This is a genomic window from Allofournierella massiliensis (assembly GCF_964241245.1).
Taxonomy (GTDB): Bacteria; Bacillota; Clostridia; order Oscillospirales; family Ruminococcaceae; genus Allofournierella; species Allofournierella massiliensis.
Window position 1 is genome coordinate 57672 of record NZ_CAXSWZ010000007.1, and the last position, 56144, is coordinate 113815.

Below are 56144 nucleotides of genomic sequence, written 5' to 3' on the forward strand. Positions count from 1 at the left end.
TTGTAAAGGCCCTGCCGGCCTTCCAGCTGGGTCATCAGGGCGGTGTGCCACATGGGGTTCGCAAACAGCTTTTCCAGCCCGACCTTACGCTCTTCCAGGGTGTAGGGCTTGGAGGAATCGGTGAGCAGATCGAAAAAGCTCACCGCGTCCCAGGGAAGCTGAGCGGCGGCCAGCTGGGGATACAGCTCGCTCTGGCCGCACTGCTCCAGAAAACGCCGCACCCCGTGCAGCACCCGCTGGCTGGTTTCCATGTTGTCCAGCGTGGCGGCCCGGGTCAGGGTCTGGGCGTGGTTCCAGTATTCGTAATAAATGCCGTCCAGATGCTCCATCTTTCCCAGATTGGAAAAATAGGCGAAGTTGAACTGGATGTCCTCGCCGGTGCGAAGGCTTTCGTCCAGCGAAAGGCCCAGCCCCTTGATCAGCTGGGTGCGGTAGACCTTGTTGCACAGCGAGAAGAACTGGTTGGCCCGGTAATACTCGATGAAATGGGGCCAGAACTCCTCCAGCGAGGCGGCGGAAAAGGCGGGGTACACCGCCTCGGTGAAGCCGGTGTCGCTGCAGAACGAGAAGTTGAAGCTGACCAGATCCAGCTCCCGGTTCTCCATGGCCTGCACGGTCTTTTCAAAGGCCTTGGGCAGCAGCACGTCGTCCGCGTCCACAAAGGTGATGTAGCGCCCTTCGGACGCCTGAATGCCCGCGTTCCGGGCCGCCGCCGCGCCCTTGTTGGTCTGGGTCAGCACCCGCACCCGTTCGTCCTTGCGGGCGAACTCGGCGCACAGGTCGGCGGTGCGGTCGGTGGAACCGTCGTTCACCAAAATCAGCTCGAACCAGGCAAAGCTCTGGTCCAGCACGCTCTGCACGCTTTTTTCAAGATATTCCTCCCCGTTGTAAACGGGCATGATACAGCTTAATACAGCCGCCATAGATATGTTTGCCTCCTTGGGAAAATGAAATCACAGCGCATGGCTGGTGCTGCATCGCAGCCAGCACCAGAGCGCCATGGGAAAGGCCAGCCGCAGCCCCACGCAGATGCGGTAGGGCAGAGCCATCAGCCGGTTTTCGTCCGCCGCCAGCCAGCAGGCCAGCGCCCGGCGTGCATCCGGCAGAGCCAGCATCCGGGCAAAGGCCCGGCGGTATCCCCGCAGGGAAAGAGGCCCCTTGCGGCTCATGAGAACCGACATCTGGGCCACCGCCACATTGCCCTGCCGGGCAGCGGCCAGCGCGGCGGCCTGGGCTTCGTTCAGCCCGTAATGGGCGGCGAACTTCAGCAGCGCCGCCCGGGTGGCCTGCTCCGCGTCCAGCAGGTCCGCCCGCAGCGACCGGGAGAGCGAGCCCTCGCCGGTGTGGTCGCAGGCGTAGTAGTTGGTGGGCACAAAACGAACCGGCCCGCAGCGCTGCAAAGCCAGCAGGTTGAACAGAAGGTCCTCGTTGATCTTCAGCGCCGGGTCAAAGCGAACCGGGCCGATCACATGGGCCTTGTAGATTTTGTTGTAGGGGGCCGCGAACTGGCCGGTAGTCACCAGATACCGCTCAAACTCATCCGCCAGCGCGGCAAGGCTTTCGAACGCTGCGTCCGGCAGGGGCGGCTCCGGGATGTAACCCACGTTTTCCACCCCGAAGAACAGCACGTCCGCGCCCTGTTCCAGAATGGGCAGGGCCGCCTCGTAAAGGCCGGGAAGCACCCAGTCGTCCGCGTCCACAAATTGCAGATAGCGCCCGGAAGCGGCGTCCAGCCCGGCGTTGCGGGCGGCGCTGGCCCCGGCGTTTTTCTGGTGGATCACCCGCACCCGGCTGTCCTGCTCGGCCAGCCGGTCGCACAGTGCGCCGCTGCCGTCCGCGCTGCCGTCGTCCACTAAAATCAGCTCCAGATCGGCGGGGGCCTGGGTGAGGATGCTGTTTGCGCACTTTTCCAAAGTGGCCTCGGCTTTGTAGACCGGCACGATCACGCTGAAGGAAGGCTGGTTCATGGCTTGTTCCCTCCCGTGAATTTATGAATCACCAGCGAAAGGCAGCGCCCCGCGAAATAGAAGGGGAACAGCACCTTTGCGGAAAGGGGCATTCGGCCCATCAGCCGCACAAAGGGCCACAGCTCGCCGTATTTGATCCGGTCGATGAAGGGGTAAAAGCTGCCGGCGCACAGGCATTTGGCAAAGGGATACTTGCCCTTCCAGTAGCGGCGGCTGGCGTTTACCACGTCCAGAAAATCGGCGTATTTTTTCAGTGCGCTCTGGGTGCCGTTGTAGTTCTGGTGGTTCTGGTCGGTGCCCGCCACCCGGTAGGCGGAGAGCGCCTCGTTCATCACGAACACCTTGCCCTTGTCCAGATACAGCATGCACAACGCAAAGTCCGCGATGCTGCGGTTGGCGGTCACATAGTCATAAAGTTCCCTGTCCGCCGGGTCGAAGATGTTCTTCACAAGGCAGGCGGTGCAGGAGTAGGTCACGCCGGCCAGAAACAGCTCCATGGTGGCGTCCCTGCCCAGAATGCGGGGATCGTCCGGCAGGGTGCCGTAGGTGTTGCCCGCGTCATCGGTGAGCAGCAGGGTGTGACTCACCGCCAGATAGTCCGGGTGAGCGCGCAGAAAATCCACCTGCTTTTGCAACTTGTGGTCATCCCGCCACCAGTCGTCTCCCTCCAGGGTGCAGACGTACTGGCCCTTCGCGGCGCACAGGCCCTCGTACCAGTTGCGGCTGATGCCCGCGTTCTGTTCGCGCAGGTTCAGCCGGATGATGTCCGGGAAGCGGGCCGCGTAGTCCTGCAGGATGGCGCGGGTGCCGTCCGTGCCGCAGTCCTCGGAAATATAAACTTCAAAGGGAAAATCGGTTTTCTGGGCCAGCACGCTGTCGATGGCCTTGCCGATATAGCGCTCCTGATTGTAGGTGGTGATGAGCACCGTTACCAAGGGCTGGTTCACGGTTTTGCCTCCTTCGCGCCGCAAAGCTGATTGTACAAAGCCATCTGCGCGGCGGCAATGGCCTTCGGGTCGTGGTCTGCCATGGCCCGGGCCCGGGCGGCTTTGCCCATGGCCTCGGCCCCGGCGGGGTCGTCCAGCAGGGAAAGCACTGCCTGCGCCATCTGATCGGGCCGGGCGGGGTCGAACAGCAGGCCCTCCTTCTTGTCATCCAGCATGCTGGGCACGCCGCCCACGTTCGCGGCGGCGCAGGGCATGCCCAGAAGCATGGCCTCGCCCAGCGAATTGGGGCTGTTTTCCAGGCTGCTGGGCAGCAGAAAGACGCTGCTCTGCAAAAAGCAGGTTTTCATGGCTTCGGCGTTCAGCACGCCGGTGTAGCGGATGCGGTCCGCCACGCCCAGACGGCGGGCAAGCTGGTCCAGATAACCGGGATACTCCGCCAGCCAGTTCATCACCGGCTGCAGCAGCGCACCCTTGCGGGGCGGGGGCCAGCCCGCCACATCCACCTGCACGTCCGGGTACCGGGCGGCGATGGCGGGCAGCGCCTCGATCACCCGGTGCAGACCCTTCAGCGGGGTGTTGCCCTGGCTCACGAAAATGCGGGGCCGGCGCAGCGGATCCCGCTGCCAGCCGCCGGAGTAAAAGGGCGCACGCAGAATCTCGTTCAATTTGTAATAGCGGGCCTGTGGATTCACCGAAGCGGTGAAGGCCTTGTCCCATTCGGTGCGGCCCAGCACGTTCCGGGCAAGGGCAAAGACCTTTTTCTCCGCCTCGCCCTGATCCAGAAGCCGCTGGCGCAGCTGATACACGGTGGCTCCGCCGAACCGGGCGGTGACCGTCTCCTTCAGGGGCTGGCGGCGCAGAAACCGCTCGGGCAGGCCGTCCGCCATGTGCTCGCCGCAGGGGCCCGCAAGGCCCTGAATGTAGATCAGAACCTTTTCGGGGTCAAAGGTTTCCAGCGCCCACACCGGGTGGTCGTTTTCGGTGCCGAACACCTGCACCAGCTCCGGCTGCTCGGCGTCCAGCACCTTTTTCAGGGCAGAAGCCCCCTCCGCGGTGGGAAAAGCCCAGTATACGGTATCGTCGATTTCACGGCGTTCGGTTTTTGTTACGGCGAAATTATGGGCGCACAGGATGATCTCCACCGGCTGCTGCGCCATTGCCTGATACAGCGCCGTCACCCAGCTGCCGCTGGCCTGCACCGGCAGATCCAGCGCACGGGCCAGGGGAGCGGGAAGAAAATTCAAAAGCCAGAGTACCTTCATGGTTCAGCCTCCAAGGGTCTGTTCCAGGCAGCGGGCCGCCGCCTGGGGCGTATTGGATTCAAACAGCCGCGCGGCCTCTTCAAAGGGCAGGCGGCAGCGCCCCTTTTCGGCTAAAAACGCCGAAAGACGGGCCAGCACGTCCGGCCCGGTGCCCTCCGATTCCAGCAGGGTCAGGGCAAGGGGCCAGCGGTCAAAGTAGGGGCGGCAGGGGTCGTTTTCCAGCTTGGCCAGATGCAGCACCGGCCGGCCCGCCGCAAAGTATTCAAAGATCTTGCTGGGCACCTGGTTGTCCACCCCGTTGCCCAGGCTCAGCAGTACGTTCGCCTTTGCCAGTTCTTCTGCGGCCTGTTTTGCGGGCAGTGGGCCGGTGACGATCAGCCGGTCGCCCAGAATCTTCCGGTAGGGCTCCAGCAGATCGGCGGGATAGTTCTCCCAGCCGCCGCCCACGAATACCAGCTCCAGATTCGGATCGTTCAGTGCGCAAAACAGCTCCAGCGCATAGTGAGGGGTGCGCAGCTCGGGATACAGACTGCCCACGAATACACACCGCAGCCGGCTGCTTTTGCCGGTAACGGCAGGCGGGGCGGGCGGGGGCACCAGGCTGGGAAAATCCAGCACATGGGCCTTGCCTGCAAAACGCTCCAGCGGTGCGCCGGGGGCATAGTACTGTTTCATGGCCGGGGCAATGAACACCGCGTCCAGCGCTTCCAGCAGCTGTTTTTCCCGGTCGAAGGCGCCGGGAGCGTTGTAGCTGCGGTTGGCCGCGTAGGGGTCCATCTGCCAGCTGGCCTTTTTGCCGCCGAAGCGGGCGGAGGCAAGGGCGAAGCTGCCCGCGTAGGGAGCAGCCACCGCCACCGCCGCGTCAAAATGGCAGCGGGCGTCCAGCGCTTCGATGGCCTTTTTCGCCGCCGAGATGCGCCGGGGCTTTTTGAAGGCGATCTGCCGCACCGCGGCCAGCGCTGCCGCCGGATGGGCGCAGAGCTTTAACAGCCGCAGGGGCACCGGGGTGCCGCCCGGGTTGCCGAATTCCAGCACCCGGTTCATCACCCGCTCGTCCGAAAAGGGCAGCAGCGTCCGGCCGCAGCCGGGCAGTTCGGCGGGCAGGGTTTCGCCGTCGTACAGTTCCAGAAAATGCACCGTGTGGCCCTGCTGCGCCAGCAGCGCCGCCGCCCGCCGGGCAATAGCCGGGGTGGGGGCAAGGGGAAATTCCACACTGTCCAGAATGCAAAGCAGTTTCATGAAAAAACCTCGAAAAAGGGCCGGTCAGCGCCGGTCGGTGAGCATCAGTCGGCACAGCCCGGCGTAGAAAATGCCGCCCCAGCAGGAGAGCATGGCCGCCAGCTTCATGGCGGGGGAAAGGTGCCGGTTTTTCAGCGCCCTGCCAAGCCCGGCGCGAATCTCTTTTTTCAGAGACTTGTGCTCGGAATCAAAATCCCGGGCGTTGGCCTGACGCAGAATCATGCTGTTCAGATACAGCAGCTTTTCATAGTAAAATGCCTCGGCAGAGGCCTCCAGCGGGCCGCCGCGGGCGGTATCCAGAATGGTGCGGGCCACGAAAAGCTGGTCGGTGAGCATCCGCTCCTGCAGGGGCCGGTGCGTGGTGGATTCCGCATGCTGGCGGTAATAGTAGCCCACAAAATCCACAAAGGCCATGCCGCCGGCGTGCTGCAGGATGTTCCAGTTCAGATACAGGTCCTCGTTGTATACCACCGGCGAATAAAAGGGCACATCATCGAACAGATTCCGGGCATACAGCTTGTTGCAAAGGCTGTATTCCACCCGCTTGTCGTGCATCAGGGCGTCCAGATGGGCGGGGCTTTCCAGTACCAGAAAATCCTCCGGGCAGCTTTCCGGCTGAGGTACCGGGCCGTAAAAGGGGATGAAGCGGCAGCCCGCCACCGGCAGGGTGGTGGAAAGGCACTCTTCCAGCAGAAACCGCACCATTTCGGGATGCAGCAGGTCATCGCCGTCCACAAAGCTGATGTATTCGCCACGGCTGTGGGAAACACCGGTGCCCCGGCCGCCGATGATGCCCAGGTTTTCCTGATGAATGGTGCGAAAGCGGCTGTCCCGCAAGGCAAAGTCATCGCACACCTGGCCGGAGCCGTCCTGGCTGCCGTTGTCGATCATCAGCACCTCCAGATTGCGGTAGCTCTGGGCGGCGATGCTTTCCAGGCAGGGCAGCAGATAGTCGCCGGTGTTGTACACCAGCACCACCACTGAAACGAGGGGGGTCTGATTCATGAGCGGGGTCCTCCTGCGGTTGGGTCATAGCTTTGGGCAAGGCCCAGATAAAAATTGGTCAGCCAGGCGGCAGTCTGGCGGATATCGTATCCCGCCGCGGCGATCTGCTGCCGGGGAGAAGAACGCACCGGCAGGTTTTCCATTGCCTGTTCCAGGGCGGTTCTTGCCCAGACCTCATCGCTGCTTTCCAGTGCAAGCTGCTTTACCAGCGGGGTTATACAGACTTCACTGGTGATGGTGGTGGCCGCGGTTATGGGCAGGCCGGCCGCCTGCGCCTCGACCAGAGTCACCGGCAGCCCCTCGTGCAGGGAGGGGAACAGAAAGCCGTCCATGCCCTGCAAAAGGCGGGGAATATCCTCCCGGCTGCCCAGAAAATGTACGCAGTCGGCAAGGCCCAGCCGGGCGGCCTTCTGGCGCATTTCGTCCAGCAGAGGGCCGGTGCCCGCCAGCAGCAGGGCGCTGCCGGGAGCCTGCTTGTGGATGAGGGCAAAGATATCCAGAATGCGGTCGTGGTTCTTCTGGGGGGTGAACCGGCCCACATGGCCGAACACCAGGCATTCGTCCGAAAGGCCGAACTCCTCCCGCACGCTGGCCCGGGCCATCTCGTTCACTGCGAAACGCTTCGGGTCGATGCCGTTGAGCAGAATGTGCGCCCGGTTTGCCTCAGGGCCGAACATCCAGTCTGCCGCCGCCCGGGAGCAGGCGAACAGATGGGTGGCGTTGGGCAGCACCATGTTTCCGTAGTAGTCCTTCACCACCTGGAAGGCCAGCCCCCCCTCGTTCCGGGTGTTGTGGCTGTGGGCAATGCGCACCGGAATGCCGGCCTTTTTTGCCTGCCGCATCACAAGGCCGCTGAATTTGTCCATGTGGGAATGCACAATGGAATAGCGGGGGCTTTGAGCCAGCACCCTGTCCAGCGCATGGGTGTAGACGAAGGGGCCCTTCTGGGTGATGAAGGGGATGCGGTGGATCACACCGCCCAGCGCTTCGATCTCGCTTTCGTACACACCGGGAAAGGAGCTTACAAAATCGAACTGCACCGCGTCCCGGTCGATGCAGCGATACAGATTCATGATCAGGCTTTCGTAGCCGCCGTGGGCCAGACCGGCCACGCAGTGCAGAACGCGCACAGCCGCCATACAAGGCACCTCACTTTTGACCGGCGAAAGTCTTCCTGCTTTCGCACACAATAATACAGCTTATAGTATAACAAAAAGCCCGGGCTTTGCAAAGCCCGGGCAAAAAGGAAAAACCGGCCCCGTGCGCGGCACGGAACCGGTTTGAAGGATCAGGGATTGACGTAATTGCGAACCAGCGCCTGCAGCAGATCGTCGCGGTCCACACGGCGGATCAGCGAGCGGGCGTTTTTATAGGTGGTGATATAGGTGGGGTCCTCGGACAGGATATAGCCCACCAGCTGGTTGATGGGGTTGTAACCCTTTTCCTTCAGTGCGTCGTAGACCTCCTGCACAACGGCACGGATCTCCCGGTCGCGGTCATCATAAATGGAGAATACAGCGGTAGGATCAGACATAAAATGGCCCCCCTTTTTGCAGAAGAATCAATTTAGATACAGTATACCCCATTTGCTGGCGGAATGCAAGAGCTGCCGGGGCCAAGGTTTACAAGGAAAGGGGACTGTGCTATACTTACACTGACTTTTTATGACTATTTAAAAGAGGTATTGTTACATTATGACGAAACAACGCAGCTGGATATGCCGAAACTGGTTTTGGCTGGCCTGGGCCGCGGCAGCGGCCGGGCTGGTCTGGCGGGCGCGGTTCTGCATCGCGGGCGAGGAGGAGAGCTATTTCCTCACGCAGGCATACTCGTATTTGCAGGGCTGGATTCCCACGGCGGAGATCTGGGGCGCAACCCAGTTCAGTTCCATGATTTTCATGCCGCTGGCGGCGTTGTTCCACGGGCTTACCGGCGGATGGGATGGAGTCTATCTGTTTTTGCGGCTGTGCTACATCGGGCTTGAGTGTGCAGTGAGCGCGGCAGCGTTTTTTCTGCTGTGCCGGTTTACCACCCGCAACTGGGCGGCCTTCGGCGCGCTGCTGGCGCTGCTGTTCACGCCGCTGAATCTGAATACCTTTTCCTATAACTCTCTGGGCATGCACTTCACGCTGCTGTTCGTGCTGCTGGCGCTGTTTGGCGCACGGCAGGGCGGCTGGTGGCCTGCCGTTCTGGCCGGGGCCTGCTTTGCAATGGCGCTGGAGGCCTACCCGCCCATGATCGTGCTGGTGCCGGTCTGCCTGCTGTTGCTGGTTCAGTATCCGGCGGGGCGGCGGCTGCGCTCCTTCGGCTGGTTCTGCCTGGGCGGGGCGGCGGTGTTCGCCGTGTTTGCGGCGGAGCTTCTGATCCGTGCGCCCCTCAGCGTTTATCTGGAGAATTTCGGCAATCTGCTGATCGCGGACAGTGCCCATCAGGGCAGCGGTGGCATTGTGGCCGAGATCATCAGCTGGCTGGCCAGCTGCCGCTGGTGGTACGGGACTGCCATCATTCTGGCCTGCGGTGCGCTGTGGGTGCTCTGCGGTGCGGCGCGGCTGGCGGTGTGCCGGGGCAAAACGCTGCCCCGGGCGGCGTGGGTGGCGCTGGCGGTGCTGGTGTTTGCGGTGGCCGTGTTGGGCCTTGTGATGCTGCCCCGGGGCGAAAAGTTTTACAGCAACATGAAGTGGTTCATCCCCGGCCTTCTGTGGCCGGCGGTGCTCTGCCTGTGCTGGCCCAGGGACATCCTGCCCGGCCTGACCCTCTGCGTAACCGGCATGCTGTATGCGATGGGCGTGTTTTACGGCTCGGATCTGGGCGTGGTGAACGGCAGCTACGGCTTTTTCTTCTGTGTGCTGGGCGAGCTGGTCTGGCTGGGCCAGTGGCTGGCTGCCTGCCGGCCCCGGCGGCCGGAGCTGGCTTTGCGGCGGCTGCTGGCGGTGGCGCTGGCGCTGCTTTTGCCGGTGCAGCTGGGCTACATGCGCTTTTTCTATGATTCCTTCGGCAACCCGGCCCGCTGCACCGTGCGGGTGAGCGAGGGCATTATGACCGGCCTGTGGCTGGAGCCGGAAAAGGCCGAGGCCTATGAGGGCGTGCTGCGGGATGTGGCGGCCAATGTGCCCGCCGGCGCAAAGCTGCTGGTGCTGGATATTCTGCCCTATGCTTATATGCTGAATGACTATGTGGTGTGTGCCCCTACTCCCTGGATCAACGATGTGGGCGACGAGCAGAATCGAATTTTCTACGAAAAGAACCCGAATCTGGTGCCGGAGTATGTGTTCATCGCCCAGGAAAAGACCGGCTTTTCCAACCGGGCCGACACCTCGGCGGAAAGCCTGCCGGAGGGATATATCAAGGAGATGCTGCTCCAGTCGGGTGTGGAACGCACCGAGACCGAAAGCGGCACGTTTTACAAGCTGCCCTGAAAAGATGTGGAAATCCAGCTGCGCAGGCTTGCTGCCGGCGGCACGCTGAAGTGAATTGAGCCGCGGCGGCGTTATATTAGGAAGAAGATTGTAGAAGGAGAACTGCACATGGCGCAGAATGACACAACCCCACAGCAGAAACGCCGGCTGGTACTGCTGAGCCTGGGGCTTGCGCTGGCCTTCGGGGTACTGAGTCTGTTTGCCAGCCCCTCCAGCTGGCCGCACGATGACTGGGATATTTCGCTGGTTCTCAGCGGCTGCTTTGACCCGAGCGGGCAGATCAATTTTGTGAATATCCTGCTGGGCTTTCTCATCAAGGGGCTGGGGCTTGTCAGCACCACGGTAAACTGGTATTTCTGGCTGCGATGGGTCTTTACCGTGCTGGCTTTTGCCGCATTCACCTATACCGCTTTTCTGTTCCTGCCCGCCGGGCTGGCGCTCACGGTGGACGGCCTGTTCAAGTTCCTGTTCTGGCATGTGTGTATGGTGGAGACAAACTTCACCCGCAATGCCGGGCTCTGGGCCGCGGCGGCGCTTGCTCTGCTGGCGCTGTATACATGGAAGCGGGCAGGGCGATGGGCCTTCCGGGGCGGGCTGCTGTTCTGGTGCATGGGATATCTGTGGCGGCCCAAAGCGGCGCTGCTGGTTGCCCCCTTTGCACTGGTGCTGATCCTCTATTCGCTCCTGTGCCGCATGAAAACTTTGGCGGACTGGAAGGCAGCTCTGTCCGGCGTGGTGAAAAATCGCCGGGGGATTATGGCGCTGGTCGGCTGCGTGCTGATCACTGCGGTGGCGCAGGGGGCCCAGCTGGCCTTCTGGAGCCAGCCGGAATGGGCGGCGTTCAAATCCTTCAGCGACGACCGCTCTTTCTTTGTGGATTATTCCACCGGTGGCTGGGAGAAAAACCAGCGGGCGCTGGAAAGCGCCGGATTCACGGAAAACGACTATTGGTGCATGGAACACCAGAGTTTTGCAGACCCGGAGTTCTTCGATGCAGACCGGATGAACCGGCTGGCGGATTTGCGTGCGGAAAAACCAGCCCCCGCAGAGTTTGTTTCGGGGCAGGCAATTCCGTTTCTGGTGAAACTGCCGTTTCAGGTGAAGAGCTTTCTGGGCTTTTGCCTGGTGGGAGGAATTCTGTTCCTGCTGGGGGACTGGCGGCGCCGCGTTGCAATTCTGTGCACGGGCGCCGGCAGCCTTGTGATCTGTCTGGGTCTGCTCTGGATGGGGAATCTGCCCGAGCGGGTGATGGAAGCGGTGTTTGCCGCCGCGTTGTTTACTGCGGTGCTGTTGGGAATTCGGCAGCACAGAGGTATCCCCGGCTGGCTGCGCAGGGGTGGTATTGTTGCGGGTGCGGCGGTATTCCTGCTTTGCAGCGCAGTGAGCGTGGCCCGCGTGGCGAACCGGCTGGCCATGCCGCGGGTGAATACCATCGAGAGCGGAACCACCGGTGTGCAGTCGGTGGATATTGCCGCCACCGATGAGGAGCATGTGTATGTCTGGAACATTTACAGCGCCTACAATCGTGTGCAGCAGGCCTACGGTCTGACGGCACTGCCCGAACGGGATTTCTTTTCCCACAATACGATTCTGGGCGGTTACCACGAGCATAGCCCTTATATGAAAAAAAGTCGGGCGGCTATGGGAATTCAAAATCCCATGCGGGCGCTTGTGGAAAATGAAAACGTGCTTCTGGCCGATGATTACGAGCCGGAGCGGATTCTCCGGTATGTGCAGCAGCACTATGAACCGGAAGCGGCGCTGAGTTCCGCAAAGGATCTGGGCGATTTCTGGGCGCTCAAGATCACGCCGCCCATGCAAAGTGAAGAAAGAAAGCCGATCGAATGGGAGATGCAACCCCTGCAGAACGCGCCCACCAGCCGCAGCGGCTGGTATACAACAAGAGGGAAGGCCAAAGGTCTTCCCTCTGATGGGGCGCTATGGCTCAGGGCGAGCCGTGCGGACGGTAAAAACCGCTGCTACCGGCTGGTGCGGGGCGAAAACGGCGAATTCACCGCCGGCCTGTATCTGGACTGGGCCGAGCCGCAGGAGCTGACCTTCACCCTGCTCTGGCAGCAGGACGGGAAAATTATGGAAAGCGAACGACTGGTGTGAACAGCGAACACCGAAAAAACAGCGAATACCGGAGCGCTCCGGCACCCCGGATGAATAACATAAGGGAGTTTTAAAGTATGATTTCGTTTAATGTGCCCCCGCTGGTAGGAACGGAACTGGACTATGTGAAAAAAGCCATTGAAAACCACAAGATCTGTGGCGACGGCCCCTTCACCAAGGAGTGCAACGCATGGCTGGCAAACCGCTTCGGCGCCCAGAAGGTGCTGCTCACCACCAGCGGTACCACCGCGCTGGAAATGGCCGCCCTGATGTGCGATCTGGAGCCCGGCGATGAGGTGATTCTGCCCAGCTTCACCTTCTCGTCCACCGCCACTGCCTTTGTGCTTGCCGGCGCAAAGCTGGTGTTTGTGGATGTTCGCCCGGATACCATGAACATCGACGAAACGAAAATCGAGGCTGCCATCACCGATAAAACCAAGGTCATCTGCGCCATGCACTACGCGGGTGTGGCCTGCGAGATGGACACCATCATGGACATTGCCCGCCGCCACGGCCTGAAGGTGGTGGAAGATGCGGCTCAGGGTGTGATGAGCACCTATAAGGGAAACGCTCTGGGCACCATCGGTGACTTCGGCTGCTTCTCCTTCCATGAGACCAAGAACTATTCCATGGGCGAGGGCGGCGCGCTGCTGATCCGGGATCCGGAATACAACGAGCGGGCCGAGATTCTGCGGGAGAAGGGCACCAACCGGGCCAAGTTCTTCCGCGGTCAGGTGGACAAATATACCTGGGTGGATTACGGCTCCAGCTACCTGCCCAGCGAGATGAATGCCGCCTACCTGTATGCCCAGCTGCTGGAGGCAGACCGGATCAACAACGACCGGCTGGCCAGCTGGAACGCCTATTACGAGGCGTTTGCTCCCCTGGAGCAGGCCGGAAAGGTGGAGCTGCCTGCCCTGCCCGAGGGCTGCGTGCACAACGCCCACATGTTCTGGCTCAAGCTGCATGATCTGGAGGAACGCACTGCATTTATCCAGCATCTGAAGGACAATGGTGTTCTGGCTGTGTTCCACTATATTCCGCTGCACTCTGCGCCGGCGGGCCTGAAGTTCGGTGTATTTTCCGGTGAGGATGTGTACACCACCAGAGAGAGCGAGCGCCTGGTGCGTCTGCCCCTGTATTACGGGCTGACTGAAGAGGATCGGAACACGGTGATCCGGTCAGTCCTGTCTTTCTGGAAATAAGGCGGAGGGAATCATGCAAACCATAGAGAGTCGGCGCCGGGTGCGCAGTCAGTACGGTGTTGTAGCTCTGCTGTATGCTTTGCTGGGGGCGGTGGTAGCCCGTATGCTGCTGATCCAGGCGGCGGATCCACTGGCGGGAGATTTTGCGCAGCATCTTACCTCGGCCCGCAACCCCCAGGGCAGGGAATATTCTCTGTTTACCATTCTTTATCGGATCATGGACGGACTGTGGCATTCCGATCTGCCCATTGTACTTTTTCTGGTGGCAATGGTGCTGACGGGTGTGTGGCTGTGCGGGTTATTCTTCCGCCGCCACAGTCCGATCAAAAATGTGCTGTTGTCTTCGGTTCTGGGCATTGCCTGCTATTGTGTGGATCCGATCTTTCTGCCCTGGTTGAACCCCTATCGTGTGCTTGGGGTGCAGGCAGGTGGTGTGTGGCACAACCCCACGTTGCTGGGAATCAAGACCATGCTGATGGCACTGGTGCTGGTATACCTTTCCATCTGTGAACAGATGGAGGATCTGGGCGCGCCACTGCCAACAAAAAAGTTGCTGCTTTTCTGCGCTCTTCTCACAGTGGCCACATGGATCAAGCCCAATCTGGCCATGAGTGTGGAGCCGGCTATCGCCTTTTTTCTGTTGTTCGATTTGTGCCGACATCGGGGAAAGGGATTCTGGAAGCTGGCGGCGCTTGCGGTCACGGTTATCCCAAGTCTGGTGGTGATCGGGTGGCAGTTTATGGTGTCGTTTACCAATGCGCCGGCAGGGGAAGAGAGCGGTATCACCTTCGCTCTTGGTATGGAGATTATCGTCTGGGCCAGAAGGCCTGTCTGCGCTATTCTGCAATCGCTGGCGTTTCCGCTGCTGGTTCTGGCATTCAGTGTACCCCAGGTGTTCAAGGACCGGAAGTATGGCTTTGCCTGGGCCATTGCCGGGGTGGCCTATCTGGAACATCTTTGCCTGGCCGAAACCGGTGAGCGCGCAGGTGACGGAAATTTCAGCTGGGGTGTTCAGATGGTCATGGTCTATCTGTTCGCGGTCAGTGTGATCCGACTGGTGGAGGACTGGCCCTGGCTGAAGCAAAGGCTTTGGGGCAGGGGAATTGCCGCAGCGGGTGCGGTTCTGTTCTTATGGCACACCTTCTGCGGGGTGCAGTATATTGTTTTGTTTATCCTGAACAAAGGATATTTTATGTAAACGGTACGCGGCAACAAGCCCGGCGGCCGGCATATGGTTGGGAGGAGATGTTCTGCCGGCGGGCAGGACGATATGAAAATGGAACAAACATGCAAGATCTCTGTGATCGTTCCCTGTTATTATTCGGAAAAAACCATCGCCAAGGCGGTGCATCTGGCCAGAGAAGAGCTTCTGCGGCTGGGCTATGATTATGAATTTGTTCTGGTGAACGACGGTTCCACCGACGGCACCTTCGCCCAGATTCAGGCTCTGTGCGCAGAAGATCCCAAGGTAAAGGGTGTGGATTTCAGCCGAAATTTCGGTCAGCACAGTGCCCTGATGGCGGCGCTGCATTATGTGACCGGCGATTATGTGCTGAGTATGGACGATGATTTGCAGACCCATCCGTCCCAGTTCGGCAAGCTGCTGGACACGATCCGGAACGGCGGTTACGATGTGGTATATGGTTGGTATCCTCAAAAGCACCACAACTGGTTTCGCAATCTGGGTTCCCGTTTTGAGGGATGGACCATGCAGGTACTTACCGGTCGCCCCAAGGGACTGCATACAAGCAGCTTCTGGGTGGCCAAGGCTTTTGTATGCCGCCATGCCATCGAGTACATGGGGCCTTACCCGCACATGTCCGGCCTGCTGATGCGTATTACCAAAAATGTGGGCAACGTGGAATTGCAGCATTTTGATCGGGAGGTTGGTCAGTCCGGCTATAATTTGAAAAGTCTGATCCGATTGTGGAGTACCTCCACCAACTTTTCGGTGTTGCCGCTGCGGTTTTCGCTGGTGTGCGGGGCACTGTTCGGCGCTGCGGGCCTGATCAGCGCGCTGGTTGTGATTGTGCGCAAGCTGATGGATCCCACCGTGATGACCGGCTGGAGCTCGCTGATGGTGGTGATCCTGCTGGCAGCAGGCATCAATCTGATCTGTCTGGGCCTTGTGGGCGAGTATGTGGGTCGCATGTTCATGATCGCCAACAAGCAGCCGCAGTATGTGGTGCGCACCCAGTGCAACGTGGGTGCTGCCGCCAAGCATAAGGAGGAAGAAAAATGACACAGCATCGACTGGTCGTGTTGGGCTCCATGGATGAATTTGTGGAACTTGTAAAGCTGGCTCGCCGCCAGGGCATCTACACCATTGTGTGCGACGGCTACGAAAACGGCCCTGCCAAAGCCTTTGCGGATAAGGCCTATACCATCGACGTGCGGGACATTGACGGGGTGGCCGACATGTGCCGGGCAGAGCAGGCGGATGGCATCATCGCATCCTTCTCAGATCTGCTGGCTGAATGCCTGGTAAATATTGCTGCCAAAGCGGGACTGAAGTGTTACTGCACCCCGGAAAAAATCCGTTATCTGCGGGAAAAGCCCCTGATGAAGGAGATGTTCCGTCAGTTGGGTGTGCCCACGCCCACCAGTATTCGCCTGAATGCCGACTTTGCGGACGAAGAGCTGAACGCAGTGGGCCTGCCCTGTGTGATCAAGCCGGCCAACGGCTATGGTTCCCGGGGAATCTATGTGGTGAACAGCGCAGAAGAAATCCGCAGTCATTTTTCCACCACCGCGTCCTATTCCAGCTTTGACTACATTCTGGCTGAGACATACAACCAAGGCTATGAATTTAATATGATGACCTGGATGGTGGATGGCCAGCTTCGGCTGTTGAGCATTGCGGATCGGGAAAAATCCCACGAGATCGAGGGTGACATCCCCCATGTGAGCCGCATTGTGTATCCCAGTCGTTTCACCGATGAGGTGAAGGATGAGGCGATGGCCATTGTGAAAAAGGTGGCGGATTTTGTGGGCATCACCACCGGTCCGCTGTCCATGCAGTTTTTCTACACACCCGGGCAGGGGGTGCAGGTGTGCGAGATTGCCGGGCGGATGTTCGGATACGAGCACGAACTGGTCACCTATGCAGGCGGCATGAGTGTGGAGCAGCTGCTGCTGAACTATGTGTATGATGAAGCTGCTTTGAAAGAAATGTTCGACGCTCATGATCCTCACTTCTCCCGCTTCAGCGCGGGGTTGTATTTCCACGGCTATGAGGGTACAGTGGCAGATGTGAGCGCGGCCGAAGCGGCGGCAAAGCTGCCCGGCGTGGCGGAATCGCTGATTTATTATCAGCCGGGTGAGACCATCGGACATGGGGTGGGGGCAAAGCCCTACGCAGTGCGCTATTATCTGACGGCGGATCGGCGGGAGGAGCTGGATGCGCTGACCCGGCAGCTGTACGAGCAGGTGAAGGTGTGCGACGCACAGGGCAACAACCTTCTGTATCACAATCAGATGCAGAAGTAAAGAACGGAGCATGCCCATGAAACAACACAATTCCTACGCCCTTACCCTGATCGGGCTTCATGTTCTGCTGGGAATCTATTCCCTCAGTGGCTTTTTCAGCAAAAATGCTGCCGCCCAGCCCTTTCTGAGCTGGAAATACATTGCCTTTTACTGCGGCATGATGGCCATTATGGTCATCTACGCCGTGGGCTGGCAGCAGGTGATCAAGCGGCTGCCTCTCACGCTGGCCTTCGCCAACAAGGCGGTCACGGTGGTATGGGGGATTTTGTGGGGAGCGGTGTTCTTCCATGAATCCATCACCCCCGGTAAGCTGATCGGTGCGGCCGTAATCGTGGCCGGTGTGGTGCTGTTTGTAAAAGCCGACGGGGAGGAAAAACGCCATGAGTGATACCATCCAGCCGCTGTACGCGCTGATCTATCTGCTGGGGGTGTTCCTGGCGGCGATTTCTCAGGTGCTGCTGAAAAAGGCGGCCATGCGCCCGCATAAAAATTTTATCATGGAATATCTGGACTGGCGGGTGATCCTGGGCTACGGCATCTTTGTGGGCTGCACCCTTCTAAGCATTCTGGCCTATAAGGGAATACCCATGAGCCTGGGCCCGGTGCTGGAAGCCACCAGCTACCTGTATGTGACGGTGTTCGGCGTAACCATCTTCAAGGAAAAGCTCAGCCGGAAAAAGTGTATTGCACTGGCCATGATTCTGGCAGGCATTCTCATTTACGCTCTGGCGGGCTGAATCAGGAAAAACGGCGGCGCCGGTTTGCAGACAACGCAGACCGGCGCAGCTTTTTTTGTGCGGCGGAAATGCGGGAAAGTGACGGGTCTGTCACCCGAAAAGGACAGTTTTTCGATATAATGAAACAAACGGAAAAAAGGTGGGGAAGCCGGTGAGGATTCTTCTGGTGGAGGATGAGGCGGCCATCGTGCTGCCGCTGAAAAAGCTGCTTGAGCGGCAGGGATGGCAGGTCGCGGCAGCGGCCAGTGTGGCCGCCGCGCTGGAACAAATTGAAAAAACGCCCTTCGACGCGGCGCTGGTGGATCTGGGTCTGCCGGACGGCAGCGGGGAAACGGTCTGCCATGCACTGCGCGGGCAGGGCGACGCCGCCATTCTGATCCTCACTGCCCGGGCGGACGAGGCCAGTGTGATCCGGGCGCTGGAGCAGGGGGCAGACGATTACATCATCAAGCCCTTCCGGGCCGGAGAACTGCTCAGCCGGATCAAGGCGGTGCTGCGCCGCCGAAAGGGGCCGGAGCTGCTGCGCTTTGGTGCGCTCACGGTGGATCGGCGCAGTGCCCGCGCCTTTGTGGGTGAAAACCAGATTCCGCTTACCGCGCAGGAATACCGGCTGCTGCTGGTGTTTCTTGCGAACCCCGGCCAGATTCTGGAGCGGGGGCAGCTGTTGCAGGCGCTGTGGGATCAGGAGGGCAATTTTGTGAACGACAACACCCTCACCGTCACCGTGAAGCGTCTGCGGGAAAAACTGGCGGGCGGCTGCGGCTGGCACATCGCCACAGTACGGGGCCTTGGCTACCGCTGGGAGGAGGAGCCGGATGCATAGCAGAGAATTTTACCGGATGCTGGCTGTTATGCTGGCCCTGACGGGGGCTGCGGCCATCGGGCAGGGCCTTGCCTGGGGTGTGCCCGGCATAGTCGCCGCGCTGCTTCTGGGCGGGGCGCTCACGGCGCTGGCCGCGGTGTATACCCTGCGGCGCTACCGGCGGATTGCACAGCTGTCGGAATATCTGGCCCAGGTGTACACCGGGGGTCAGCCGCCCCGGCTCAGCGGCCAGACGCCGGGAGAGCTGAGTGCGCTGCAGGATGACCTGTACAAAATTACCAGTATTTTGCAGCAGCAGGCATCGGCTCTGAAGGCGGACAAGCGCTTTCTGGCGGACAGCCTGAGCGATATTGCCCATCAGCTGCGCACGCCCCTTTCGGCCATTCTGCTGCAATGTGACTTTCTGCGGGAGGAGCTGCCGCCCGGCGAGGCTGTGGAGGGCCTTGCCCAGATCGAAACGCAGGCGGACCGCATCCGCTGGCTGGTGGAGTCTCTGCTGCGCCTTTCCCGGCTGGATGCAGGGGTGGTTCCCTTTGAAAAGAGGAAATTGCCCGCCCGGCAGGTGATCCAGCGGGCGGCGGGCGGTCTGGCCGGGCTGTATCTGAAACGGAATGTGGAGCTTCAGGTGGATTGCCCGGAACAGCTGGCCTGCGTCTGCGATCTGGAATGGACCGCCGAGGCGCTGGCGAATCTGTTGAAAAACGCCGCCGAGCACACCCCGGCAGGCGGCACAGTACGGGTGGAATACAGCCCGCAGGCGCTGTATTCCGAATTCCGGGTGCAGAACACCGGGCCAGCCATTCTGCCGGAGGATATGCCCCATTTATTTGAACGGTTCTGGCGGGGAGCCGCTGCCAGCCCGGGCAGCGTGGGCATCGGTCTGCCGCTGGCCCGCAGCATCGCCCGGGGCCAGCAGGGGGACGTGACCGCCGAAAACACCCCGGAAGGGCCCCTGTTCCGGCTGCGGCTGTTCCGGTGACAAAACTGTCAGCGGGGTGTCACCGGCCTGTCACCGGAGCGGGGTATTCTTTGGGCAGGAAAGGAGGTGGTCCGCTTGCCGTTTCTGGAAGTGGAACATCTGACAAAAGTCTATGGAACCGGGGCAAATCAGGTGAAAGCCCTGGACGATGTGAATTTTACCGTGGAAAAGGGCCAGTTTGTGGCCATCGTGGGGCCGTCCGGCTCCGGCAAATCCACCCTGATGCATCTGCTGGGCGGGGTGGACCGGCCCACCAGCGGCAGCGTGCGGCTGAGCGGTATGGATCTGGCAGGCCAGCCGGACGAGACGCTGGCGGTGTTTCGCCGCCGTCAGATCGGGCTGGTGTATCAGTTTTATAACCTGATCCCGCTGCTCACCGTAAAGGAAAACCTGTTGCTGCCCCTGCTGCTGGATGGCCGCCGCCCGGCGCCGAGTCAGTTGGAGGGTATCGTGGAGCAGCTGGGCATCGAGGGCAAGCTGGATGCCTTCCCGGACCAGCTGTCCGGCGGGCAGCAGCAGCGGGTGAGCCTGGGGCGGGCGCTCATTACCCGGCCCGCCCTGCTGCTGGCGGATGAGCCCACAGGTAATCTGGACGGAGCCAACACCGCCCAGGTGATGGAGCTGCTGCGGGCCATCCACAAGGGCACCGGTCAGACCATTCTGATGATCACCCACGACCGGGAGCTGGCCCAGCAGGCCCAGCGGATTTTGGTGATCGGGGACGGCCGTCTGCAGAGAGACGAGGTGATCCGTCCATGAGAGCCATCTGGTCGGTCACGGTGCGCCAGCTGCTGCGCGGGAAGGTGAGCACCGGGTTCGCCTTTCTGAGTGTGCTGCTGAGTGCGGTGCTGCTGAGTGCGGTGCTGCTGGGAGGCGATTCTCTGGTGTATACCCTGAATGTGGAATATTACAGCGAGTTCGCGCTGGTTGCGCTGGCGGCGGTGAAGCTGCTGCTGTGCGTGTTGCTGGCGGGCACCGCGCTGATGATCCGGGGCGGGTTCTGGCTCTCGCTGGAGCGGCGCACCCGGGCGCTGGGCCAGCTGGCCAGCGTGGGGGCCACCCCGGCCCAGCTGCGGGCCAGCGTACTGCTGGAGGCGGCCCTGCTTGGCGTGGTGGCCATCCCGTTGGGAATGCTGTTTGCAATGCTGGGGCTGCGGGTGGGCTTCTTTGCCATGAACCAGACCCAGGGCATCCAGACCATCACCAACGGGCAGGGCATTCGACTGGCGGTGCAGGCCGGTCGCCTTGCCGCGGCGGCGCTCTGGTGTGCGCTGGCGCTGCTGCTGGCCGCCTGGGGCCCGGCCCGGCGGGCGGCGCGGCTTTCGCCCATGCAGGCCATGCGGCCCCAGCTGCAATGCGCACCCAAAGGAAAGGGCAGCCGCACCCCGGCAGATGCGGTACGCCTGCTGGCAAAGCGAGCCCGGCAGCGGGCCCCCGGCCGCTACCGGGTGCTGAGCCTGGGCCTTGCGGTCAGCGCAGCCCTGATTTTCATGGCTTTCACCTTCAATCAGGCGCTGGTGCGCAACTATGATGTGAGCCACGCACCTTTTTCTTACAGGGTCTACCTCTGGGGGGACGAAAACGCCCAATATCCCGCCGAACTGTTGCAGCAGCTGGCCGGAGCGGTTCCGGACAGACCGGGCACCGTGACCGAGCTGGTGGAAAAATTTTACGGAGTGCGGGAGGAACGCATGGTCAATACCCTTCAGATCGTACTGGAGGACGAGGATTTTGAACGTTGGTACGGTCAGCCGTTGACCGGCGAGCAGGGTGTCGTACCGGTGGTTTGGGCGAAGGACGCTTCCGACCTTTCGCCGGAGGAGCTGGGGGAGGAAACACTGCTCTGGAGCTTCGCCGGGCCGCAAATGGTGGTGGCCGGTGCCAGTGACGCGCCGCTGCCGAACGGCATCCGGCAGAAAGGTGCGGAAGATGACCGGTCCACACTGGTACTGGTCACCAGCCGCAGCGCCTTTGAAGCCAGCGGCATCTCCTTTGCACAGGGAGAGGTTCGCAGCTATGCGGTTTATTGGGATGCGGATGACGGCCGCGCCGTTACCAAAGTGGTGGCGCCGGTTCTGGCCGGGTGCGGGCTGACGTATGAGATTCAGGACTACACCCCCACCGGTCAGACAGTTTTGCTGGGCAGCGGGGTGCGTATTCTGCTCACGGTGTTCTGCGGTGGCTTCGCGGCGGTGGTATTGCTCACCAGTGCGGCCAACATCCTGAGCACCGTCAGCAGCAGTATGCTGCAGCGGCGGCGGGAGTTATCGCTGCTGCTGTCCGCAGGCATGAGCCGCCGCCAGCTGGCCCGTATGCTGGCCTGGGAGTGTTTGGGCTATGGCGTCCGGGGAATTCTTTGGGGCTTTCCGGCGGGAGTTGTGCTTGCCTGGCTTCTGGCGGATCGGATGCTGGGCATCCCGCTGTCCAGCGCATTGAGCCCGGCGGCGCTGCTCACCCCGGTGGTGTGCGTGGGGGCGGTGAGCGCTTTGGCACTGCTGGTCTCGCTGCGCATGCTGCGCCGGTTTTCCATTCTGGAGGGGCTTGCCCAGCGGGACTGACCGCTTGCGCCCCGCCCGGCAGTTCCGTATAATAAAAAGCGAGAAACGGCCCCGGCGGGGCAAACGAGGGGGAACAGCCAATGATCTACGGCATCGGCACCGATCTGGTGCGCACCGACCGAATGGAAAAAAGTCTGGCCAGCCCGGCCTTTCTGCGGCGGGTATTCGGTGAGGAGGAGCGGGCCTTTCTGCTGAGCCTGGCTCCCCGCAAGCAGCCGGAAAGCGCCGGGGCGAACTTTGCTGCCAAGGAGGCCTTTTTAAAGGCCTGCGGCACCGGCATCGGCGGCTTTGCCCTTTGTGAAATTCAGGTGCTGCGAAAGGAGAGCGGTGCGCCTTACTATGCACTCACCGGGCAGGCGGCGGCCTGGCTGGAAGAAAACCGGCTCACCGCCCATCTGAGCCTGAGCCACGACGGCGGCCTTGCCCAGGCCTTCACGGTGTTGGAGCGAACCGGCGATTAAGAGCCGCGCAAGGCGGGCATACTACCACCAGAACACATCCAAACAGCCCCGCAGCGGCGGGGGCACATAGGCGTGCGCCGTGCTTCGGGGCGGATCACTGGAGGGAGTATGACCATGGAAGTGCATAGAGGCGAAGTGTTTTATGCGGATCTGAGCCCGGTGGTGGGCTCGGAACAGGGCGGCATCCGCCCGGTGCTGATTCTGCAGAACGATGTGGGCAACCGCCACAGCCCCACCGTGATCGCGGCGGCCATTACATCAAAGCAGGACAAAACCCATCTGCCCACCCACATCGGCCTGCAGGCCCAGACCTGTGGCCTGACCCGCAACAGCATTGTGCTGCTGGAGCAGATCCGCACGCTGGACAAGCGCCGCCTGCGGGAAAAGGCGGGCCGCCTGAGCGAGAGCGACCAGCGCCGGGTGGATCAGGCGCTGGGCATCAGCGTGGGTCTTGTGAGCATGTGAATCACAAAATAAGAAAGAACGCCGCTTCGGAAAAATCCGGGGCGGCGTTCTTCGTTGCCAGTGGAATTGCCGCACGCTTCGTGGTATGATAAAGGCAATACCGCACAATTCACGGTTTGCGCCTCAGGCGGCGTATCCCGCCAAAATTTTCCGCGATATTTTCCAAAAATGCTCGCCAAGCCACAAAGGATTGCCTGCGCTTTTTGGTTCATATCGCAAAAAATTTCCGGCGCGCTCCACCACCTGAAATTGTGCGATATTGCCTGAAACAAAAAAGCGCGGGCAGCGTCCGCATGTGGGAAGGAAGAAGCAAATGATCTATCTGTATTGGGTGGCCGTGTTCACGGTCATTGCTCTGGCGCTGGCGGTGCGGTTCGACCGCCGGCTGGAGGTGACCTTTGCCCCGGCTTTGTTCGGGGGCATTCTGGTGATGTATCTGTTCGGTCTGGCCGGGCCGCTTTTGTGGAGCCTGGCGGCGATCAGCCTGCTGGGCGCTGCCTCCGGTGTGTATCTGATCGTTCAGGCGGTACGCCGAAAGGATCTGTTTCTGCGCCGCTGGTGTACCCCCGGCGCGCTGGTGCTGGTGGTGATGGTGCTCTATATCGCCTGGATGCAGGCAGGGCGGCTGGCCATCGGCAACGATGAATTCAGCCACTGGGCCTACACGGTGAAGGTGATGGCAAATCACGACCAGCTGAGTGTCTGGCACACCAATGAGCTGGGCTTCGGGGAATATCCCCCGGCGCTGGCGCTGCTGGAATACCTGTTCGTGCGGCTGACCCCTGATTTTACCGAGGGCTATCTCTACCGGGCCATGATGCTGTTCCAGGTGAGTTTGCTTTTGCCGGTGCTGGCCCGCTTCGGCTGGAAGCGGCTGGGCGGCGCGCTGGTGGGCTTTGCCGGTATATTTCTGCTTCCGCTGGCCTTCTATGGTCAGTTTTACAGCGATTTGTGCGTGGATGGCACGCTGGCGCTGCTGTTTGCCTATCTGCTTTATGCCTGGCTGAGCACCCGGCGGCTGCAGGGCTTTGTGACCCTCCAGCTGAGTCTGGGGGTTGCGGTGCTGGTGCTCACCAAGGAAAGCGGCGTGATCTTTGCGCTTGCGGCACTGGCCTTTGTTGCCTGGGATGGGGTGCGCCTGGCCCGGGCCGGCGGCCACCCGGGCGCACAGCGCCGGTTCCTGATTCAGCTGGCCTGGCCGGCGGGCGCGCTGGTGCTGGCCCGGCTGAGCTGGGGCATTGTGGTGGCCATGCAGGGCCTGACCGCCGGCGGTAGCGGCAACCCGCTCAGCCGTCTGGCCGGGCTGTTCGGCCCCTGGCCGGAAAAGTGGAGCCTGACCCTTGCGGCTTTTCTGGAGCATCTGTTCCTTCCGGTGCGCAACGAGAGCATCCTGCCTCTTTCTCCGGCGGCCTGGCTGGTGCTGGGGCTGGTGGCCCTGCGTCTGGCCCGGATGGCGCTGCCCCGGCTGGAGGCCAGCCTGCGGCGGCTGAGCCTGGGGCTGGCGGCAGGCTTTGCGGCCTACTGTGCCGGGCTTTTGTATCTGTACTTTTTCCAGTTTTCCGATTATGAAGCCACCCGGGTGGCAAGCCTGGAACGGTATCTGGGCAGCTGGCTGCTGGCGGTGGTGCTGCTGGCAGCCGATCTGGCGCTGGCGGCATGGGGCCGTGCGGAGGGCCGGCGGGCGCTGGGCCCGGGCTGTGTGCTGGCCGCAGCGCTGCTGGTAATGCCCGGAACCAGCGACGAGATCCGGCGGCTGGTGGCTCCCGCCAAGGGAGCAGCGCTGGAGCAACAGCAACGCGCCGCTTATTTCACTCCTGCATCCTTCCCCATGGAGTGGACCGAAAGCGACAAGCTGTATTTTGTGGCGGAGGATACCGCTTCGTACGAGGTGCTCTGTGCCGGTTACAGCTTCTATCCCTGGAACCTTGGCTGCTCTGCCGGCTATAATTTCAACACCGAAGGCGACTGGGCCACCTGGGCCAACGAGGTGACCGCTGACCAGTGGGCCGAAACACTGGCCTCGGAGGGGTATACCTATGTGTATCTCTACCAGATCAGCCCTTCCTTCGCGGGCAAGTACAGCGAGCTGTTTGCTGACCCTGGCGACATTGTGGGCGGCGCGCTCTACGCGGTGCAGACCGGGGAAGAGGGCGTGCAGCTGGCCCGTGTCTGGCCTGCTCTTGCCGAGGGCTGAGCCAGCCTGCCGGTTGTGTCTGGCCGATTGAAACAGAACAGAAAAAGCCCGGAACATCCTTTTGGATGTTCCGGGCTTTTTGCCTGCAATCGGATTATTCCAGCATCATGTGGGCGGCCTTGTAAATGTCGCCGCAGCCCATGGTGATCACAAAATCGCCGGGCTGTGCGTGCTCCTTCACATAGTCGGCGGCCTCCTTCAGGCCGGCCACCACCACGCAGCCGGGAATCTTCGCGGCCAGATCCTCGCTCTTCACGCTGCCGTCGTCAACCTCGCGGCTGCCCATGATGGGGGTCAGCACCACCTGATCGGTGTCCGCCAGAACCTTGGCAAAATCGTCCAGCAGCTCGCGGGTGCGGCTGTAGGTGAAGGGCTGATGCACCGCCCATACCTTGTTGTAGCCCAGCGCGTGGGCGGTTTTCAGAGTGGCGGCAATCTCGGTGGGATGGTGGGCGTAGTCGTCCGCCACGGTCACGCCGTTGAACTCGCCCAGAATTTCGAACCGACGGCCCGCGCCCTTAAAGCTCTCGGCGGCTGCGGCGGCGTCCTCGCCGGTCAGGCCAACGGTGAAGCAGCAGGCGGCCATGGCCAGCGCATTGTAGATGTTGTGATAGCCGGGGGCGCTCAGCTTCAGGTGGGCCACCGGGTAACCCCACTCCAGCACATCGAATTCATAGAAGCCGGGCTTGTGCTCACGGATGTTCACCGCCTGATAATCCGCCTCGGAGTTGATGCCGAAGGTGCGCACTGCACGATCCAGACTGTTGATCACCTGCACCACGTTGGTATCGTCCGCGTTGGCCACAATGGTATGGCGGGCCATCAGGGCGAATTTCTTGAAGGCAAACTTCAGCTGGCCCATGGTGCCGTAGTAGTCCAGATGATCGTTGTCGATGTTCAGCAGCACCGCAATGTCCGGGGTCAGATGCAAAAAGGTCTCGGCAAATTCGCAGGCCTCGATCACGATGGTATTGCCGCTGCCGTTCTTGCCGTAGCCGCCGATCAGGGGCAGCTTGCCGCCAATCACCGCGGCAGGATCCTGGCCGGCCAGCTCCAGCAGACTGGTGATCATGGAGGTGGCAGTGGTTTTGCCGTGGGTGCCCGCCACGCAGATGCTGCGGGGGTACAGGCGGCTCACATAGCCCAGCAGAACGCTGCGCTCCAGCATGGGAATGCCCCGGGCGTCTGCTTCCCTGATTTCCGGGTTGTCTTTATGAATGGCGGCGGAGTAGACGATCATGTCTGCCCCCAGCACGTTTTTGGCGTCGTGCCCCATGAACACCTGAATGCCCATGGCCCGCTCCGAATCAATGATGCTGCCCTCGTTCACGTCGCTGCCGGTGATGGTGTAGCCCCGGGCATGCAGGATCTGCACCAGCGGATACATACCGCTGCCGCCGATGCCGATAAAATGGAGGCGCTTGACGCCGTCCAGCAGATTGGCGTTAAAGCCGCTCAGGAAGTTCATTATGATCCACCTCTCCTTAGCATGATGGTATTCCCAAAAGGATGGTCGGCGGCCCAGACGAAAGCCGTCGCAAATGTATCCGACACAGATTTGCGCGCCGAATATGGATTTCTGTAGCTATCATTATATAATTTTTGCTCCACAAAATAAACACTTTCAGGGGATTTTTTGGGATGCGTTCGATGAAATTTTCCGTTTTGGCGAAAAAGCAGGTGAATTTTTTACCAAAATGCCAAGGCAAAGTGTTGCCGCACACTTGCGCCGCAGCGGGCATAGCATGGGCAAAAGCAGTGCGGCCCCTGGCCGCAAAATCACAAAAAAGGGGGAGCGCAAGTGATGGCAAACGAAAGAAAGACGGTGTTTGCCGTGCTGGGGGCGGATGCCCGCCAGCGGGCGGCAGCGGACCGTCTGCGCCAGCGGGGCTGGCAGGTGGTGGGGGGAGAACGGCTGGCCGCAGCGGACGTGATTCTGCTGCCCATGCCCCTGGGCGGCGAAAGCGAAAGCCTGACCCGGCTGCTGGCCGGGGCAAAGCCCGGGGCGGTGGCCTTTGGGGGAAGAGTAGGCCCGGCGGCGGCCCAGGCGGCCGCACAGGCTGGGGTGCCGCTGCGGGATTATCTGAGTAGGGAGGAGCTGGCGGTGCTGAACGCCATCCCCACCGCCGAGGGCTGCATCGCCCTTTTGCTGCAAAACCGCACCCGCACGCTGTGGCACAGCCCGGTGCTGGTGCTGGGCTACGGCCGGTGCGGCGCGGCATTGGCGGTGCGGCTGGCGGCGCTGGGCGCCCGGGTCACGGTGGCAGCCCGAAGCCCAGGCCAGCGGGCGCAGGCGGAAAGCAGGGGCCTGAATGCCTGCGGGCTGGAAGAACTGACGCATCGGCTGCCGGGCTTTGAAACGGTGGTGAACACCATTCCGGCTCCGACGCTGGGCCACCGGGAGCTGGCGGCGCTGGCACCGGGCAGTCTGGTGATCGATCTGGCCAGCCTGCCCGGCGGGGTGGATCTGGAAGCGGCGGAGGAGCTGGGCATCCGGGCCATCCGGGCACTGAGCCTGCCTGCCCGCTGTGCGCCGGTGACTGCCGGGGAATTTGTGGCCGACACGGTGCTGGCCATGCTGTGTGAGGAGGGATTGTGCGTATGAACGAGAAAACTGTGGTGTGGGCGCTGTGCGGCAGCTTCTGCACCTTCGAGAGCATTCTTCCGCGTATGGAAGAGCTGGTGAACAGCGGGGTAAGGGTGCTGCCGCTGATGAGCTTCAACGCTGCCGGGCTGGACACCCGGTTCGGCGCGGCGGCGGACTGGAAGCGGCGGCTGGAGCAGCTGTGCGGCACGCCGCCCATCGAAACCCTGCAGGGGGCCGAACCGCTGGGGCCCAAAAACATGGCGCAGGCCATGGTGATTGCCCCCTGCACCGGCAACACCCTTGCAAAGCTGGCCCACGGCATCAGCGACACGCCGGTCACCCTGGGGGCGAAAAGCATGCTGCGCAGCGGCAGGCCGGTGGTCATTGCTCTTTCCACCAATGATGGGCTGGCTGCCAGCTTTTCCAATCTGGCGGCATTGACCAACCGCAAGCACTATTATATGGTACCTTTTGCGCAGGACGATTACCTGAAAAAGCCCAGCAGCCTGCAAAGCGATTTTTCTCTGATCCGGGATACGCTGGAATGCGCCCTGCGGGGCCGCCAGCTGGGCCCGGTGCTCAACGTTTAGGTTCCGGAAAGAAAACCCTCTTCGGTAAGCACAAGATCAGCCCGGCGGTCATGAGCTTCGGCGGGCAGGTCGGACTGAACCAGACCGGTGGGGCAAAGCAGCACCACCGGGCAGCGGCAGCGGGGCAGGAAGCGGTCGTAGTAACCGCCGCCCTGGCCCAGCCGCAGCCCGCCGGGCGCTGCCATCAGGCAGGGGGCGACCACCAGCTCCAGCTGTTCAGGGGCAAGGGCCGGCAGGTCGGGCGCAGGCTCCAGCAGCCCGAAGCGGGCGGGGGCCAGCTGTTCGAGGGAATCCACCGGTACAGCCTCCATAAAGCCTTCCGGCCCGGTGCGGGGCACGCAGAGGATTTTGCCTTCGGCCAGTGCCCGTTCCAGAAGGGGCCGGGTGCCCGGTTCGCGGGGAGTGCTCACAAAGCAGAACACTGACCCGGCGCGCCGCCAGAGATCGCTTTTGGTCAGATGTTCGGCCATGGCCCGACCCCAGGCGGCAGTCTGCTCCGGGCCGGCCGCGGCCAGAAACGCACGGGCCTGTGCCCGCAGCGCGGCCTTGTGCTCCGGCACAGCGGAGGGGTGTATTGTCATGGTGAAAAACCTCCTTTTGGGCAAATGCCGCCATTTTGACCATTTGATTGTATCATAGCATAAAAACCCATGCCGCGGTGCAGAGGCTTGCAAACATTCTGTGGAAATTTTGTGGAGAACTTGAACCGGGGGCGGCCGGTAGGCTATAATAAATCAGTTAAAGCAGTGTATTGCGAAATTGCGAAAGCGAACGGAAAACCAACAGGTAAAGGATGTATTCGGTTTGAAAAAACTGGTTTCAATATTGGCCGCCGCTGTGCTGGGCGCAGCTGTGCTGGCCCCCACCGCTGCGGCGGAGGACCTGCCCCAGGTGACCTGCGAGGCCTATGTGGTCATGGACGCGGACACCGGCCAGGTCATCATGGAAAAGAATCCCGACGAGGTGCTCTATCCGGCCTCGATCACCAAGATCATGACCCTGGGGCTCACCATGGAAAAGGCACAGGGCGACTGGTCCGCCCAGATGACCATCGATTACGATGTGGCCCACAGTCTGGAATCCAACTCCACCCACATTGCGCTGCTGCCCGGCGAGGTGGTAACGCTGGAGGATGTGATCTATGGCACCCAGCTGGAGAGCGCCAACGACGGCGCCAACGCGCTGGCGGAGTATTTTGGCGACGACGGCACCATTGCCAGCGGTGTGGAGAAGATGAACGCCAAGGCACAGGAGCTGGGGCTTACCAACACCCACTATGCAAACCCCCACGGCCTGTATGATGAAAACCATTACACCAGCGCCCGGGATATGGCGAACCTGACCCGCTGGGCCATGCAGCAGCCCGGGTTCATGGATGTATTCTGCCGCAACGACGAGTGGCGCATGGCCGCCACCAACCTGCAGCCGGAGCGTGCCTTCCACTGCACCGACTGGCTTCGGGTGGGCGGACCGCTGCTGTACCGGGCTTATGAAAAGGGCGGCAAGAGCGGCTTCCACGATCAGGCGGGCTACACCTATGTGGGCTATGCCGAGCAGGACGGCCTGAATCTGATTGTGGTGGTGCTCAAATCGGTGGGGCTCAACGGCAACTACAAGGATGCCGCTGCCCTTCTGGACTATGCCTTTGCCCATTTCCGGCGGGTGAGCATTGCCAGCCCGCAGGATACCTATGAGGTGTCGCTGGTGGGCGGCGGCTTCGAAAGTCTGGGCAATGTGCAGGTGGCGGCTCAGGGAGCCGAGGTGCTGCTGAATGATGCTTTCACCGAAGTGGATGTGACTGCGGAATTTGATATTCCGGAACAGTATGTGCTGGGGCAGGGCTTTTCCGCCACGGTTACCTATTTGCTGAAGGAAAACACCCTTCAGCCCACCACCCTGCGCACCGTGGGGCTGACGGTAAGCGGGCTGGAGCAGATTCTGCAGGCCAACACCTATGTGCCGCAAAAGACCGCCGGCGACGGGCGCATGTATCTGGGCATCGGCGTGGCAGTGGCCGCGGCGGCAATCGCCATTCTGCTGGCGGTGCGTCTGATCCGCGGTGGCGGAGGGCTGCAGAGCCTGGCGGCAAAGCGGGCCAGGGAAACCGGCTTGCCGGCGGATTTCCAGATCATTACCCGCACTGGAGCAGTGAATTCCACCCCGGTGCAGACGCTGGATGTACGCCGCCCCTCCACAAAGGAAGGGCACGATGAACGAACCGATCTGCCCCGGCGCTGAGCGCAAGGAGATCCGATGAAAACCGGGCGGCCCGCCGCCCACGGGAACAGGTTTTCCGTGGCGGCGGGCCGCTTTTTGCGCTTTTGCCAAAAAGGAAAAGCATTTCCGCAAAGGGACGAAGGGCTTTTGCGGGAATTCTTGTTGCGCTTTGGGGTGGGATGGGGTAAAATATACCATGAATATGTTTGGCCTGCCGCAGCGGCGGGCCGTTACAGCAGGAGGGAATTGCGTTGATGAATATCATGCCCAACGATCTGGGCCGCCAGTACAGCCTGCACGCGGCGGAGTATGAGGAAAAAGCCCTGCAGGTGCTGCGCAGCGGCTGGTATGTGCTTGGCAAAGAGGTGGAGGCTTTTGAAAAGGAGTGGGCTACCTACATCGGCGCGAAGCACTGCGTGGGTCTGGCCAGCGGGCTGGATGCACTGTGGATCAGCTTCCGTCTGCTGGGCGTGGGCGCGGGCGACGAGGTGATCGTCTGCTCCAATGCCTACATTGCCTGTGTGATGGGCATCTCCATGAACGGGGCCACCCCGGTATTTGTGGAGCCGGACGAATACGACAACATCGACGCGGAAAAGATTGAAGCTGCCATCACCCCCAAAACCAAAGCCATTCTGGCGGTGCATCTGTACGGCCAGTCCTGCGATATGACCCGTATCATGGCCATTGCGAAGGCCCATGATCTGAAGGTGGTGGAGGACTGCGCCCAGAGCCACGGCAACCACTGGCAGGGCCAGACCGTGGGCACCTTCGGTGATGTGGGCTGCTTCTCCTTCTATCCCACCAAGGGCTGCGGCGCCTTTGGCGACGCGGGCTGCATCGTGACAAACAGCGACGAGCTGGCCCAAAAGTTCCGGGTCTACCGCAACTACGGCAGCGAAAAGCGCTACCACAACCAGGTGGTGGGCACCAACTCCCGGCTGGACGAGCTGCAGGCGGGCCTGCTGCGGGTGAAGCTGACCCATCTGGACGACTTCAACGCCGAGCGCTGCGCCATTGCCGGAACCTACAACGACAAATTGAAAAACCCCCATGTACAGCTGCCCAAAATCCGCCCCGGTGCGGACTGCACCTGGCATCAGTATGTGGTGCATGTGCCCAATGGGCGCGACGCGCTGGCCGCTTACCTGAAGGAGAAGGGCATCGGCACCATCATCCATTATCCCATCCCGCCGCATCTGTCCGAGGCGTATGCCTATCTGGGCTTCGGTGTGGGGGATTTCCCCATTGCCGAGCGCTATGCCGGCGAGGTGCTCAGCCTGCCCATGTACAACGGCATGACCGCCGAGGAGCAGCAGTATGTGATCGACGTCATCAACCAGTGGGAGCCGTGAGGAATATCAGCCGATGAAACAAAATAAAAATTACGATAAGGTGAAGCTGCTTCGCTTCGGTGACCTGGGCGACGAGCGGGGCAGCCTGATCGTGGTGGAAGGCGAACAGGATGTTCCCTTCGCCATCCAGCGTGTGTTCTACATCTATGGCAGCGATGCGACCGTGATGCGCGGCCAGCATGCCAACCGGAACACCGAATTTGTTCTGGTGAACGTGGCAGGCAAGAGCAAGGTCCGGGTGGACGACGGTCTGGGCCGCGAGCAGGTGTATCATCTGGATCAGCCCAACACCGGTATCTACATCCCCCGCATGGTGTGGAAGGATATGTATGATTTTTCGCCGGACAGTGTGCTGCTGGTTCTGTGCAGCGAACACTACGATGGAGAGGAATACATCCGCGACTACGAGGCGTTCCGGGCCGAGATGGCCCGCGAAGGCGAATCGGAGCGCGACTGATCAAAAGTCAAACGAAGGAGACATACGAAAATGGGGAAGTTTACGTTTGTTGAAACCGGGCTGCCCGGTGTGCTGGTGATCGAGCCCACCGTGTTCGGTGACGCCCGCGGCTATTTTATGGAGACCTTCCAGAAGGAAGAGTTCGCCGCCGCCGGCATCACCGACGAGTTTGTGCAGGACAACCAGTCCAAATCCAGCCGGGGCGTGCTGCGTGGGCTGCACTTCCAGAAGGAGCACACCCAGGGCAAGCTGGTTCGCGTGACCAAAGGCGAGGTGTTTGACGTGGCGGTGGACTGCCGCCCAAACAGCGCCACCTTCGGCAAATGGGTGGGCGTGACCCTGAGTGAGGAGAACAAAAAGCAGTTCTATGTGCCCAAGGGCTTTGCCCACGGCTTTCTGGTGCTGAGCGACGAGGCCGAGTTCTGCTACAAGTGCACCGATTATTACGACCCCACCGCCGAGGGTGGTATCCCCTACAACGATCCCACCGTGAACGTGGAATGGCCGGACTGCGGCTGTGAGTATCTGCTGAGCGAAAAGGACAAAAAACATGAGCCCTTTGCAGCCCAGACCTTCGATTATTTTGGTAAGTGGTAAGGGAGCGCCGGTATGCTGAAACTTTATGTGCAGGACTTTTTGCGCTACCGCTACCTGCTTTACAATCTGATCAGCCGTGATTTCAAGCTGAAATACCGCCGCAGTGTGCTGGGCGTTGCCTGGAGCGTGCTCAACCCGCTGATGATGTGTGCGGTGATGTTTGTAATCTTCAACACACTGATGGCGGGCATGCGGGGCGAAGGCATCGAAAACTTCGCGGTCTATCTGGTGATCGGCCAGCTGCTGTTCAACTTCTTCCGCGAGTCCACCACCATGGCCATGTCCAGCGTGATGAACAACGCCATGCTGCTGCGCAAGGTGTATATTCCCAAATACATCTTTCCGCTGCAGAAGATCTGCTTTGGTCTGGTGAACTGTCTGTTCAGCTTCATCGCTCTGATCATCGTAATGATTATTACCCGGGCGCGGCTGTATCCCACCATTCTGTTGGGGCTGTACCCGCTGCTTATGCTGGCGGTATTCAGCCTGGGCATTGGTATGATTCTGGCCGCCATGGCGGTGTTCTTCCGGGATGTGATCCATCTGTGGGAGGTGTTCACCACCATCCTCATGTGGTTTTCCGCCATCTTCTACACCCCCGAACAGTTCGGCAATGCCCTGCTGGAGGGCGTGATCGCCCTGAATCCCCTGTACCAGTACATCACCGCTTTCCGTGATACCGTAATGTACGGTCAGCTGCTGAGCGGCGGGCAGATCCTGATCTGCGGCGCGTGGGCGCTGGTTATGCTGGCACTGGGTCTGCTGGTGTTCAAAAAGACCCAGGACAAATTTGTTCTGTATATGTAAGGAGGCGCGGGAAATTGCAGCAGCCTATCATTGAAGTCAATAACGTTTCCATGCGCTTCAACCTGGCCAAGGAAAAGAGCGAGAGCCTGAAGGAGTATTTTCTGCAGCTGGTCAAGGGCAAGCTGCGCTTCGACGAGTTCTTTGCCCTGAAGGACGTGAGCCTTACGGTGCAGCCCGGCGATTTTTACGGCCTGATCGGCCTGAACGGCAGCGGCAAATCCACCCTGCTGAAGGTCATCTCCGGCGTGTACAAGCCCAGCAGCGGCAGCTGCAAGGTGCGTGGCACCGTGGCGCCCCTGATCGAGCTGGGCGCGGGCTTTGACATGGACCTGACCGCCCGGGAGAACATCTACCTGAACGGTACCGTTCTGGGCTTCAGCCCCAAATACATCGACGCTCATTTTGAGGAGATTGTGGAATTCAGCGAGCTGCGGGACTTTCTGGACGTGCCGCTGAAGAACTATTCCAGCGGTATGGTGGCCCGCCTGGCCTTTGCGGTGGCAACCATCACCAAGCCGGACGTGCTCATTGCCGACGAAATTCTGGCGGTGGGCGACTTCCTGTTCCAGGAAAAGTGCGAGCAGCGCATGCAGAAGTTGATGAGCGGCGGCACCACCGTGATTCTGGTGAGCCACTCCATCGAGCAGATCGAGCGTATGTGCAACAAGGTTGCCTGGCTGGAGCACGGCCGCATCAAGATGAACGGCCCCACCGAAGAGGTCTGCGAGGCCTACAAGCAGACCACCCGGGAAAACGATAAGATTTAAAACACACAGCCAAGGCAGCGCGGGGTGATTAGCCACGCGCCTGGCCTTGGCTGTTTTCAAAAGGAATGTGCAAGATGGCAAACGAGAAAAACAACCAGCCCCTGCCCGCTGACGTTGCCCAAAAGGACAGTGTGGGCGGCATGGCAAAGCGCCTGCTGGACCCGGCCCATGTGAAGCAGCTTGCCGGCTGGTGCGCCCGGGTGGCAAGGGAAGAGGGCGGCCAGGCCCTGTGGCGGGAGATCAGCTTCCGGGTGAATCTGGCGCTGCATCGGGACACCTGGCAGTACCGGGCGGATCTGCCCACCCGCCGGATGCTTAAGCGCCAGCGGGCCGAGGGTGTGCCCGGCGGGCCGAAGATCAGCGTGGTGGTACCGCTGTACAACACCCCGCTGCCCTTTTTAAAGCAGATGATCGAGAGCGTGACCGGCCAGAGCTATCCGAACTGGCAGCTGGTGCTGGCCGACGCCTCGGACGAGGCCCACGCCAATGTGGGCGCGGTGGCCCGGAAGTATGCCGCAAAGGACGAGCGCATCACCTACAAAAAGCTGGCGGAAAACCAGGGCATTGCCGGCAACACCAATCAGGGCTTTGCGCTGGCAACCGGCGACTGGCTCACCCTTTTGGATCACGACGACGTGCTTTACCGCAACGCCCTGTACGAGGTGGCGAAGGCCGCCGCGGAGGGCGCGGATTTCGTCTACTCCGACGAGATCGTGCTCAGCGCGGATTTAAAGCATCTGGTGGATTACCACTTCAAGCCGGATTTTGAGCCGGACTATCTGCGGGGCTGCAACTACATTACCCATCTGGCGGCATTCTCCCGAGGCCTGTTTGAGGCCACCGGCGGCGGCGAGCGGGCGGAATACGACGGCAGTCAGGACTTCGAGCTGATTCTGCGGCTCACCGAAAAGGCAAAAAAGATCGTGCACATTCCCTATGCGCTTTATATCTGGCGCAGCCACGCCGCCTCCACCGCCTCCTCCATGGACGCGAAGCCCTACGCACTGGCGGCGGGCGAGCGGGCGCTCAACGACCACCTGAAGCGGGTGGGCCTTGCGGGCGAAGCGACCCGGATTCCGGGCTGCCCCGGCGCCTACCGGGTGCGTTATGAGCTCACCGGAACCCCTCTCATCAGCATCATGATCCCCAACAAGGACCATGTGGAGGATCTGTCCCGCTGTCTGGAAAGCCTGTACAAATATGCGGGCTACGACCGGTTCGAGGTGATTGTGATCGAGAACAACTCCACCGACCCGGCCACCTTCGAATATTACGAGAAGGCAAAGCAGCAGTATGGGAATCTGCAGGTGGTGCAGTACGAGGGAGGATTCAATTTCTCCGCCATCAACAACTTCGGCCGCAAATTTGCCAAGGGCGAGCAGCTGCTGCTTTTGAACAACGACGTGGAGCTGCTCAGCGAGGGCTTTCTGGCCGAGATGCTCATGTACAGCCAGCGGCCGGACGTGGGCTGCGTGGGCGCGAAGCTCTACTTCCCGGACGATACCATCCAGCATGCCGGTGTGTTCCTTGGCATCAACGGCACCGCCGGCCACAGCCACAAGAGCCACCCCAGAGCTTCGGCGGGCGATTTGTACCGGCTGGCCACCCCGCAGGATTTGATGGCGGTGACCGGCGCCTGCCTGATGGTGAAGGCCGACCTGTACGATGCCTGCGGCGGGCTGGACGAGGAAAAATTCGCCGTGGCTTACAACGACATCGACCTGTGCCTGAAGCTCTGGCAGCAGGGCCTCCTGAACGTATTCACCCCCTTTGCCGAGGCCTATCACCACGAAAGCAAGAGCCGCGGGCTGGATACTTTGAGCGAGAACGCCAAACGCTACGAGCGGGAAAAGGCAAACTTCATTGAAAAATACACCCCCCTCATCCAGAAGGGAGATCCCTACTACAACCGGCATTTCAACCTGCTGTTTGAAAATTACGGTCTGAAATAAGGCCGCGCAGACAGCACCCAAATCAATCGGAGAAGAGGAACCCCCATTGAATCTGAAACTGAAACGCATCAAAGAGCTGATGGGCTACACCCTTCAGGTGCTGAAGGAAGAGGGCCCGGGTCCGGTGCTGCGCCGGGCCGCCGGATTTATCAAGCGGCGCTTTTTCGGCAAAAAGGCCCGCTACCTGCCAAAAAAGCAGGTGCTGGAAGCCCAGCGCAAGGAGTGCGCGCAGGGCGCACCCGGGCCGGTGATTTCCATCTGCGTGCCCCTGTACAACACGCCGGAGCCTTTTCTGCGCCAATTGCTGGACAGCGTGCTGAACCAGACCAGCCCCGGCTGGGAGCTGTGTCTGGCAGATGCCTCGGACGAGGCGCACCGCCCGGCAGTGAAAAAACTGGTGGATGCCGCCGCCGAAAAGGCGGGCAGCCGCATCCGCTACAAGGCAATTGAGAACAAGGGCATCAGCCACAACACCAACCACGCGGCGGCGCTGGCTACCGGGGAGTATCTGGCGCTGGCGGACCACGACGACGTGCTGGCCCCTCACGCCATTTATACCGTGCAGAAGGCCATTGCCGAGACCGGTGCGGCCTTTCTGTACAGCGACGAGGCCCTGTTTACCAAAAAAATCGAGAAGCCCACGGTGGGGCACTTCAAGCCGGACTACGCCCCGGATTACCTGCTCTGCTGCAACTACATCTGCCATCTGGCAGTGTTCCGCCGGTCGGAATTTCTGGCGGTGGGCGGCGAGCGGCCGGAGTGCGACGGCAGCCAGGATCACGATCTGTTCCTGCGGCTGCTGGAGCGGCTGGAGCTGGGCCAGATCTGCCACATTCCCCAGGTGCTTTACTACTGGCGGGTACACGCGGCCAGCACCAGCGGCGGCGTGGCGGCCAAGCCCTATGTGGCCAAGGCGGCAAAAAAGGCCATTGCGGACCATCTGCAGCGCACCGGCCAGCAGGGCGAGGTGAAGGACGGTATCTTCCCCAGCACCTACAAGGTGGACTGGGTCATTCCCGGCGAGCCGCTGGTGAGCATTCTGATCCCCAACAAGGATCATACCGATGATCTGGAAAAGTGCCTTGCCTCCATCTATGCAAAAACCAGCTGGCAGCGGTTCGAGGTGATCGTGATTGAGAACAACTCCACCGATCCTGCCACCTTCGATTATTACGAAAAGGCGAAGGAGCGCTTTGCCAACCTGCAGGTGGTAAAGTTTGAGGGCGGGTTCAACTTCTCGGCCATCAACAACTTCGGCCGCAAATTCGCAAAGGGCGAGTATCTGCTGCTTTTGAACAACGACGTGGAGATCATCGATGGCCAGTGGCTCACCGAGATGCTCATGCAGGCCAGCCGCCCCGGCGCGGCCATCTGCGGGGCCATGCTCTATTATCCGGACGATACCATCCAGCACGCGGGCATCATCACCGGTCTGGGCGGCTACGCCGGCCACAGCCACAAGTACAAGAAGGCCGGCGGCAGCGGCTATATGTTCCGTCTGGCCACCGTGCAGGACTTCTCCGCCGTCACCGCTGCCTGCCTGCTGGTGCGCAGCGAGGTGTACGACGAGATGGGCGGCCTGGACGAGGGCTTCACCGTGGCCTTCAACGATGTGGATTTCTGCCTGCGGGTGCGGGATGCGGGCTATCGGATCATCTGGACCCCCTATGCCCGGCTGTACCACTACGAGAGCAAGAGCCGGGGCAGCGACGAAAAGGACAAGGCGAAAAAGGAACGGTTCGCCCAGGAGCAGAAGCGCCTGACCGACCGGTTCACCCGCTACGGCCTGACCCACGATCCCTACTACAACCCGAGCCTGACGCTGGACCGGGAGGATTTTTCCGAAAGTGCCGACCTGCGGAACCTGAAGGATCCGCAGAGCGCTCTGTAAAAGAGAGGAAAACGCAATGAAAAAACTTTCACGCCGCATGGCGCTTGTGATCGCCGGCGGCTGCATGAGCCAGTTCACGGTGTTTGAACTGGGGCTGGCGGCGGTGGTGGCCGCCTGGATGGTCAAGCGGTTCGGGCTGCGCTGCCCCCACTGCGGCTATCCCGGCGTTCTGCCCCGCTGGAAGGGCAAGGGCGGCTGCATCCGCTGCGGCCGCACTGTGGAATTTGACGACTGACCGGTTTTTGACCGGCAGAAAATACCCCAAAAAAGAGGTGTACTTCTATGGAATTCAAAATCAACGAAAACAGCATCGTTTATGGCGACGAGACCCGGGAGCTGGCCCGGATCACCTTCCCCCAGGTGGCACCCGGTGTGGTGGACATCGACCATACCTTCGTGGGTGAGGAGCTGCGGGGCCAGGGCATGGCCGGCCAGCTGATGGAACAGTGCGTGGCCCAGCTGCGGGCCAGCGGCCGCAAGGCTCGCACCAGCTGCAGCTATGCCGCCAAGTGGTTCGAAAAGCACCCCGAAGAAGCGGATCTGCTGGATAAGTAAAACAAGCACAACGAAAAAGCCGCCGGTTTTCCCAGTGAAAGGGGAGACCGGCGGCTTTTGCTTTGCAGTGATTTATTTCTTTTTGGGGCGGCGGGGCGCCGGGCCTGCCTTTTTGGGGGCGGGGCCGCGCTTTGCCCGGTCAGATTTGTGGGGCGCTGTTTTTTCAAAGGCGGACTTTTTCGGCGCCGGGCCCTTTCGGGCCGGGGGCTGCTTTTTGCGCACGCTCCAGCCAAAGGTGCCCATCTCTTCGCCCAGGCTGTAATACTGGCCGTGGGCGTAGGCCAGCAGGCCCGCCCGTTCCAGATGCAGCTTGCCCGCGGTATCCAGCAGCTCCTCGCTCACGTTCACGGCCACCACGTCAGCCAGAAACAGGTCATGGGTGCCGAGGGGAATCTGCTGGAACACTTTACATTCCAGATTCACCGGGCTTTCCCCCACCAGAGGGCAGCCCACCTGGCTGGCGGGCAGGGCGGTCAGGCCCATGGCCTCAAATTTGTTCACGTCCCGGCCGCTTTTCACCCCGCACCAGTCCACGGCGCGGGCCAGAGCGGTGGTGGGCAGATTGATCACGAACTCGCCGCTTTGCTGAATCAAGCCGTAGCTGTGGCGGCTGGGCCGCACCGAAATGGAGACCCGGGGCGGATGGGTGTTCACGATGCCCGCCCAGGCCACGGTGAACACATTGGGGGCCTCCGGCGTGCCGCAGCTGACCAGCACCGGGGGGATGGGGCCAAGCAGCACGCTGCCCTTCCAGGTGATTTTGCTCATTTGTCCTCCTTATCCGGGAAGGTGGTCTCGCTGATGATGAACCGGGGCCGCTGTTTGGTTTCCAGATAGATCTTGCCGATGTATTCACCGATCACGCCCAGGCACAGCAGCTGGATGCCGCCCATAAAGCATACAATGCTGGTGGTGGAGGCCCAGCCTGCCACGGTGCTGCCCAGAATGGCCTCAACCACAGCCCAGATCACGCCCACAAAGCTGATCACCGAAACGAGAGCGCCGAAACCGGTGATCAGCCGGATGGGTTTTACGGAAAGGCTGGTGATGCCGTCGAAGGCAAGGGCCAGCATTTTTTTCAGGGGGTAGTGGCTTTCGCCGGCAATGCGCTCGGCCCGCTCGTAGTACACGCTGGTGCTCTTGAAGCCCACCAGCGGCACCATGCCCCGCAGGAAAATGTTCACTTCCTTAAAATTGGCGAACTCATTCAGCACCCGGCTGCTCATCAGCCGATAGTCCGCGTGGTTGAACACCACCTGTGCGCCCATCCAGTTCATCAGCTTGTAGAAGCCCTCGGCGGTGAAGCGCTTGAAGAAGGTGTCGGTGTCCCGCTTGGAGCGCACGCCGTACACCACCTCACAGCCGTCCCAGTAGGCATCCACCATGGCATCCATGGCGTTGATGTCGTCCTGACCGTCACAGTCGATGCTGATGGTAATGTCGCACCGGTCCTTCACGGTCATCAGACCGCCCAGCAGAGCGTTCTGGTGACCCCGGTTGCGGGAAAGGCAGATGCCCTCGAAGTGCTCGTCGCTTTTTGCCAGCTCCTGAATGATGTTCCAGGTATTGTCTTTGGAGCCGTCGTTCACAAAAACTACCCGGCTTTCAGGGGCAACCCGGCCCTTTTCAATCAGGCTGTTGATTTTTTCCAGGAACATGCCGCTGGTCACGGGCAGAACCTCCTGCTCGTTGTAGCAGGGGATCACGATGTATAAAACAGGGGCTTTCATAAACAGAAAATCTCTCCTTTTAACAGTGATATTGGCGGGTCAGCTCCGCCTTATTCAGCAGCTTGAAGCTGTTTTTGTAGGTCTCGATCAGGCCCTCGTCCCGCATGCGGGAGATCTCCCGGCTCAGGGCACTGCGCTCGCAGTTCAGATAATCCGCCAGCCCGGCCCGGGAGAAGGGGATGGTAAAGGTGTCGGCCCCGGCGCGGGCGGATTCCTCCAGCAGGTAGGCGCACAGCTTGCTGCGCAGGCTTTTCAGAATCAGCAGATCCACCCGGCGGTTGAGAGCAAAGTATTTGTCGGAAATGGTACACACCAGATTCTGCATCAGCTGGAAGTGGCTGCCGTGCATCCGGGCGCAGGGGTGCAGAATCTTCTGGTAGGGCACGAACAGCACCTGACAGTCGGTTTTGGCGATCACCGTGACCGGGCTTTTGGTGCTGCTGCCGCTGAGCACATCGCCAAACAGGCTGCCCGGCTCCATCAGGGTGATGGCCACGCTGCCGCCGTCCGGCGTGTTTTTTACCGCCTCCACCTGACCGGCCAGCACAATGCCCACATCCCGTATCTCGTAGCCGGAAAGCAGCACGATCTCGCCCTTGGAAAAGGCACGGGCGGCGGGCTGGAAACACTCCATGGTCATGCGCAGCTCTGCCAGACTCAGGCCGTGAAACAGGGTGGTTTGCAGCAGAATGGGAAGATGATCGTCCAGTAAGATGGAATTGCGCATGGCATTGGCTCCTTTGTGCGGGCGGTTGGTTGCCGCCGCAACGGCATAATTTCTTTTATTATAGTAGAATATCCCCAAAAAGGCAAACCGGGTTACGGCCCGGAACAACTGCCCAGAAGGAGAGAACTTTCATGAAACGTTTGTTAAGCATGGTAATGGCTGCCGCAATGGCCCTGAGCCTGGTTGCCTGTGGCGGTACCGCTGCTTCCGGAAGCACCGCTTCCTCGCAGGCTGCATCCAGTGCGCCTGCTTCCAGTCAGGCGGAAAGCGTGCCTGCATCCTCCGCCGCGAGCGCTTCCGAGGACACTGCCGCTTCGGGCGATGCCATGCGGATCGCGGGCCTGCAGGGCCCCACCACCATGGGCATGGTCAAGCTGATGAAGGATCAGGAGAGCATGGAAAGCCCTCTGTATGATGTGACCATGTACGGCGCGGCGGATGAGATCGTGCCTCTGCTGACCAAGGGCGAGCTGGATGCGGCGGCCATCCCCGCCAACCTGGCTGCCACCCTGTACCAGAAAACCGAGGGCAAGATTCAGGTGGCCGCGGTGAACACCCTGGGTGTTCTGTATGTGGTGACCACCGGCGACGATGTGGCCAGTGTGGCCGATCTGGCCGGCAAGACCATCTATTCCACCGGCAAGGGCACCACCCCTGAGTATGTGCTCAACTACATCCTCACCGAAAACGGCATCGACCCGGCCAAGGATGTGACCATCGAATACAAGAGCGAGGCCACCGAGGTGCTGTCCACGCTGCAGAGCGCCGGCGAGGGCGCGGTGGCCGTGCTGCCCCAGCCCTATGTGACCGCTGCCCAGGCTCAGGTGGAGGGCCTGAACGTGGCGCTGGATCTGACCGAGGAATGGAACAAGATTGACCCGAATTCCCAGCTGATCACCGGCGTGCTGGCCGTGCGCAGCGACTATGCCGAGCAGCATCCCGAGGAGCTGGAGGTCTTTCTGGCCGACTACCGCAGCAGCATTGAGTGGGTGACCGCCAACACTGCCGACGCGGCCCAGCTGGTGGCGGAGTACGGCATCGTGGCCAAGGCTCCTCTGGCTGAGAAGGCTCTGCCCGCCTGCAACATCACCTACATGGACGGCGCGGACATGAAGCAGGCCCTGAGCGGCTATCTGGACGTGCTGTACCAGCAGGATGCCGCCTCGGTGGGCGGTGCGCTGCCGGGCGACGATTTCTACTATGGTGTGGAATAAACGAATCAAACAAGCGGCCGCCATCCTGTTTTGGGTGGCGGTCTGGCAGTTTTCGGCCGTGGCGATGGAGCAGAGCTTTCTGCTTGCTTCGCCGCTGGAAACACTGGAAAAGCTGGTAGGCCTTGTGCCCACCGCCGCCTTCTGGCAGCGAGTTGGCTTCAGTGCCCTGCGCATTCTGGCGGGCTTTTTCGGCGCGTTGGCAGTGGGCACGTTGCTGGCGGCGGCCAGTGCCTGGCTGGAGCCGGTGCGGGTGCTGATCCGGCCGCTGATGCAGCTGATCAAGGCGGTGCCGGTGGCCAGCTTTATCATTCTGGCCCTTTTGTGGGTGCGCAGCGCCAATCTGGCGGTGCTCATCAGCTTTCTGATGGTACTGCCGGTGGTGTATACCGCGGTGCTGGAGGGCATCCAGCAGACCGACCGGCAGTTGCTGGAGATGGCAAAGGTGTTCCGCATTCCCTTTTCCCGGGCACTGGGGGCCATCTGGCTGCCCCAGGTGTGGCCCTATTTTGTGCAGAGCTGCACCGTGGGTATGGGCCTTGCATGGAAAAGCGGCATCGCCGCCGAAGTGATCGGCCTGCCGGACGGCAGCATCGGCGAGGCGTTGTATCAGGCAAAACTCTATCTGGAAACCGGCGAGCTGTTCGCCTGGACGGCGGTGATCGTGCTGGTGAGCGGTGTGTTTGAAGCGATATTTGTTCGGCTGCTGGCAGCAGCGGGCAGGCGGCTGGAAGGGGACGGCGCATGAAGGCGATACTGAAGGGCGTTGGAAAACGCTACGGGGATCAGTGGGTGCTGCGGGATCTGGATCTGACCCTGGAAGGAGTCAACGTGCTCATGGCTCCCTCCGGCCGGGGCAAGACCACCCTGGCCCGGCTGCTGCTGGGGCTGGAGCAGCCGGACTCCGGCAGCCTTGTGGCGGATGGCCGGATCGTGGCCCAGTTTCAGGAGGATCGGCTCTGCGGCCAGCTTTCGGCGGTGGGCAACGTGGCCCTCTGCTGCCCCCAGCTGGGCCGGGAGCAGATCGAAGCGGCGCTGGAAGAGCTGGGCCTTTGCGAAGAGGACTGGGCAAAGCCTGCGCGGCAGCTGTCCGGTGGGCAGGCCCGGCGGGTGGCACTGGCCCGGGCGCTGCTGGCCCCTGCCGAAGGTGTGATTCTGGACGAACCCTTCAAAGGGCTGGATGAAGAAACCCGGCAGCGGGCCATGGACTGGGTACACCGGGCGCTGAACGGCCGATGGCTGCTGCTCATCACTCACGACGAGCAGGAGGCCGGGGCCTTTGGCGGCGCCAGCGTGGTGATCCCGGAATTGCAGAAAAACTGATAAAAAGCAAACAGATTGTTTGAAGGAATCTCGCGTGATTCACCATTCGGAATTGTGCGGTATTGCCTAAAATTTACAATCTGTTTGCTTTTGTTTTTGACATTTTGCTTGTAAGCGCCCGGGGCAGGGGCTATAATAAAGGTAACGACAGGACCGGCCCTCGCGGCCCCGTTTGGGGCAGAGCGCGGGCGGCAACAAAGGAGGCCCCGCAGATTATGAAGCTTACATTTTTGGGCGCAGCCCATGAGGTTACCGGAAGCTGTTATCTGCTTCAGGTGAACGACCAGAACATCATGATCGACTGCGGCATGGAACAGGGCAGGGACATTTATGAAAATCAGCCCCTGCCGCTGGCACCCGGCCAGGTGGACAGCCTGCTGCTGACCCACGCCCACATCGATCACTCCGGCCGTATCCCGCTGCTGGTGAAAAACGGGTATCGGGGGCCGGTGTTTGCAACCACCGCCACCACTGAGCTGTGCAACATTATGCTGCGCGACTCCGCCCACATTCAGGAATTTGAGGCAGAGTGGCGCAACCGGAAGGCAAAACGCTCGGGTGCAGCGGAATACGAGCCCATCTACACCATGCAGGACGCGGAGGACGCACTGAAGCTGTTTCTACCCATTGATTACGGCGAGACCTTTGACGTGGCTCCCGGCGTGAAGGGGCGTTTCGTGGATGTGGGCCATCTGTTGGGCTCGGCCAGCATCGAGCTGTGGGTCACCGAGGGTGAGGTCACCAAAAAGCTGGTCTTTTCCGGCGATATCGGCAACGACCACCAGCCCCTGCTCGAGGATCCGCAGTACATTTCCGAAGCAGACTATGTGGTGATGGAATCCACCTATGGCGACCGGAGCCACGGCCCCCGGCCGGATTATGTGACCGAGCTGGCAGGTGTGATTCAGGAGACCTTTGACCGGGGCGGCAATCTGGTGATTCCCAGCTTCGCGGTGGGCCGCACGCAGGAAATGCTGTATTTCCTGCGGCAGATCAAGGAGCAGAACCTGGTGAAGGGATACGGCGATTTCACCGTCTATGTGGACAGCCCGCTGGCTGTGGAGGCCACCCACATCTTCCGGGAGCAGTGGGCGGAGTGTTACGACGAGGAAGCCCGGGCGCTGGTGCTGCAGGGGGTCAACCCCATCAGCTTCAAGGGATTGAAGCTGGCTGTGAGCAGCGACGATTCCAAGGCCATCAACTTTGACCAGAGCCGCAAGGTGATTCTTTCCGCCAGCGGCATGTGTGAAGCCGGACGCATCCGGCACCATCTGAAGCACAACCTGTGGCAGCCCCAGTCCACCGTGCTGTTTGTGGGCTACCAGAGTCCCGGCACCCTGGGCCGGGCACTGGTGGAAGGCGCAAAAGAGGTGCGGCTGTTTGGCGAGACCATCGAGGTGCGGGCCCAGATTAAGGTGCTGGCTGGCGTTTCCGGTCACGCGGACAACGAGGGCCTGATGCGCTGGGCCGCCGCCTTTAAAGAGCACAAGCCCCAGCATGTGTTCGTAACCCACGGCGAGGATACCGTCTGCGATATCTTTGCCAACCGTCTGATGGCCGAGCTGGGCTACTCCGCCAGCGCGCCCTACAACGGCGCGGTCTACGATCTGGTGAGCGGCCACTGCCTGGCTTTGGGCAACCGCAAGCGCATTGAGGAAAAGAAAGCCGGCCTGCGCAGCCAGAACCCGGTGTTCCGCCGTCTGCTGGACGCCGGCCACCGCCTGCTGAATATCATCAAGGCCAAGGAAGGCCATGCCAACAAGGAGCTGGCCCGGATGGCAAGCCAGGTGGAAGCTCTGTGCGAGAAATGGGAAGATTAAACCGAAAAACAGTAAAAAATGATTTAAAATATACTGATTGTAAATAATAACTACTGAAAAAACCGCCCGCTTTCGGACAAAACCGAAGGCGGGCGGCTCTTGTGTCATATTGCTGTTCTGCGGACGTGAACCCGATAAACAGGAGGAGGGCTTCAGTCCAGAAGCTCACACAATATGCTGTTCTGGATAATCAATCCGGAAGGGGTAAGCGAGAGTACGCCGTTTTGGAATCGGGCATACCCGGCGGCCACACATTTTTCTACAAAACGCAATTGTTTTTGCGAAAATTCCACACTGTATTTTCTTTTCAGGGCGTTCAGATCCAGTCCGCTGGTCAGCCGCAGCTGTAAGAGGATATAGTCCTCCGCGCCGCAGCCGCCGTCCTGCACCGGCTGGCAGGCCGAGTCCAGAAAGGCGTGGGTATCGCCGGGCCAGTAGAACCGCCGATTGTTCACACAGCTGTGGGCGGCGGGGCCGAGGCCCAGATAGTCCTGACAGTTCCAGTATAAAAGGTTGTGCCGCCCCTCAAAGCCCGGGCGGGCAAAGTTGCTGATCTCGTACTGGGCAAAGCCCGCCTGTTCCAGTTGCTGCACACCATAGAGATAGAAATCCGCGGCGGCGTCCTCGTCCGGCAGGTCGGCAGGCGGATTTTTGCCGAAGGCGGTGCCCGGTTCGATTTTCAGCAGATAGGCCGAAATGTGGGTGGCGCCGCCGGATGCAATCAGCTCCAGCGTGGCGTCGAACTCCTCCCGCGTATACCGGGGCAGAGCCATCATGATGTCGCCGCTGATGTTGGCAAAGCCCGCCTGCCGTGCCGCCCGGAAGGCTTCCCGGCTCTGGGCCGCGGTGTGGGGGCGGCCCAGTCGGGCCAGGCTCTCGTCAAAGGCAGTCTGCACCCCCAGGCTCAGCCGGTTCACGCCCGCCTGCAAAAAACCGGTGAGAATTTCTTCGTTCACGGTCTCCGGGTTTGCTTCCAGCGTTACCTCCGCACCGGGGGCGGGGCTGGCTGCGGCAATGAGCCGGGCAGCCTGTTCCGGGGTCAGCAGGCTGGGAGTGCCGCCGCCGAAATACACCGTGTCCGGATGCGGGGCCAGCAGGCCCTTCCGGCGGAACTCGTCCATCCGGCGCACCAGTGCATCCACATATTCCTGCGGAACGCCCCGGCTGCCACCCTTGGAATAAAAATCGCAGTAACGGCATTTTGCCAGGCAGTAGGGGATATGAAGATAAAGACCAAAGGCCATGAAAACGCTCCTTTCGCCGGTGGTGATTTTGCGCGCCACACCGGCTTTTGGGGGATCTTGTCACAAAGTCATTATAAAAGATTTTGATTTTATTTACAAATCCAGATATAATATACGGTATAATCAACCTTAAGAAAGGATTTGATGTTATGAACGATTACAATCAATGGAACAATTCCGGCCCTAATACCGTTTATATGAACGAAAAATTCCAGTACGAGACCCTGAGCAACTATACCGCAAAAACCTTTTTGTGGATGTTTGCAGGCCTGCTGGTCACCTTTGGGGTTTCGCTGGCTGCATACATGAGCAACATCGGCTTTTATCTGCTGCGTTCCAGCTTTACCTTCTTTGGCCTGGCCATTCTGGAGATTGTGCTGGTGGTGGCGCTGGCATCCCGCCTGCACAGCATGAGCGTGGGTTCGGCCCGGGGCCTGTTCTTCCTCTACGCGGCGGTGAACGGCCTTGTGTTCAGCTCCTACCTGTGGTTGTATGACATGGGCGATGTGCTCATGGCCTTTGGCGCGGCGGCGCTGTACTTCGGCGTAATGGCAGCCTACGGCTATCTGACCAAACGGGATCTGACCAGCTGGCGCACCCCGTTGATGGTGGGCCTGATCGTGCTGCTGGCGGTGAGCGTGATCGGTATGTTCTTTATGAGCGGGTCCAGCATTCTGTTCAGCGTTCTGGGCATTGTGATCTTCTCCTGCTACACCGCTTACGACACCCAGAAGATCAAGGCGCTGTACTTTGCCTATGCGGGCAACGAAGCCATGGCGAAAAAGGCATCCATCTATGCGGCGCTGCAGCTGTATCTGGACTTTATCAACCTGTTTTTGTACCTGCTGCGCATCTTTGGCCGCAACCGGGATTAATTGGAATCAACACAAAAAAGCGGGAGCCGATGGCTCCCGCTTTTTTGTGTCGAACAGGGCAGGCAACAGGCTGTTTCTTGCTCTCCAGGACGGGCCGGTGCTATACTGAGGGCAGAAAACCGGCGGGAAAGCGGGGAAGCATCATGAAGGAACAGCGTACCGAACAAATGGAAAACCGGCAGGATTTCGGCGGCCGGCTGGCGGCTCTGCGCCGGGCGGCGGGGCTGAGCCAGCAGCAGCTGGCAGATCAGCTGTTTGTGACCCGGCAGGCGGTGAGCCGCTGGGAACAAAACCGCACCCAGCCGGATCTTGCCACCCTGCAGCAGCTGACGGCGGCACTGGGCTGCGGGCTGGATGAACTGGTGGGCGGGCTGGATGCAGATGCGGCCTTCCGCCGCCGCTGCGCCAGCTGGCAAAAGGCCACCTGCCTTGCCTTCCGGCTGGCGCTGGCGGTGCAGCTGGGGCTGTTTGTGCTGGGCGCGGTGCGGGGACAGATGGAATGGGTGCTGCTGCCGGTGCTGCTGTTTCTGTGCGGCGGCAGCCTGCACCCGCTGCTGGCAGTGATGACGTCCAGCGGCGATTACACCATGCTGGCGGGTTACGACCCGGATGCGGCCTATGATCGAAAAAAGCTGGAAACGCTGGTGCGAGCCATGGATCTGTGGGTTCAGGTGACCAATCTTGGCATCAGTCTGGTGGCGGTGCCCATTGGCTTTGCGACCAGCGAGGCCGGGTTTACGGTTCTGATCGTCGCACAGGTGATCGGCCTGCTGGGAGCCATCGGATGTGTGCAGTATAAATATGGCCGGAATCTGGTGACGGCCTATCCCGGGCTTACGGCGGCAGGCCAGGCGGGAAAGCAGCAGACGCGGGACATCCAGAGTCAGCAGATGAAGCCGCTGATCTGGTGGAGCGGGCTGTTTCTCGCACAGTTTTTTCTGGGCTTTTTCTGCGTTGGGGTGTTCCACATTCCAAACAACAGCCCGGGCGCGGTGGCGCAGCTGGCCACCATGCTGCCGGGGACCTGCCTGGGAGTTGCCTTTCTGCTGATACAGACCGGCCGGGCAAAGCGTATGGCGGCCCGGGGAGAGCGGTGGCGTATGAACAAAAGCGGCGCGGCTCTGCTTCTGGGAGCCGTGGCGCTGATGGCGATGCAATTGCTGGCAGCCGCCTTTATGCAGGGGGGCGGAAGCTGGTAAATCTTTATATACGATAGGAAAAACACCCCGATGCCTTGTATTGGGGTGTTTCTTTTACTATAATAGAATTACGTTGATTTCTGACCAATTTTCACCGGATATGCCGTGCGTAACACGGCAGCCGGGCAGAACAGAAAGGGGAAAAACCCAATGCCGAACCTATTGATTCTGGGCGCGGGCGGTTTTGGCCACATGGTCTATGAATCCGCCATGGCGACCCGCCAGTTTGATAAGATCGCCATGCTGGACGACGCCTGCAAGGAGAGCTGTGTCATCGGCAAGCTGGTGGATTATAAAGAATTCCGCAAGGAGTATCCCTGTGCGGTGGCCGCTTTCGGCAACAACAAGATGCGGCTGCACTGGGTGAAGAAGCTGCTGGAAGCGGATTTCGTGGTGCCCACCATCATTCATCCCAGCGCGGTGGTCAGCCCCAGCGCCGAGATCGGCGCTGGCAGCTTTGTGATGCAGCGCGCCGTGATCAATACCCACACAAAACTGGGCCTTGCCTGCCTGGTGAATAGCGGCGCCATCATTGACCACGACACCGTGGTGGACGAGGGCGCTCACATCGGCCTGGGCAGTGTGGTCAAGGCCAACTGCCATGTGGAGGCCCACCGCAAGGTGGAAGCAGGCGAGGTGATTTTCGCCAGGCGCCGCAAGATCGACGGGGTGGACAGCCGCGTGCTGGAGGATGCTCTGTACGCCTTCGGCTTCGGCAACCAGTGCAGCTACGTGCAGCCCTTCGGTGCCGGCCACATCAACGAGACCTACGCGGTATACATGCCCGGTGAAAACGGCGAGGAAGAGCTGAGCTATGTGCTGCAGCGCATCAACACCCATGTGTTCAAAAAGCCCCGCGAGGTGATGGAGAACATCTTTGGTGTGACTGAGTACCTGCGTCAGAGCATCCGCGCTGCCGGCGGCGACCCGGATCGGGAGACCCTGAGCTATATCAAGACCAAAGAAGGGGAAAACTATTACGAGGATACCGATGGTCTGCCCTGGCGCTGTTATAACTTCATTCCGGATTCCGTGTGCTACCAGAGTGTGGAATGCCCGGAGCAGTTCTATCAGTCTGCCCGCAGCTTTGGCCGTTTCCTCAAGCAGCTGGACGGTTATCCCGCCGATACGCTGTATGAAACCATCCCCAAATTCCATGATACCGAGGATCGGCTGAAGAATTTTAAACAGGCGCTGCGCCGGGATGTGAAAAACCGTGCCCGCACCTGCAAGGACGAGATTCAGTTTGTGCTGGATCATGCGGCGGATTGCAGCGTACTCATGAGCCAGCTGCGAGCGGGCACTCTTCCGCTGCGTGTTACCCACAACGACACCAAGCTGAACAACATCCTCTTTGATGAAAATACCGGCGAGGGTATCTGCATCATCGACCTGGATACCATTATGCCCGGCCTTGCCCTGAACGATTTCGGCGACTCCATCCGTTTCGGTGCCACCCATGCGGCCGAGGATGAGCCGGATCTCTCCAAGGTACACTTTGAGATCGATCTGTTTGAGGCCTACACCAAAGGCTATCTGGAATCTGCCGGCGATGTGCTCACCGAGAACGAAAAGGCAAATCTGGCCTGGGGCGCCAAGATCCTCACCCTGGAATGCGGCATGCGCTTTTTGACCGATTACCTGCAGGGGGATACCTATTTCAAGACGCAGTATCCCACCCACAACCTGATCCGTGCCCGCACCCAGTTCAAGCTGGTGCAGGAGATGGAGCAGCAGTTCGATGCCATGCAGGCCATTGTGAAAAAATACAGCTGATCATTGAGCAGGGCCCGCTGGGGCGGGCCCTGCAATTTTGCTTTAAAAGGAGAAAAGACCCTTGTATTCCTTCCTGGTGGATTGTCTTTACGACTATGCAAATGTTGCGGTGCTGGGGCTGTTTGCCGGTTGCGTGTGGTATGCCTGGCAGACGGTGTTCGGCCCAAAAACGGCGCCCTGGTTCAGCCTGGCCCAGCAGCTGACAACCCCGCGCATTCTGTTTGGCGACTGGCTGAGCGGTCGGCGGCTGAGCATCGGCTCCTGGCTGTTTACCCTGGCTGCCGTTGTGTATCAGTTCGAAATCTTTTTTGCGAACAGCCTGTATCGCTATCGCATTCCCTGGCTGTTTGACTACGGTACCATGGTGCTGGATCATATTCTGGCGCTCTGCCTGCTGGGCAAGATTCTGCTGTGCACCCGTTACGACGGGCGGCAGCTGGCGGTGGCTTTCGGAACACTGTTCGTGATCCGCTGGGTGTTTATGAACAACCATGAAAAGTGGATGCTTCTGGCGCTTCTGTTCGCACTGGCGGCAAAGGATGTGCCGCTGCGCCGTGCGCTGAAGGCAGTGTTTACGGTGGGAGCGGCAAGTGTGGCTGTGGTGGCGGTCAGCTCTCTGCTGGGCGCGATCAACACCGTGCAGGAGCTGGGAACCGGCCGATATCGAAACAGTTTTGGTTATGGATGGTACAATTTCTTCGGCGCCTGCCTGCTGGGGCTGGCAGTGATGTATGTGTGCCTGCGCGGCATCAAACGGCTGAAATGGTTCGATTTTGCGTTGCTGGCGGCAGTTACGCTGCTGTGCAATTTCGGGCCGGACAGTCGGGCGGCCACCATGTGCCTCTGCGTTCTGATGGTGGCTGCCCTGGTGGTACGGATCTGGCCGGTGGTGCTTCGGCCGCTGCCGGTGCGTATTCTGCTTGCCGCTGCCCCGGTGCTGGCGTTTGCCGCCAGCATGATTCTGGCATTTCTCTGGAATCCGGACAACCCGGTGCTGGCCATGCTGGACCGGCTGCTCAGCACCCGCATCTCGCTGGGCTGGGAAGCTTTGCAGACGATGCCCTTCGCCATTGCAGGGCAGATGCCCGCGGATGGCATGCTGGTGGATAACGCCTACCTGCATTACTGGCTGGTGGCCGGCCCGGTGGCAAGCGCTCTGATCTGGGGCGGGTTTGCTCTGCTGGTGTGGCGCCTGCTGAAGCAGGGCCATGCAACGGAAGCAATCTGCTGCCTGGTGATGATCTGTCACGGTACCATGGAGGGGCATGTGATCTGGGCTTGCGTCAATGTGACCATCTGGCTGCTGTGCGGCGTGATCTTCTGGCCGGAACGTCAGCCTTCCTTTTCCTGCGCGGAAGAAACCAAAAAAGTAAAAATTCATTCCAAAGGAGCCGTAACCTTATGAAACTTCTGATTGCGTCCGACCTGCATGGTTCGGCCTTTTACTGCGAAAAACTGATGGAGCGCATCCGGGAGGAACAGCCGGATCGCATTCTGCTGCTGGGTGACCTGTTATACCACGGCCCCCGCAATGACCTGCCCGAGGGCTATGCCCCCAAAAAGGTGATCCCCATGCTGAACGGCCTGAAGGAAAAAATCATTGCCGTGCGGGGCAACTGCGAGGCCGAGGTGGACCAGATGGTGCTGGAATTCCCGGTGATGGCGGATTATACCACCCTCTGGCTGGAGGAAGGCAAATGTCTGTTTGCCACCCATGGCCATAAGTTCAACCCGGAAAATCTGCCTCCCATGCCTGCCCACAGCGCCTTTGTGTTCGGGCATGTGCATGTGAAGCATGCCGAGTGGCAGGGCGACACCCTGATTCTGAACCCGGGCAGCGTGTCCATTCCAAAGGACGGCTCCCACAGCTACATGATTTATGAAAACGGCCTGTTCACCACCAAGACCATCGACGGTCAGGTGCTGGGCAGCATTGCCTACTAAGGAGAGAATGCAATGAAAACCATCGCGAGCTTTACTGTGGACCACGACAAGCTGGAAAAGGGCATGTATGTGTCCCGGGTGGACGGAGATGTGATTACCTATGACATCCGTATGGTCAAGCCCAACGGGGGCGTCTATCTGCCCAACCCGGCCATGCACACCTTCGAGCATCTGTTTGCCACCTATGCGCGCAATTCCGCCTTCAGCGACCAGATCATTTATGTGGGCCCCATGGGCTGCCGCACCGGCTTTTATTTCCTCACCCGGGATGCCATGAGTGGGGAGCAGGCCATCGCTCTGGTGCGGGAATGCTTTGCCTTCATTGCCGCTTTTGAGGGTAAGATTCCCGGCAGCGAGCGCAAGGAATGCGGCAACTATCTGGAGCATGATCTGCCCGGTGCAAAGGCTGTGGCGGCGGATATGTGCCAGGTTCTGGAGCACTGGACCGAGCCCATGCTGCAGTATGACTATCAGGGCTGAACCTGTTTGAACAACAAGATTACAAAAGCAGCTGCGCAACAATTTGATTGTGCAGCTGCTTTTTTGTATGCTATACTAACTCTCGCAATGCGCGGTGCCCGGCACATAAGACCAATTGCCGGGCCCGCGCTGATTTTATGTTACAGGGTTAGTTCTGACTAACCTTCAGAACAATAAGGAGGTATTTTCATGCGATCCAATCGGATCACCGTGGCCCTCGCGGTGGCACTGGTGGTTTTGGCCGGGCTGTCGCTCTTTGTGGGGGTGATCGAGCTGGACCTGCAGGCTCTTTTGCGGGGAGACGGACATGCCTGGGAGATTTTTCTCCTTTCCCGTCTGCCCCGGCTGCTGGCCATTCTGTGTACCGGAGCGGGCATGAGCGTGGCAGGGCTGATCATGCAGCAGCTGTGCAGCAATAAATTTGTATCCCCCACCACGGGGGCTACCATCTCGTCGGCCCAGCTGGGCATTCTGCTGGCACTGCTGTTCTGGCCCGGCTCCACCTTGTGGGGCAGGGCGCTGCTGGCCTTTGCCGCAGCCATTGCAGGCACCTGGGCGTTTGTGTGGTTCATCCAGCGCATCCAGTTCAAGGATGCGGTGATGGTACCGCTGGTGGGCATCATGTTCAGCAATGTGATCGGCGGGGTAACCAGCTATCTGGCCTATCAGTATGAGATGACGCAGGCGTTGTCCTCCTGGCTGGTGGGGCATTTTTCGCTGGTCATCAAGGGCCGGTACGAGATCGTCTGGCTCACCGCACCGCTGATCCTGCTGGCCTTTGTGTTTGCCAATCACTTCAACATCGTGGGTCTTGGCCGGGACTTTTCCAAAAATCTTGGGGTGCCCTACAATCTGGTGCTGTTCATGGGGCTGAGCATCTCGGCCATGATCACTGCCAGCGTGGTGGTTGTGGTGGGCTCCATTTCCTACATCGGGCTGATCGTACCCAATCTGGTGGCCCTGTTCAAGGGGGATCAGATCCGGGGTACGCTGGCGGATACCGCTCTGTTCGGGGCCATCTTCGTGCTGGTGTGCGATATGCTGGGCCGGGTGATCATTGCCCCCTATGAGCTGCCCATCGAGCTGATTGTGGGCATTCTGGGCAGTGTGCTGTTTGTGGGATTGCTGTTCTACCGGCTGCGCAATGGCCGCAGGGCCATCCGCCTTACGGCTCCTTCGGCCGGCTGCTGCCCCATGCCCCGGCTGAAGGAAGGAGGGCAGGCATGAATTCAACTGCTGTTCGCGCCAACCGGCGCAGACTGATGCTTCTGGCGGTGCTGGCGCTTTTATGCGCCGCGGGCTATCTGCTGGTGAATACCGACCCGGGCAACGCCAGACTGTTTGCCTATTCCATGAAGATCCGTGCCCCGAAGCTGGCGGCCATGACGCTCACTGCGGTGTCCATCGGCGGAGCGTCCATCGTGTTCCAGACCATTATCAACAACACCATCGTGACACCCTGTCTGCTGGGCATGAATACCCTGTATACCCTGATTCATACCGCGGTTGTGTTCTTTCTGGGCTCGTCCAGTATCGTGGCCTCCAACGCGAATCTGGCCTTCGGTGTGGATGTGATCCTCATGGGCATCACCGCCACCCTGCTGTATGGCTGGATCTTTCGCAAAACAAAGCACAATGTACTGTATGTGCTGCTGGTGGGCACGGTGCTCACCTCCTTTTTCGGCAGCGTCCAGACCACCCTCACCCGGGTGATGGATCCCAATGAATACGACGCGCTGCTGAGCAGCCTGGTGGCCAGCTTCAGCAACATCAATTCCGAAATTCTGCTTTTTTCCGCCCTCTTGCTGGCGGGGGTGGCCTTTGCGCTGCGCCGCGAGCTGGCCCTGCTGGACGTGCTCACACTGGGCAAGGAGCAGGCCATCAATCTGGGCGTGGACTACGACCGCTGCATCCGCCGCCTGCTGCTGGGCGTTACCCTCTGCATCGCGGTGGCCACGGCCATGGTCGGGCCCATTTCCTTTCTGGGCCTGATCATCGCAAACCTCTCCCGCCAGCTGCTGCGCACCTATCGCCACAGCCAGCTGGTGGCTGGCTCGGCGCTGTTTGGTATGGCGGTGCTGGTGGGCGGCCAGCTGATTGTGGAGCAGGTGTATTCCTATGCCGTGCCGGTGAGCGTGTTCATCACCGTGGGCGGCGGTGTGTATTTTCTCTATCTGCTTGTGGCAAGAAAGAAGGTGTAACCCATGAAAATTCGTCAGCTGACAAAACGCTATCAGGGCAAAACCGTGGTGGACGGAGTGAGTTTTTCCATTCCGAAGGGGAAGGTGACCTCGCTGATCGGCCCCAATGGGGCGGGCAAATCCACCGTGATGAGCATGATCTCCCGCCTGATTGCGCAGGATGAAGGCCTTGTGGATCTGGACGGTACCGATGTGGGCCGCTGGAAAAGCCGGGAGCTGGCCCGGCGGCTGGCCATCCTCACCCAGTCCAACCATATTCAGATGAAGCTCACCGTGCGGGAGCTGGTGGCATTCGGGCGATTTCCCCACTCCGGCAGCCGCCTGACCGAAACCGACGAAGCGTTCGTGGACCGGGCCATCGCCTATATGGAGCTGGAGGAATTTCAGGATCGCTTTCTGGACGAGCTGTCCGGCGGGCAGCGGCAGCGGGCGCTGATCGCCATGGTGATCGCGCAGGATACCGAGTACATCCTGTTGGATGAGCCCACCAACAATCTGGACATCTACCACGCCACCAATCTGATGAAAACCGTGCGCCGCCTGTGTGACGAGCTGGGCAAAACCGTGATTCTGGTGCTGCACGAGATCAACTACGCGGCCTTCTATTCCGATTACATCTGTGCCTTCAAGGATGGCCGCATCGCCCGCTTCGGGCCGGTGGAAGAGGTGATCACCAGCGAGAACCTTTCCGCCATTTACGGGGTGGAATTCCAGATCCAGACCGTGAAGGGCAAACCGCTGTCCATCTACTACTGACCGCATTGTTTTTTTAAGACAAAAGATTCATTCAAAGGAGAAGTTCCCCATGAAAAAATATCTTTCTCTGGCCCTGGCCGGGCTGTTGGCTATTTCCATGACCGCCTGCGGCGGCATTGCGGCGGATCTTGCCGCCATGGCATCCCCCAAAAGCGAAAGCACGGCTTCCGCTGCATCCGGATCCGAGGCTGTGCAGCAGGAGGTGACCATCCAGAGCCTGA

At 60.4% G+C, this 56144-nt stretch carries 56 protein-coding genes (2 of these 56 cut by a window edge); 42 read left to right on the top strand and 14 right to left on the bottom strand.

What is annotated here, in order from left to right; translation table 11 throughout:
- The 8 genes from ACESYO_RS05490 to ACESYO_RS05525 all read right to left on the bottom strand — a co-directional run.
- Positions 1–923: the 5' portion of a glycosyltransferase family 2 protein gene (locus tag ACESYO_RS05490; protein WP_373209485.1), read on the bottom strand. The gene continues 79 nt to the left of window position 1, outside the view; 923 of the gene's 1002 nt are visible here — the first part of the coding sequence; it begins with the start codon at positions 921–923; its stop codon lies beyond the left edge, outside the window.
- A gap of 30 nt (positions 924–953) precedes the next feature.
- Positions 954–1967, bottom strand: coding sequence for a glycosyltransferase family 2 protein (locus tag ACESYO_RS05495; RefSeq protein WP_373209486.1), 1014 nt, complete (start codon positions 1965–1967; stop codon positions 954–956).
- Entirely contained in the window at positions 1964–2914 is a 951-nt protein-coding gene (locus tag ACESYO_RS05500) for a glycosyltransferase (RefSeq protein ID WP_373209487.1), read from the bottom strand. Before ACESYO_RS05500 ends, ACESYO_RS05495 begins: the two co-directional genes overlap by 4 nt.
- Positions 2911–4176: a glycosyltransferase family 4 protein gene (locus ACESYO_RS05505; protein ID WP_373209488.1), complete on the bottom strand. Its 1266-nt coding sequence runs from the start codon at positions 4174–4176 to the stop codon at positions 2911–2913. Before ACESYO_RS05505 ends, ACESYO_RS05500 begins: the two co-directional genes overlap by 4 nt.
- Before the next feature lie 3 nt (positions 4177–4179).
- Positions 4180–5415: a glycosyltransferase gene (locus tag ACESYO_RS05510; protein ID WP_373209489.1), complete on the bottom strand. Its 1236-nt coding sequence runs from the start codon at positions 5413–5415 to the stop codon at positions 4180–4182.
- A gap of 24 nt (positions 5416–5439) precedes the next feature.
- Positions 5440–6420, bottom strand: coding sequence for a glycosyltransferase family 2 protein (locus tag ACESYO_RS05515; RefSeq protein ID WP_373209490.1), 981 nt, complete (start codon positions 6418–6420; stop codon positions 5440–5442).
- Positions 6417–7559 (bottom strand): glycosyltransferase family 1 protein, encoded by a 1143-nt coding sequence (locus tag ACESYO_RS05520; RefSeq protein ID WP_373209491.1) that lies wholly within the window; start codon positions 7557–7559, stop codon positions 6417–6419. The genes ACESYO_RS05515 and ACESYO_RS05520 overlap by 4 nt, the downstream gene beginning before the upstream one ends.
- 149 nt (positions 7560–7708) lie before the next feature.
- On the bottom strand, positions 7709–7954 hold the full coding sequence (locus tag ACESYO_RS05525; RefSeq protein ID WP_058963256.1) for an IreB family regulatory phosphoprotein: 246 nt from the start codon (positions 7952–7954) through the stop codon (positions 7709–7711).
- 160 nt (positions 7955–8114) lie between these two features.
- Between ACESYO_RS05525 and ACESYO_RS05530 the strand changes: the two genes are divergently transcribed.
- From ACESYO_RS05530 to ACESYO_RS05600, 15 genes are all read left to right on the top strand, one after another.
- Entirely contained in the window at positions 8115–9836 is a 1722-nt protein-coding gene (locus ACESYO_RS05530) for a hypothetical protein (RefSeq protein WP_373209492.1), read from the top strand.
- Positions 9837–9944: 108 nt separating this feature from the next.
- Complete coding sequence (locus tag ACESYO_RS05535; protein ID WP_373209493.1) at positions 9945–11951, top strand: hypothetical protein; 2007 nt, start codon at positions 9945–9947, stop codon at positions 11949–11951.
- Between the two features lie 77 nt (positions 11952–12028).
- The gene (gene rffA / locus ACESYO_RS05540; protein ID WP_373209494.1) at positions 12029–13156 is read left to right on the top strand and encodes a dTDP-4-amino-4,6-dideoxygalactose transaminase; all 1128 of its coding nucleotides are present in this window, start codon (positions 12029–12031) and stop codon (positions 13154–13156) included.
- 13 nt (positions 13157–13169) lie between these two features.
- The gene (locus ACESYO_RS05545; protein ID WP_373209495.1) at positions 13170–14354 is read left to right on the top strand and encodes a hypothetical protein; all 1185 of its coding nucleotides are present in this window, start codon (positions 13170–13172) and stop codon (positions 14352–14354) included.
- Between the two features lie 78 nt (positions 14355–14432).
- Complete coding sequence (locus tag ACESYO_RS05550) at positions 14433–15398, top strand: glycosyltransferase family 2 protein (RefSeq protein WP_172733323.1); 966 nt, start codon at positions 14433–14435, stop codon at positions 15396–15398.
- Complete coding sequence (locus ACESYO_RS05555) at positions 15395–16645, top strand: ATP-grasp domain-containing protein (protein WP_346672739.1); 1251 nt, start codon at positions 15395–15397, stop codon at positions 16643–16645. Before ACESYO_RS05550 ends, ACESYO_RS05555 begins: the two co-directional genes overlap by 4 nt.
- A gap of 16 nt (positions 16646–16661) precedes the next feature.
- Positions 16662–17033 carry an EamA family transporter gene (locus ACESYO_RS05560; RefSeq protein ID WP_058963263.1) on the top strand — a complete coding sequence of 124 codons (372 nt, stop codon included), beginning with the start codon at positions 16662–16664 and terminating at the stop codon, positions 17031–17033.
- Positions 17026–17382, top strand: coding sequence for an EamA family transporter (locus tag ACESYO_RS05565; protein WP_373209496.1), 357 nt, complete (start codon positions 17026–17028; stop codon positions 17380–17382). Before ACESYO_RS05560 ends, ACESYO_RS05565 begins: the two co-directional genes overlap by 8 nt.
- Positions 17383–17533: 151 nt before the next feature.
- On the top strand, positions 17534–18205 hold the full coding sequence (locus ACESYO_RS05570; protein ID WP_276870687.1) for a response regulator transcription factor: 672 nt from the start codon (positions 17534–17536) through the stop codon (positions 18203–18205).
- Entirely contained in the window at positions 18198–19184 is a 987-nt protein-coding gene (locus ACESYO_RS05575; protein ID WP_373209497.1) for a sensor histidine kinase, read from the top strand. Before ACESYO_RS05570 ends, ACESYO_RS05575 begins: the two co-directional genes overlap by 8 nt.
- Before the next feature lie 75 nt (positions 19185–19259).
- The gene (locus tag ACESYO_RS05580) at positions 19260–19943 is read left to right on the top strand and encodes an ABC transporter ATP-binding protein (RefSeq protein WP_058963267.1); all 684 of its coding nucleotides are present in this window, start codon (positions 19260–19262) and stop codon (positions 19941–19943) included.
- Complete coding sequence (locus tag ACESYO_RS05585) at positions 19940–21742, top strand: ABC transporter permease (protein ID WP_373209498.1); 1803 nt, start codon at positions 19940–19942, stop codon at positions 21740–21742. Before ACESYO_RS05580 ends, ACESYO_RS05585 begins: the two co-directional genes overlap by 4 nt.
- A gap of 80 nt (positions 21743–21822) precedes the next feature.
- The gene (locus ACESYO_RS05590) at positions 21823–22203 is read left to right on the top strand and encodes a holo-ACP synthase (protein ID WP_373209499.1); all 381 of its coding nucleotides are present in this window, start codon (positions 21823–21825) and stop codon (positions 22201–22203) included.
- Positions 22204–22317: 114 nt separating this feature from the next.
- Positions 22318–22668, top strand: coding sequence for a type II toxin-antitoxin system PemK/MazF family toxin (locus tag ACESYO_RS05595; protein WP_058962553.1), 351 nt, complete (start codon positions 22318–22320; stop codon positions 22666–22668).
- Positions 22669–22981: 313 nt separating this feature from the next.
- Complete coding sequence (locus tag ACESYO_RS05600; protein ID WP_373209500.1) at positions 22982–24862, top strand: hypothetical protein; 1881 nt, start codon at positions 22982–22984, stop codon at positions 24860–24862.
- 94 nt (positions 24863–24956) lie between these two features.
- Here the strand turns inward: ACESYO_RS05600 and murC are convergent, their stop codons facing one another.
- Positions 24957–26330, bottom strand: coding sequence for a UDP-N-acetylmuramate--L-alanine ligase (gene murC, locus ACESYO_RS05605; RefSeq protein ID WP_373209501.1), 1374 nt, complete (start codon positions 26328–26330; stop codon positions 24957–24959).
- Between the two features lie 73 nt (positions 26331–26403).
- Here murC and ACESYO_RS05610 point away from each other — a divergent pair, with 73 nt between their 5' ends.
- Genes ACESYO_RS05610 through ACESYO_RS05620 form a run of 3 tightly spaced genes read left to right on the top strand, consistent with a single transcriptional unit; the run spans position 26404 to position 28039 of the window.
- Positions 26404–26667: a hypothetical protein gene (locus ACESYO_RS05610; RefSeq protein WP_373209502.1), complete on the top strand. Its 264-nt coding sequence runs from the start codon at positions 26404–26406 to the stop codon at positions 26665–26667.
- Positions 26667–27467: an NAD(P)-dependent oxidoreductase gene (locus ACESYO_RS05615; RefSeq protein ID WP_373209503.1), complete on the top strand. Its 801-nt coding sequence runs from the start codon at positions 26667–26669 to the stop codon at positions 27465–27467. Before ACESYO_RS05610 ends, ACESYO_RS05615 begins: the two co-directional genes overlap by 1 nt.
- Positions 27464–28039 carry a dipicolinate synthase subunit B gene (locus ACESYO_RS05620; protein ID WP_058965338.1) on the top strand — a complete coding sequence of 192 codons (576 nt, stop codon included), beginning with the start codon at positions 27464–27466 and terminating at the stop codon, positions 28037–28039. The genes ACESYO_RS05615 and ACESYO_RS05620 overlap by 4 nt, the downstream gene beginning before the upstream one ends.
- Here the strand turns inward: ACESYO_RS05620 and ACESYO_RS05625 are convergent.
- Positions 28036–28620, bottom strand: coding sequence for a 5-formyltetrahydrofolate cyclo-ligase (locus tag ACESYO_RS05625; RefSeq protein WP_373209504.1), 585 nt, complete (start codon positions 28618–28620; stop codon positions 28036–28038). The two genes, ACESYO_RS05620 and ACESYO_RS05625, sit on opposite strands and share 4 nt — an antisense overlap.
- 223 nt (positions 28621–28843) lie before the next feature.
- Here ACESYO_RS05625 and ACESYO_RS05630 point away from each other — a divergent pair, with 223 nt between their 5' ends.
- The 10 genes from ACESYO_RS05630 (at position 28844) to ACESYO_RS05675 (ending at position 38637) form a co-directional block, all read left to right on the top strand.
- The gene (locus ACESYO_RS05630; protein ID WP_373209505.1) at positions 28844–30277 is read left to right on the top strand and encodes a D-alanyl-D-alanine carboxypeptidase family protein; all 1434 of its coding nucleotides are present in this window, start codon (positions 28844–28846) and stop codon (positions 30275–30277) included.
- 233 nt (positions 30278–30510) lie between these two features.
- Positions 30511–31611, top strand: a complete 1101-nt coding sequence (locus ACESYO_RS05635; protein ID WP_373209524.1) for a DegT/DnrJ/EryC1/StrS family aminotransferase — start codon at positions 30511–30513, stop codon at positions 31609–31611.
- 13 nt (positions 31612–31624) lie between these two features.
- Positions 31625–32068, top strand: a complete 444-nt coding sequence (locus ACESYO_RS05640) for a sugar 3,4-ketoisomerase (protein WP_058965343.1) — start codon at positions 31625–31627, stop codon at positions 32066–32068.
- A gap of 30 nt (positions 32069–32098) precedes the next feature.
- Positions 32099–32665, top strand: coding sequence for a dTDP-4-dehydrorhamnose 3,5-epimerase (gene rfbC / locus ACESYO_RS05645; protein ID WP_373209506.1), 567 nt, complete (start codon positions 32099–32101; stop codon positions 32663–32665).
- Between the two features lie 12 nt (positions 32666–32677).
- The gene (locus ACESYO_RS05650; protein WP_346671842.1) at positions 32678–33472 is read left to right on the top strand and encodes an ABC transporter permease; all 795 of its coding nucleotides are present in this window, start codon (positions 32678–32680) and stop codon (positions 33470–33472) included.
- A 50-nt stretch (positions 33473–33522) separates the two neighbouring features.
- Positions 33523–34239: an ABC transporter ATP-binding protein gene (locus tag ACESYO_RS05655; protein ID WP_058965949.1), complete on the top strand. Its 717-nt coding sequence runs from the start codon at positions 33523–33525 to the stop codon at positions 34237–34239.
- A gap of 74 nt (positions 34240–34313) precedes the next feature.
- Positions 34314–36191, top strand: coding sequence for a glycosyltransferase family 2 protein (locus ACESYO_RS05660; RefSeq protein ID WP_373209507.1), 1878 nt, complete (start codon positions 34314–34316; stop codon positions 36189–36191).
- Between the two features lie 46 nt (positions 36192–36237).
- Positions 36238–38082, top strand: coding sequence for a glycosyltransferase family 2 protein (locus ACESYO_RS05665; RefSeq protein ID WP_373209508.1), 1845 nt, complete (start codon positions 36238–36240; stop codon positions 38080–38082).
- Positions 38083–38098: 16 nt separating this feature from the next.
- Positions 38099–38317, top strand: coding sequence for a hypothetical protein (locus tag ACESYO_RS05670; protein WP_373209509.1), 219 nt, complete (start codon positions 38099–38101; stop codon positions 38315–38317).
- A gap of 47 nt (positions 38318–38364) precedes the next feature.
- Positions 38365–38637, top strand: a complete 273-nt coding sequence (locus tag ACESYO_RS05675) for a GNAT family N-acetyltransferase (RefSeq protein WP_058965350.1) — start codon at positions 38365–38367, stop codon at positions 38635–38637.
- Positions 38638–38709: 72 nt separating this feature from the next.
- On the opposite strand, the gene ACESYO_RS05680 is transcribed toward ACESYO_RS05675, so the two are convergent.
- The 3 genes from ACESYO_RS05680 to ACESYO_RS05690 are packed head-to-tail and all read right to left on the bottom strand — an operon-like array spanning position 38710 to position 41094.
- Positions 38710–39405 (bottom strand): flavin reductase family protein, encoded by a 696-nt coding sequence (locus tag ACESYO_RS05680; protein ID WP_373209510.1) that lies wholly within the window; start codon positions 39403–39405, stop codon positions 38710–38712.
- On the bottom strand, positions 39402–40367 hold the full coding sequence (locus ACESYO_RS05685) for a glycosyltransferase family 2 protein (protein WP_058965351.1): 966 nt from the start codon (positions 40365–40367) through the stop codon (positions 39402–39404). Before ACESYO_RS05685 ends, ACESYO_RS05680 begins: the two co-directional genes overlap by 4 nt.
- A gap of 19 nt (positions 40368–40386) precedes the next feature.
- The gene (locus ACESYO_RS05690) at positions 40387–41094 is read right to left on the bottom strand and encodes a Crp/Fnr family transcriptional regulator (protein WP_242868412.1); all 708 of its coding nucleotides are present in this window, start codon (positions 41092–41094) and stop codon (positions 40387–40389) included.
- Between the two features lie 131 nt (positions 41095–41225).
- Between ACESYO_RS05690 and ACESYO_RS05695 the strand changes: the two genes are divergently transcribed.
- The 4 genes from ACESYO_RS05695 to ACESYO_RS05710 all read left to right on the top strand — a co-directional run bounded on the left by ACESYO_RS05695 (position 41226) and on the right by ACESYO_RS05710 (position 45448).
- Entirely contained in the window at positions 41226–42308 is a 1083-nt protein-coding gene (locus ACESYO_RS05695) for an ABC transporter substrate-binding protein (protein ID WP_373209511.1), read from the top strand.
- Positions 42295–43053 (top strand): ABC transporter permease, encoded by a 759-nt coding sequence (locus ACESYO_RS05700; RefSeq protein ID WP_373209512.1) that lies wholly within the window; start codon positions 42295–42297, stop codon positions 43051–43053. Before ACESYO_RS05695 ends, ACESYO_RS05700 begins: the two co-directional genes overlap by 14 nt.
- A complete protein-coding gene (locus ACESYO_RS05705; RefSeq protein WP_058965354.1) occupies positions 43050–43628 on the top strand; it encodes an ATP-binding cassette domain-containing protein in 579 nt (192 codons plus the stop codon). Before ACESYO_RS05700 ends, ACESYO_RS05705 begins: the two co-directional genes overlap by 4 nt.
- 215 nt (positions 43629–43843) lie before the next feature.
- Complete coding sequence (locus tag ACESYO_RS05710) at positions 43844–45448, top strand: MBL fold metallo-hydrolase RNA specificity domain-containing protein (protein WP_058965355.1); 1605 nt, start codon at positions 43844–43846, stop codon at positions 45446–45448.
- Between the two features lie 152 nt (positions 45449–45600).
- Here the strand turns inward: ACESYO_RS05710 and hemW are convergent, their stop codons facing one another.
- A complete protein-coding gene (hemW, locus tag ACESYO_RS05715) occupies positions 45601–46692 on the bottom strand; it encodes a radical SAM family heme chaperone HemW (protein WP_373209513.1) in 1092 nt (363 codons plus the stop codon).
- Between the two features lie 197 nt (positions 46693–46889).
- Here hemW and ACESYO_RS05720 point away from each other — a divergent pair, with 197 nt between their 5' ends.
- The 10 genes from ACESYO_RS05720 to ACESYO_RS05765 all read left to right on the top strand — a co-directional run.
- Entirely contained in the window at positions 46890–47567 is a 678-nt protein-coding gene (locus tag ACESYO_RS05720; RefSeq protein ID WP_346671847.1) for a Bax inhibitor-1/YccA family protein, read from the top strand.
- Positions 47568–47710: 143 nt separating this feature from the next.
- Positions 47711–48766 (top strand): helix-turn-helix domain-containing protein, encoded by a 1056-nt coding sequence (locus tag ACESYO_RS05725; protein WP_373209514.1) that lies wholly within the window; start codon positions 47711–47713, stop codon positions 48764–48766.
- 150 nt (positions 48767–48916) lie between these two features.
- The gene (locus ACESYO_RS05730; RefSeq protein ID WP_058965359.1) at positions 48917–50542 is read left to right on the top strand and encodes a phosphotransferase; all 1626 of its coding nucleotides are present in this window, start codon (positions 48917–48919) and stop codon (positions 50540–50542) included.
- A 61-nt stretch (positions 50543–50603) separates the two neighbouring features.
- Positions 50604–51947, top strand: a complete 1344-nt coding sequence (locus ACESYO_RS05735; RefSeq protein ID WP_373209515.1) for a hypothetical protein — start codon at positions 50604–50606, stop codon at positions 51945–51947.
- Positions 51944–52486: a phosphodiesterase gene (gene yfcE / locus ACESYO_RS05740; protein ID WP_058965361.1), complete on the top strand. Its 543-nt coding sequence runs from the start codon at positions 51944–51946 to the stop codon at positions 52484–52486. The genes ACESYO_RS05735 and yfcE overlap by 4 nt, the downstream gene beginning before the upstream one ends.
- A gap of 12 nt (positions 52487–52498) precedes the next feature.
- Positions 52499–52966 (top strand): S-ribosylhomocysteine lyase, encoded by a 468-nt coding sequence (locus tag ACESYO_RS05745; protein ID WP_058965362.1) that lies wholly within the window; start codon positions 52499–52501, stop codon positions 52964–52966.
- A gap of 189 nt (positions 52967–53155) precedes the next feature.
- Complete coding sequence (locus ACESYO_RS05750) at positions 53156–54193, top strand: ABC transporter permease (RefSeq protein WP_058965363.1); 1038 nt, start codon at positions 53156–53158, stop codon at positions 54191–54193.
- Positions 54190–55167, top strand: a complete 978-nt coding sequence (locus ACESYO_RS05755) for an iron chelate uptake ABC transporter family permease subunit (RefSeq protein WP_373209516.1) — start codon at positions 54190–54192, stop codon at positions 55165–55167. Before ACESYO_RS05750 ends, ACESYO_RS05755 begins: the two co-directional genes overlap by 4 nt.
- 3 nt (positions 55168–55170) lie before the next feature.
- Positions 55171–55923, top strand: a complete 753-nt coding sequence (locus tag ACESYO_RS05760) for an iron ABC transporter ATP-binding protein (protein ID WP_283128063.1) — start codon at positions 55171–55173, stop codon at positions 55921–55923.
- A 49-nt stretch (positions 55924–55972) separates the two neighbouring features.
- On the top strand, positions 55973–56144 hold the 5' end (the start) of the coding sequence (locus ACESYO_RS05765; RefSeq protein ID WP_373209517.1) for a siderophore ABC transporter substrate-binding protein. It continues 854 nt past the right edge of the window; the window shows 172 of its 1026 coding nt (coding positions 1–172); its start codon is at positions 55973–55975; the stop codon falls past the right edge of the window.

Bases quoted from the DNA above. Each gene is read 5' to 3' on its own strand.
- ACESYO_RS05660 (WP_373209507.1), top strand. From the start codon at position 34,314: ATGGCAAACGAGAAAAACAACCAGCCCCTGCCCGCTGACGTTGCCCAA.
- ACESYO_RS05635 (WP_373209524.1), top strand. From the start codon at position 30,511: ATGAATATCATGCCCAACGATCTGGGCCGCCAGTACAGCCTGCACGCG.
- ACESYO_RS05535 (WP_373209493.1), top strand. From the start codon at position 9,945: ATGGCGCAGAATGACACAACCCCACAGCAGAAACGCCGGCTGGTACTG.
- ACESYO_RS05560 (WP_058963263.1), top strand. From the start codon at position 16,662: ATGAAACAACACAATTCCTACGCCCTTACCCTGATCGGGCTTCATGTT.
- ACESYO_RS05530 (WP_373209492.1), top strand. From the start codon at position 8,115: ATGACGAAACAACGCAGCTGGATATGCCGAAACTGGTTTTGGCTGGCC.
- ACESYO_RS05705 (WP_058965354.1), top strand. From the start codon at position 43,050: ATGAAGGCGATACTGAAGGGCGTTGGAAAACGCTACGGGGATCAGTGG.
- ACESYO_RS05640 (WP_058965343.1), top strand. From the start codon at position 31,625: ATGAAACAAAATAAAAATTACGATAAGGTGAAGCTGCTTCGCTTCGGT.
- ACESYO_RS05615 (WP_373209503.1), top strand. From the start codon at position 26,667: ATGGCAAACGAAAGAAAGACGGTGTTTGCCGTGCTGGGGGCGGATGCC.
- ACESYO_RS05725 (WP_373209514.1), top strand. From the start codon at position 47,711: ATGAAGGAACAGCGTACCGAACAAATGGAAAACCGGCAGGATTTCGGC.
- ACESYO_RS05720 (WP_346671847.1), top strand. From the start codon at position 46,890: ATGAACGAAAAATTCCAGTACGAGACCCTGAGCAACTATACCGCAAAA.
- ACESYO_RS05750 (WP_058965363.1), top strand. From the start codon at position 53,156: ATGCGATCCAATCGGATCACCGTGGCCCTCGCGGTGGCACTGGTGGTT.
- ACESYO_RS05550 (WP_172733323.1), top strand. From the start codon at position 14,433: ATGGAACAAACATGCAAGATCTCTGTGATCGTTCCCTGTTATTATTCG.
- ACESYO_RS05730 (WP_058965359.1), top strand. From the start codon at position 48,917: ATGCCGAACCTATTGATTCTGGGCGCGGGCGGTTTTGGCCACATGGTC.
- ACESYO_RS05495 (WP_373209486.1), bottom strand. From the start codon at position 1,967: ATGAACCAGCCTTCCTTCAGCGTGATCGTGCCGGTCTACAAAGCCGAG.
- ACESYO_RS05590 (WP_373209499.1), top strand. From the start codon at position 21,823: ATGATCTACGGCATCGGCACCGATCTGGTGCGCACCGACCGAATGGAA.
- ACESYO_RS05700 (WP_373209512.1), top strand. From the start codon at position 42,295: ATGGTGTGGAATAAACGAATCAAACAAGCGGCCGCCATCCTGTTTTGG.
- ACESYO_RS05555 (WP_346672739.1), top strand. From the start codon at position 15,395: ATGACACAGCATCGACTGGTCGTGTTGGGCTCCATGGATGAATTTGTG.
- hemW (WP_373209513.1), bottom strand. From the start codon at position 46,692: ATGGCCTTTGGTCTTTATCTTCATATCCCCTACTGCCTGGCAAAATGC.
- ACESYO_RS05600 (WP_373209500.1), top strand. From the start codon at position 22,982: ATGATCTATCTGTATTGGGTGGCCGTGTTCACGGTCATTGCTCTGGCG.
- ACESYO_RS05710 (WP_058965355.1), top strand. From the start codon at position 43,844: ATGAAGCTTACATTTTTGGGCGCAGCCCATGAGGTTACCGGAAGCTGT.
- ACESYO_RS05525 (WP_058963256.1), bottom strand. From the start codon at position 7,954: ATGTCTGATCCTACCGCTGTATTCTCCATTTATGATGACCGCGACCGG.
- ACESYO_RS05620 (WP_058965338.1), top strand. From the start codon at position 27,464: ATGAACGAGAAAACTGTGGTGTGGGCGCTGTGCGGCAGCTTCTGCACC.
- ACESYO_RS05625 (WP_373209504.1), bottom strand. From the start codon at position 28,620: ATGACAATACACCCCTCCGCTGTGCCGGAGCACAAGGCCGCGCTGCGG.
- ACESYO_RS05650 (WP_346671842.1), top strand. From the start codon at position 32,678: ATGCTGAAACTTTATGTGCAGGACTTTTTGCGCTACCGCTACCTGCTT.
- ACESYO_RS05745 (WP_058965362.1), top strand. From the start codon at position 52,499: ATGAAAACCATCGCGAGCTTTACTGTGGACCACGACAAGCTGGAAAAG.
- ACESYO_RS05575 (WP_373209497.1), top strand. From the start codon at position 18,198: ATGCATAGCAGAGAATTTTACCGGATGCTGGCTGTTATGCTGGCCCTG.
- ACESYO_RS05595 (WP_058962553.1), top strand. From the start codon at position 22,318: ATGGAAGTGCATAGAGGCGAAGTGTTTTATGCGGATCTGAGCCCGGTG.
- yfcE (WP_058965361.1), top strand. From the start codon at position 51,944: ATGAAACTTCTGATTGCGTCCGACCTGCATGGTTCGGCCTTTTACTGC.
- ACESYO_RS05520 (WP_373209491.1), bottom strand. From the start codon at position 7,559: ATGGCGGCTGTGCGCGTTCTGCACTGCGTGGCCGGTCTGGCCCACGGC.
- ACESYO_RS05690 (WP_242868412.1), bottom strand. From the start codon at position 41,094: ATGCGCAATTCCATCTTACTGGACGATCATCTTCCCATTCTGCTGCAA.
- rfbC (WP_373209506.1), top strand. From the start codon at position 32,099: ATGGGGAAGTTTACGTTTGTTGAAACCGGGCTGCCCGGTGTGCTGGTG.
- ACESYO_RS05755 (WP_373209516.1), top strand. From the start codon at position 54,190: ATGAATTCAACTGCTGTTCGCGCCAACCGGCGCAGACTGATGCTTCTG.
- ACESYO_RS05670 (WP_373209509.1), top strand. From the start codon at position 38,099: ATGAAAAAACTTTCACGCCGCATGGCGCTTGTGATCGCCGGCGGCTGC.
- ACESYO_RS05515 (WP_373209490.1), bottom strand. From the start codon at position 6,420: ATGAATCAGACCCCCCTCGTTTCAGTGGTGGTGCTGGTGTACAACACC.
- ACESYO_RS05695 (WP_373209511.1), top strand. From the start codon at position 41,226: ATGAAACGTTTGTTAAGCATGGTAATGGCTGCCGCAATGGCCCTGAGC.
- ACESYO_RS05680 (WP_373209510.1), bottom strand. From the start codon at position 39,405: ATGAGCAAAATCACCTGGAAGGGCAGCGTGCTGCTTGGCCCCATCCCC.
- ACESYO_RS05510 (WP_373209489.1), bottom strand. From the start codon at position 5,415: ATGAAACTGCTTTGCATTCTGGACAGTGTGGAATTTCCCCTTGCCCCC.
- rffA (WP_373209494.1), top strand. From the start codon at position 12,029: ATGATTTCGTTTAATGTGCCCCCGCTGGTAGGAACGGAACTGGACTAT.
- ACESYO_RS05505 (WP_373209488.1), bottom strand. From the start codon at position 4,176: ATGAAGGTACTCTGGCTTTTGAATTTTCTTCCCGCTCCCCTGGCCCGT.
- ACESYO_RS05655 (WP_058965949.1), top strand. From the start codon at position 33,523: ATGCGCTTCAACCTGGCCAAGGAAAAGAGCGAGAGCCTGAAGGAGTAT.
- ACESYO_RS05585 (WP_373209498.1), top strand. From the start codon at position 19,940: ATGAGAGCCATCTGGTCGGTCACGGTGCGCCAGCTGCTGCGCGGGAAG.
- ACESYO_RS05675 (WP_058965350.1), top strand. From the start codon at position 38,365: ATGGAATTCAAAATCAACGAAAACAGCATCGTTTATGGCGACGAGACC.
- ACESYO_RS05760 (WP_283128063.1), top strand. From the start codon at position 55,171: ATGAAAATTCGTCAGCTGACAAAACGCTATCAGGGCAAAACCGTGGTG.
- ACESYO_RS05565 (WP_373209496.1), top strand. From the start codon at position 17,026: ATGAGTGATACCATCCAGCCGCTGTACGCGCTGATCTATCTGCTGGGG.
- ACESYO_RS05685 (WP_058965351.1), bottom strand. From the start codon at position 40,367: ATGAAAGCCCCTGTTTTATACATCGTGATCCCCTGCTACAACGAGCAG.
- ACESYO_RS05545 (WP_373209495.1), top strand. From the start codon at position 13,170: ATGCAAACCATAGAGAGTCGGCGCCGGGTGCGCAGTCAGTACGGTGTT.
- murC (WP_373209501.1), bottom strand. From the start codon at position 26,330: ATGAACTTCCTGAGCGGCTTTAACGCCAATCTGCTGGACGGCGTCAAG.
- ACESYO_RS05610 (WP_373209502.1), top strand. From the start codon at position 26,404: ATGTATCCGACACAGATTTGCGCGCCGAATATGGATTTCTGTAGCTAT.